At 70.3% G+C, this 53,126-nt stretch carries 47 protein-coding genes; 10 read left to right on the top strand and 37 right to left on the bottom strand.

Translation table 11 applies throughout. The annotated features are described in order from the left end of the window. Positions 1-145 precede the first annotated feature (145 nt). The 24 genes from A5767_RS07335 to A5767_RS07220 all read right to left on the bottom strand — a co-directional run bounded on the left by A5767_RS07335 (position 146) and on the right by A5767_RS07220 (position 28,120). Entirely contained in the window at positions 146-652 is a 507-nt protein-coding gene (locus tag A5767_RS07335) for a hypothetical protein (protein WP_033097609.1), read from the bottom strand. 122 nt (positions 653-774) lie between these two features. Continuing rightward, positions 775-2,085: a DNA polymerase IV gene (locus tag A5767_RS07330; protein ID WP_064852018.1), complete on the bottom strand. Its 1,311-nt coding sequence runs from the start codon at positions 2,083-2,085 to the stop codon at positions 775-777. A gap of 124 nt (positions 2,086-2,209) precedes the next feature. Beyond that, positions 2,210-5,368 carry an isoleucine--tRNA ligase gene (ileS, locus tag A5767_RS07325; protein ID WP_033097607.1) on the bottom strand — a complete coding sequence of 1,053 codons (3,159 nt, stop codon included), beginning with the start codon at positions 5,366-5,368 and terminating at the stop codon, positions 2,210-2,212. A 260-nt stretch (positions 5,369-5,628) separates the two neighbouring features. Next, complete coding sequence (locus tag A5767_RS07320) at positions 5,629-5,901, bottom strand: hypothetical protein (protein ID WP_064852017.1); 273 nt, start codon at positions 5,899-5,901, stop codon at positions 5,629-5,631. Between the two features lie 63 nt (positions 5,902-5,964). Next, positions 5,965-6,819 carry a DivIVA-like cell division protein Wag31 gene (gene wag31 / locus A5767_RS07315; protein WP_006554131.1) on the bottom strand — a complete coding sequence of 285 codons (855 nt, stop codon included), beginning with the start codon at positions 6,817-6,819 and terminating at the stop codon, positions 5,965-5,967. A 151-nt stretch (positions 6,820-6,970) separates the two neighbouring features. Next, positions 6,971-7,261: a YggT family protein gene (locus tag A5767_RS07310; RefSeq protein WP_006554132.1), complete on the bottom strand. Its 291-nt coding sequence runs from the start codon at positions 7,259-7,261 to the stop codon at positions 6,971-6,973. 156 nt (positions 7,262-7,417) lie between these two features. Further along, entirely contained in the window at positions 7,418-8,080 is a 663-nt protein-coding gene (locus tag A5767_RS07305) for a cell division protein SepF (protein ID WP_064852016.1), read from the bottom strand. Between the two features lie 32 nt (positions 8,081-8,112). Continuing rightward, on the bottom strand, positions 8,113-8,847 hold the full coding sequence (locus A5767_RS07300; protein WP_064852015.1) for a YggS family pyridoxal phosphate-dependent enzyme: 735 nt from the start codon (positions 8,845-8,847) through the stop codon (positions 8,113-8,115). After that, positions 8,844-9,590, bottom strand: a complete 747-nt coding sequence (pgeF, locus tag A5767_RS07295) for a peptidoglycan editing factor PgeF (RefSeq protein ID WP_064852014.1) — start codon at positions 9,588-9,590, stop codon at positions 8,844-8,846. The genes A5767_RS07300 and pgeF overlap by 4 nt, the downstream gene beginning before the upstream one ends. Next, the gene (gene ftsZ, locus A5767_RS07290; protein WP_064852013.1) at positions 9,587-10,816 is read right to left on the bottom strand and encodes a cell division protein FtsZ; all 1,230 of its coding nucleotides are present in this window, start codon (positions 10,814-10,816) and stop codon (positions 9,587-9,589) included. Before ftsZ ends, pgeF begins: the two co-directional genes overlap by 4 nt. Positions 10,817-11,061: 245 nt before the next feature. Then, complete coding sequence (locus A5767_RS07285) at positions 11,062-11,835, bottom strand: cell division protein FtsQ/DivIB (protein WP_006554137.1); 774 nt, start codon at positions 11,833-11,835, stop codon at positions 11,062-11,064. Beyond that, positions 11,832-13,400: a UDP-N-acetylmuramate--L-alanine ligase gene (murC, locus tag A5767_RS07280; RefSeq protein WP_064852012.1), complete on the bottom strand. Its 1,569-nt coding sequence runs from the start codon at positions 13,398-13,400 to the stop codon at positions 11,832-11,834. Before murC ends, A5767_RS07285 begins: the two co-directional genes overlap by 4 nt. Next, positions 13,397-14,551 (bottom strand): undecaprenyldiphospho-muramoylpentapeptide beta-N-acetylglucosaminyltransferase, encoded by a 1,155-nt coding sequence (gene murG / locus A5767_RS07275; RefSeq protein WP_064852011.1) that lies wholly within the window; start codon positions 14,549-14,551, stop codon positions 13,397-13,399. Before murG ends, murC begins: the two co-directional genes overlap by 4 nt. Next, positions 14,548-16,044, bottom strand: a complete 1,497-nt coding sequence (ftsW, locus tag A5767_RS07270; protein WP_064852021.1) for a putative lipid II flippase FtsW — start codon at positions 16,042-16,044, stop codon at positions 14,548-14,550. The genes murG and ftsW overlap by 4 nt, the downstream gene beginning before the upstream one ends. Positions 16,045-16,124: 80 nt before the next feature. Then, a complete protein-coding gene (gene murD / locus A5767_RS07265) occupies positions 16,125-17,615 on the bottom strand; it encodes a UDP-N-acetylmuramoyl-L-alanine--D-glutamate ligase (RefSeq protein WP_024101270.1) in 1,491 nt (496 codons plus the stop codon). Between the two features lie 2 nt (positions 17,616-17,617). Continuing rightward, a complete protein-coding gene (mraY, locus tag A5767_RS07260; protein WP_064852010.1) occupies positions 17,618-18,697 on the bottom strand; it encodes a phospho-N-acetylmuramoyl-pentapeptide-transferase in 1,080 nt (359 codons plus the stop codon). Beyond that, positions 18,694-20,235, bottom strand: a complete 1,542-nt coding sequence (locus A5767_RS07255; protein WP_064852009.1) for a UDP-N-acetylmuramoyl-tripeptide--D-alanyl-D-alanine ligase — start codon at positions 20,233-20,235, stop codon at positions 18,694-18,696. Before A5767_RS07255 ends, mraY begins: the two co-directional genes overlap by 4 nt. Continuing rightward, positions 20,232-21,866, bottom strand: a complete 1,635-nt coding sequence (locus A5767_RS07250; protein ID WP_064852008.1) for a UDP-N-acetylmuramoyl-L-alanyl-D-glutamate--2,6-diaminopimelate ligase — start codon at positions 21,864-21,866, stop codon at positions 20,232-20,234. The genes A5767_RS07255 and A5767_RS07250 overlap by 4 nt, the downstream gene beginning before the upstream one ends. 206 nt (positions 21,867-22,072) lie before the next feature. Beyond that, complete coding sequence (locus A5767_RS07245) at positions 22,073-23,905, bottom strand: peptidoglycan D,D-transpeptidase FtsI family protein (protein ID WP_064852007.1); 1,833 nt, start codon at positions 23,903-23,905, stop codon at positions 22,073-22,075. 71 nt (positions 23,906-23,976) lie between these two features. Then, the gene (locus A5767_RS07240) at positions 23,977-24,825 is read right to left on the bottom strand and encodes a hypothetical protein (protein ID WP_064852006.1); all 849 of its coding nucleotides are present in this window, start codon (positions 24,823-24,825) and stop codon (positions 23,977-23,979) included. Between the two features lie 3 nt (positions 24,826-24,828). Next, positions 24,829-25,776, bottom strand: coding sequence for a 16S rRNA (cytosine(1402)-N(4))-methyltransferase RsmH (rsmH, locus tag A5767_RS07235; protein WP_231412803.1), 948 nt, complete (start codon positions 25,774-25,776; stop codon positions 24,829-24,831). Between the two features lie 385 nt (positions 25,777-26,161). Further along, entirely contained in the window at positions 26,162-26,593 is a 432-nt protein-coding gene (gene mraZ, locus A5767_RS07230) for a division/cell wall cluster transcriptional repressor MraZ (RefSeq protein ID WP_006554148.1), read from the bottom strand. Between the two features lie 448 nt (positions 26,594-27,041). Further along, entirely contained in the window at positions 27,042-27,461 is a 420-nt protein-coding gene (locus A5767_RS07225; protein WP_024101274.1) for a DUF3040 domain-containing protein, read from the bottom strand. A gap of 173 nt (positions 27,462-27,634) precedes the next feature. Further along, complete coding sequence (locus A5767_RS07220) at positions 27,635-28,120, bottom strand: SAV_6107 family HEPN domain-containing protein (RefSeq protein ID WP_006554150.1); 486 nt, start codon at positions 28,118-28,120, stop codon at positions 27,635-27,637. A 323-nt stretch (positions 28,121-28,443) separates the two neighbouring features. Here A5767_RS07220 and A5767_RS07215 point away from each other — a divergent pair, with 323 nt between their 5' ends. The 5 genes from A5767_RS07215 to A5767_RS07195 are packed head-to-tail and all read left to right on the top strand — an operon-like array spanning position 28,444 to position 33,464. Then, positions 28,444-29,091: a GNAT family N-acetyltransferase gene (locus A5767_RS07215; protein ID WP_024101276.1), complete on the top strand. Its 648-nt coding sequence runs from the start codon at positions 28,444-28,446 to the stop codon at positions 29,089-29,091. Continuing rightward, on the top strand, positions 29,088-30,683 hold the full coding sequence (locus A5767_RS07210; protein WP_064852004.1) for a phytoene desaturase family protein: 1,596 nt from the start codon (positions 29,088-29,090) through the stop codon (positions 30,681-30,683). The genes A5767_RS07215 and A5767_RS07210 overlap by 4 nt, the downstream gene beginning before the upstream one ends. After that, entirely contained in the window at positions 30,680-31,558 is an 879-nt protein-coding gene (locus A5767_RS07205) for a carotenoid biosynthesis protein (RefSeq protein ID WP_064852003.1), read from the top strand. The genes A5767_RS07210 and A5767_RS07205 overlap by 4 nt, the downstream gene beginning before the upstream one ends. Beyond that, on the top strand, positions 31,555-32,277 hold the full coding sequence (locus A5767_RS07200; protein WP_006554154.1) for an LppM family (lipo)protein: 723 nt from the start codon (positions 31,555-31,557) through the stop codon (positions 32,275-32,277). The genes A5767_RS07205 and A5767_RS07200 overlap by 4 nt, the downstream gene beginning before the upstream one ends. Beyond that, complete coding sequence (locus A5767_RS07195) at positions 32,247-33,464, top strand: glycosyltransferase (protein ID WP_064852002.1); 1,218 nt, start codon at positions 32,247-32,249, stop codon at positions 33,462-33,464. Before A5767_RS07200 ends, A5767_RS07195 begins: the two co-directional genes overlap by 31 nt. A gap of 24 nt (positions 33,465-33,488) precedes the next feature. On the opposite strand, the gene metF is transcribed toward A5767_RS07195, so the two are convergent. Continuing rightward, a complete protein-coding gene (metF, locus tag A5767_RS07190; RefSeq protein WP_170318569.1) occupies positions 33,489-34,433 on the bottom strand; it encodes a methylenetetrahydrofolate reductase [NAD(P)H] in 945 nt (314 codons plus the stop codon). Positions 34,434-34,652: 219 nt separating this feature from the next. On the opposite strand from metF, the gene A5767_RS07185 reads away from it, so the two are divergent. From A5767_RS07185 to A5767_RS07170, 4 genes are all read left to right on the top strand, one after another. Beyond that, entirely contained in the window at positions 34,653-35,699 is a 1,047-nt protein-coding gene (locus A5767_RS07185; protein ID WP_006554157.1) for a polyprenyl synthetase family protein, read from the top strand. A gap of 5 nt (positions 35,700-35,704) precedes the next feature. Then, on the top strand, positions 35,705-37,237 hold the full coding sequence (crtI, locus tag A5767_RS07180; protein WP_064852001.1) for a phytoene desaturase family protein: 1,533 nt from the start codon (positions 35,705-35,707) through the stop codon (positions 37,235-37,237). Between the two features lie 100 nt (positions 37,238-37,337). After that, positions 37,338-38,924, top strand: a complete 1,587-nt coding sequence (locus A5767_RS07175; RefSeq protein WP_019289764.1) for an alpha-(1->6)-mannopyranosyltransferase A — start codon at positions 37,338-37,340, stop codon at positions 38,922-38,924. Beyond that, positions 38,917-39,855, top strand: a complete 939-nt coding sequence (locus A5767_RS07170; RefSeq protein ID WP_082937624.1) for a phytoene/squalene synthase family protein — start codon at positions 38,917-38,919, stop codon at positions 39,853-39,855. The genes A5767_RS07175 and A5767_RS07170 overlap by 8 nt, the downstream gene beginning before the upstream one ends. A gap of 15 nt (positions 39,856-39,870) precedes the next feature. Here the strand turns inward: A5767_RS07170 and A5767_RS07165 are convergent, their stop codons facing one another. Beyond that, complete coding sequence (locus A5767_RS07165; RefSeq protein WP_037216837.1) at positions 39,871-40,242, bottom strand: Rv2175c family DNA-binding protein; 372 nt, start codon at positions 40,240-40,242, stop codon at positions 39,871-39,873. Between the two features lie 182 nt (positions 40,243-40,424). Between A5767_RS07165 and pknB the strand changes: the two genes are divergently transcribed. Next, complete coding sequence (gene pknB, locus A5767_RS07160) at positions 40,425-42,491, top strand: Stk1 family PASTA domain-containing Ser/Thr kinase (RefSeq protein ID WP_064852000.1); 2,067 nt, start codon at positions 40,425-40,427, stop codon at positions 42,489-42,491. Positions 42,492-42,611: 120 nt separating this feature from the next. Here pknB and A5767_RS07155 read toward each other — a convergent pair whose 3' ends face one another. The 11 genes from A5767_RS07155 to A5767_RS07105 all read right to left on the bottom strand — a co-directional run bounded on the left by A5767_RS07155 (position 42,612) and on the right by A5767_RS07105 (position 52,826). Then, the gene (locus A5767_RS07155) at positions 42,612-43,997 is read right to left on the bottom strand and encodes a class II 3-deoxy-7-phosphoheptulonate synthase (protein ID WP_006554163.1); all 1,386 of its coding nucleotides are present in this window, start codon (positions 43,995-43,997) and stop codon (positions 42,612-42,614) included. 54 nt (positions 43,998-44,051) lie between these two features. Beyond that, the gene (locus A5767_RS07150) at positions 44,052-44,543 is read right to left on the bottom strand and encodes a polyadenylate-specific 3'-exoribonuclease AS (protein ID WP_006554164.1); all 492 of its coding nucleotides are present in this window, start codon (positions 44,541-44,543) and stop codon (positions 44,052-44,054) included. A 4-nt stretch (positions 44,544-44,547) separates the two neighbouring features. Continuing rightward, positions 44,548-45,333, bottom strand: coding sequence for a lysophospholipid acyltransferase family protein (locus tag A5767_RS07145; RefSeq protein ID WP_064852019.1), 786 nt, complete (start codon positions 45,331-45,333; stop codon positions 44,548-44,550). Between the two features lie 177 nt (positions 45,334-45,510). Next, a complete protein-coding gene (locus A5767_RS07140) occupies positions 45,511-46,488 on the bottom strand; it encodes an ROK family glucokinase (protein WP_006554166.1) in 978 nt (325 codons plus the stop codon). Further along, positions 46,485-46,907, bottom strand: a complete 423-nt coding sequence (locus tag A5767_RS07135; RefSeq protein WP_064851999.1) for a hypothetical protein — start codon at positions 46,905-46,907, stop codon at positions 46,485-46,487. The genes A5767_RS07140 and A5767_RS07135 overlap by 4 nt, the downstream gene beginning before the upstream one ends. After that, positions 46,895-48,103 carry an ArsA family ATPase gene (locus A5767_RS07130; RefSeq protein ID WP_064851998.1) on the bottom strand — a complete coding sequence of 403 codons (1,209 nt, stop codon included), beginning with the start codon at positions 48,101-48,103 and terminating at the stop codon, positions 46,895-46,897. The genes A5767_RS07135 and A5767_RS07130 overlap by 13 nt, the downstream gene beginning before the upstream one ends. Positions 48,104-48,126: 23 nt before the next feature. Next, on the bottom strand, positions 48,127-48,564 hold the full coding sequence (locus A5767_RS07125; RefSeq protein WP_006554169.1) for an SRPBCC family protein: 438 nt from the start codon (positions 48,562-48,564) through the stop codon (positions 48,127-48,129). Positions 48,565-48,677: 113 nt separating this feature from the next. Beyond that, positions 48,678-49,067 (bottom strand): hypothetical protein, encoded by a 390-nt coding sequence (locus A5767_RS07120; protein ID WP_024101289.1) that lies wholly within the window; start codon positions 49,065-49,067, stop codon positions 48,678-48,680. Positions 49,068-49,106: 39 nt separating this feature from the next. Then, positions 49,107-50,276, bottom strand: a complete 1,170-nt coding sequence (locus tag A5767_RS07115) for a glycosyltransferase family 4 protein (protein WP_064851997.1) — start codon at positions 50,274-50,276, stop codon at positions 49,107-49,109. Between the two features lie 89 nt (positions 50,277-50,365). After that, the gene (locus A5767_RS07110) at positions 50,366-51,706 is read right to left on the bottom strand and encodes a hypothetical protein (RefSeq protein WP_064851996.1); all 1,341 of its coding nucleotides are present in this window, start codon (positions 51,704-51,706) and stop codon (positions 50,366-50,368) included. A gap of 76 nt (positions 51,707-51,782) precedes the next feature. Then, positions 51,783-52,826 carry a C40 family peptidase gene (locus A5767_RS07105; protein WP_006554173.1) on the bottom strand — a complete coding sequence of 348 codons (1,044 nt, stop codon included), beginning with the start codon at positions 52,824-52,826 and terminating at the stop codon, positions 51,783-51,785. Between the last annotated feature and the right edge of the window lie 300 nt (positions 52,827-53,126).

The raw sequence follows: 53,126 nt of genomic DNA, 5'->3' as shown, positions 1-53,126 counted from the left end.
GGCGGGCCCCGCGGCCTGGCGCCTGCGCCTGGCCCCGGGGGGGGCCCCCCCCCCCGGTTTTCTCTTGGGGGCCCCCCTCACAACCCCCCCGGGGGGGGGGGTTTTCCCCGCGCGGGCCGTCGGTTCGTTCGGGACGAGTACTACATCACACGCAGGCCGGGGACTGCAGCTGCGCCATGTTGATGACGATGGAGCACGCGTAGTCCTTCGACACCTTCCAGGTGTCGTCCTCGGCGACGAAGTCGACCGTGCCGAAGGACGGCTGGTCGCTGCCCGCGAGCGCCATCTCGACACCGGCGGTGATCGTGCCGTTCTCGTTGTCGGTCACGTCGACGACGTTGACCTGCACACCGGCGTCGTTGGCCGCCTGGGCGACCATGTTGATCAGCTCCGGATCCTCCTCGGCACCCTGAACCAGGTCGGTCTTCTCGGCGGCCGGGACGCTCAGGTCGAAGGCGCGCGCGAGGTCGGCGTTGAGCTCCTCGACGGTGGGCACCGGCGGGTAGTCGACGGCCGGAGCCGCGGCGGTCGTGGTCGTGCTGGTCTTCGCGGTCGTCTCGGAGGAGCTACCGCCGTCGTCCGAGCTGCAGGCGGACATCGTGAGGGCGGCGGCGAGCGCCACGGTGGCGACGGTGATCTTGCGAAGCTTCAACTTCTCGTCCTTCTCGTTCGGTCGTGCACGATGTGTTCGTCGTGCTCGGTCATCCGGCAGCGGATCGCCCGCAAGAGTACCCGGCGGTAGTAAGAAGACCATGAGGGCGCCGGGAACATGTTTCAGTTCAGGCTCGCGAGCGGGTCGGCGACGGTGAGGTCGGGATCGTTCTCGTCGAGCGTCCGCGCTGGTCCCGGACCCGTGCTGCGTGTCTCGAAGCGGACGGTGACCACGCCGTGGCCCGCGCCCTGCACCCATCCGTGCCCGGATTCGGGATGGCAGACGTCGGCGCCCGGCGTCCACCGGGTGGCCGGCCCGCTCGCCACGACGCGCTCCTCGTCGTCCTCCTCGGCCGGTCCGATCTCCTCGGTCGTCGTCCGGTCGAGTTCGGGGAACAGGGTGTCCTGCGCGATCGCGGACAGACCCGCATAACCCACCCCGACGAGCCGGACGGGGCCGATCTCGAGGGGATCGAGCGCGAGGCGCTGGGCGGCGGTGGTGAGCACCTGCACGTCCTCGGTGGCGTAGGGCAGGGTCGACGACCGGGTGAGCACCGACATGTCGGCCTTGCGCAGCTTGAGCACCACCGTGCGGGCGGCACGCCCGTCCTTGCGCAGGCGTGTGTGCGCGGCGGTCGCGGACGCGGCGATCGCCCGCCGCAGTCCGGGCATCGCGACGATGTCCGTGGGAAAGGTGGTCTCGGCGCTGACCTGTTTCGCCTCGGCGCGTTCGGCGACGGGCCGGTCGTCGAATCCGTTGGCGAGCCGGTGCAATCCCGGTCCGATGGTGCCGCCGAGGATCGACGCGGCCTCGGCGACGGGCAGCGCCGCGAGATCGCCGATGGTCTCGATACCGAGTCGCCGCAACCGGTCCTCGGCCACCGGACCGATCCCCCACAGCTTGCGCACCGGCAGGTTGTGCAGCAACGGAAGCTCGCCTTCGGGCCGGACGACGAGCAGCCCGTCCGGTTTCGCGAGACCGGACCCGATCTTCGCGATCTGCTTACCCGATCCTGCTCCGATGGAGGCGACGAGACCCGTTTTCTCCCTGACGTGTTCGCGTAGCTCCGCACAGAAGCGTTCGACCTCGTCGGCGTCGGCGCCGGCCAGTTCGAGAGGTTCGGCGAACGCCTCGTCGAGCGAGAGGGTCTCGAGAATGGGGATCCGGGCGCGCAGGGTGTCGAAGACGAGTCCGCTCAGTTCGCGGTACAGGATTCCGCGCGGAGGCAGCACGACCGCCGCCGGTCCGACGAGGCGCCGTGCCCGGCTCATCGGCATGGCCGAGCGCGCACCGTAGACGCGAGCCTCGTAGCTCGCGCCGGCCACCACCCCGCGGGCACCGAGCCCACCGACGAGGACCGGCCGGCCCCGCAGGGTCGGCCGGGTCAACTGCTCGGCGGACGCGAAGAACGCGTCGAGATCCAGGTGCAACACCCAGCGCCGACTCACGGAAGCGGGCACGTGTCGAGACTAGTGCGCCGCACCCACACGTCCGGCGGGAGGCCGCAGACCGGTGCTTCCGGAAGGACGCTCGATCCTCCCGGAAGCACCGGCCCGGTCACGCCTTGACGATGGACGCGCGGGTTCCCTCGCCGAGTTCGATCGCCTCGCCCTCGGGGGCACCGAGTTCGAAGGTCGTGGCGAGGATCTCGCCGGCGATCAGATCCCGGTGGCGGGCAGCCCATTCGGCGCGTTCGGCGGGAACCTCGAACCGCACCGAGATGCGGTCGGAGACCTCCAGGCCGAGGTTGCGGCGCGCGTCCTGGAACTCGCGGATGCGGTCCTTGGCCCAGCCCTCGGCCTCGAGTTCCTCGGTGACGGCCGTGTCGAGGACCACCAGGCCGTTGCCACCCGGCAGCGCGGCGGTGGATTCCGGCTCGGCCGCGACCAGACGGCTGGTGTACTCCTCGGGCAGCAGGGCGATGCCGGCCGCGGTGACCGTGCCGTCCTCCGCCTGCGTCCAGTCTCCCGCCTTGACGGCCTTGATGACCGTCTGCACGTCCTTGCCGAGACGCGGACCGGCGGCACGCGCGTTGACGACCACCTCGAACCGGCCGTGGGCCTCGACGTCGTCGGTGGTCACGACCCGCTTGACGTTGACCTCGTCCTTGATGAGATCGACGAACGGATCGAGATGCGACGAACCAGGCGTCGCCACCGTCACCTCGGGCAGCGGCAGCCGCACGCGCAGCTTCTGGGCCTTGCGCAGCGACAGCACGGTCGAGCACACCCCGCGCACCTCGTCCATCGCCGCGACGAGCGCGGGATCCGAGGGCAGGTCGTCGGCCGCCGGCCAGTCCGCCAGGTGCACCGACCGACCACCGGTCAGACCCCGCCAGATCACCTCGGACGCCATCGGCAGCAGCGGCGCGGCCAGGCGCGTGACGACCTCGAGCACCGTGTGGAGGGTGTCGATCGCGTCGGTGTCCTCGTCCCAGAACCGGTTCCGCGAGCGGCGCACGTACCAGTTGGTCAGCGCGTCACAGAAGGTGCGCAGCTCGTCGCACGCCCCGGCGATGTCGACGGTCTCGAGTGCCTCGGTGATGACGTCGCGGGTCTGCGCGAGCTTGGCGAGGATGTACCGGTCGAGCACGTTCGTCGAATCGGTCCGCCAGGTGCCCGGCTTCGACGCGTACAGCTGGAGGAAGCTCCACGCGTTCCACAGCGGCAGCAGCGCCTGCCGCACGCCCTCGCGAATACCCTGTTCGGTGACGACGAGGTTGCCGCCGCGCAGGATCGGCGAGGACATGAGGAACCAGCGCATCGCGTCGGAACCGTCGCGGGCGAAGACCTCGTTGACGTCGGGATAGTTGCCCTTCGACTTGCTCATCTTCAGGCCGTCGTCGCCGAGAACGATGCCGTGGGCGGCAACGCATTTGAAGGCGGGACGGTCGAACAACGCGGTGGCCAGGACGTGAAGCGTGTAGAACCAGCCGCGGGTCTGGCCGTTGTACTCGACGATGAAGTCGCCCGGGTAGTGCGTGTCGAACCAGTCGCGGTTCTCGAAGGGATAGTGCACCTGGGCGAACGGCATCGAGCCGGACTCGAACCAGCAGTCGAGGACCTCGGGGACGCGACGCATGGTCGACTTCCCGGTCGGGTCGTCGGGATTCGGCCGGGTGAGTTCGTCGATCATCGGCCGGTGCAGGTCGGTGGGCCGCACGCCGAAGTCGCGTTCGAGTTCGTCGAGCGAACCGTAGACGTCGACACGCGGGTACTCCGGGTCGTCCGAGATCCATACCGGGATCGGGCTGCCCCAGTAGCGGTTACGGCTGATGTTCCAGTCGCGGGCACCTTCGAGCCACTTGCCGAACTGACCGTCGCGGATGTGCTCGGGCACCCACGTGATCTGCTGGTTGAGCTCGACCATGCGGTCGCGGAAACGGGTGACGGCGACGAACCACGACGGCACCGCCATGTAGATCAACGGCTGACCCGACCGCCACGAGTGCGGGTAGGAGTGCTCGATGGTCTCGTGCCGCACAAGCTTTCCGGCGGCCTTGAGGTCCTTGATGATGGCCGGGTTGGCGTCGAAGACCTGCAGACCCTCGTACGGCGGCACCATCGAGGTGAACTTGCCGCCCGGATCGAGCGGCTGGACGAGCTCGATGCCGTTGCGCTGGCAGTACTCCATGTCCTCTTCACCGAAAGCCGGTGCGAGGTGGACGATTCCGGTGCCGGACTCGGTGGTGACGTAGTCGGCGGCGATCACCCGGTGGGCGTTCTCGCGGCCGGTGAAGAAGTCGAAGGGCGGCTCGTAGGCGAGACCGACGAGGTCGGTGCCGCGGTAACGGCCGAGCACCTCGGGCTCCTCGCCGAGTTCGCGGGCGTAGTGGCCGAGACGATCCTGCGCGAGCAGGTAGGTCTTGTCGTCGGCCCCGCGCACGGCGACATACTCGATCTCGGGGTGCACCGCGATCGCGAGGTTGGACGGCAGGGTCCACGGCGTGGTGGTCCAGATGAGCGCGCACGCGCCGTCGAGTTCGGAGCCGGGGGCGCGCAGCACCATGTCGACGGTGACCGCCGGGTCCTGACGCATCTTGTAGGCGTCGTCGAGACGGGTCTCCTGGTTCGACAGCGGCGTCTGCTCGTACCAACTGTAGGGCAGCACGCGGAAGCCCTGGTAGATCAGGCCCTTCTCGTACAGCGACTTGAACGCCCACATGACCGACTCCATGAAGTCGAGGTCGAGGGTCTTGTAGTCGTTGTCGAAGTCGACCCAGCGTGCCTGGCGGGTGACGTAGTCGCGCCACTCACCGGTATAGCGCAGCACCGACTGCTTGCAGTAGGCGTTGAACTCGGCCACGCCCATCGAGTCGATCTCGGACTTGTCCTTGATGCCGAGCTGCTTCTCCGCCTCGAGCTCGGCGGGCAGGCCGTGGCAGTCCCAGCCGAAGCGACGGTCGACCTTCTTGCCGAGCATGGTCTGGAAACGCGGGACGACGTCCTTGACGTAGCCGGTGAGCAGGTGCCCGTAGTGCGGGAGTCCGTTCGCGAAGGGCGGGCCGTCGTAGAAGACGAACTCGTCGGCGCCGTCGCGGTTGCGCAGCGAGGCCTCGAAGGTGCCGTCGGAGGCCCACTGTGCGAGCACACATTCTTCGAGCGCCGGGAAGTCGACACCCGAATCGCGCGGCAGGTCGTAGTCGACGCGCGGATATCCGGCAGTACTGCCGGCGGTTGCTGCGGTGGGATCCGGTGCAGCGTGGTTCTCGGTCACAGCGTGGCTCCTCCGTGCCTGGATACGTCTCGGCACGGGGACGATCGCCGTGCGCGTGCACGGCCACCGCGGTACCACCCCGCTTGCTCGTCCCGGGGGACGGCCACTCGTTCGGGCTGTGACGGGCCCACCCGTCCGGTTCTACTGGGCGACCGGCAAGGTCGCCGTTCTTCCGGAGGCTCCCCGGTGATGGCCGGATCGACGCCGCCCGCGATCGCGGGATCGAGCTTCACGCTCGGTGATGCATATTGTAGGACGCTTCAGCGATCCGAAGAATTCCGGTCGCCGCGACGCTGGCGCGATGCACGCCGACCGGGACGTCCGCCCGAGGCTCCGGCCTGCCCGACGGAACGGGGATCGGCCCACTCACCTTCGGCCGAACTCCGTCCGCCGAGCGTGCTCGCCAGCAGGAGCACCGCTCCCACGACGCACACCGCGATACAACCCCATGCCCAGAGCACCGAACCGGTCATCAACGCGATCACGAGAAGACCGAATCCGACAGCTGCGAGTACCAGCGTGACGACGAGCACGACGCTCCTCCTCTACCGAGGTACAGCACCAGGCCGTACAGCACCAGCCGGAGAGACCGTCGGTCAGCTGTTGCCCTTCGCGAAGGACGACGATCCGAACGACGACGACGAGTTGGACTGGTTGAACACTTCCTGTCCACCGTCCACCGGAACGGCGGAACCGCGCTGCTCGAGCTCTTCGAGCTGCGACTCCAGATAGGACTTCAGGCGCACCCGGTATTCACGCTCGAACGTCTTGAGCCGCTCGATGCGCTCCTCCAGCACCGAACGCTGCTGGTTGATCGTGGCCATGATCTCGGTGTGCTTCTTCTCCGCGTCCGCCTGCAGCGCGTCGGCCTTCTCCTTGGCCTGACGCAGCTGGGTCTCCGAACGGGTGCGGGCATCGGCGAGCATCGCGTCGGACTTCTGCCGCGCGTCGGCGATCATCGCCTCGCTGCGGGTGCGGGCGTCGGAGACGAGCTGCTCGGAGTTGGTCCGAGCGTTGCGCACGAGCTCCTCGGCCTCGGCCTTGGCGTCGCCGGTGAGGCGGTCGGCCATCTCCTGCGCGAGCCCGAGGACCTTGGCGGCCTGCATGCTCGCGTCGCCGCTCGACGGCGCAGCGGCGACCGGGACGGGTGCCGGAGCCGGCGCCGGGGCGGGTTCCGGCTTGGGTGTCTCGACGACACGCGCGGGTTCGGGTTTGGACGGGGCCGCCGGCGCGGACGACGACGCGCTGCGCGGCGCCTTCTTGGCTTCGGCAAGCTCCTGGTCGAGTTCGGCGACCCGCTGACGCAGGTCGGCGTTCTCCTCGATGAGGTTCGTCAACTCCTGCTCGACGAGATCGAGGAAGGCGTCGACCTCGTCCTCGTTGTAACCACGCTTCCCGATCGGAGGCTTGCTGAACGCGACATTGTGCACATCAGCTGGTGTCAGCGGCATGGAAGGATCCCTTCACGCGTCGAGTAAGCGGTCAAGCAGGCGTTCTGAGTAATCGACAGTGCGTTACGCGTATCAAAACCCACTGTATATGGCACTCCATTGTGGCACACGGCAGCTCCGGGACGGCTCGACCCGACGTCCGACGCAGGCATCATGCTGCGCCGCCCCTGGGCAGGAATGCCATGAGGAAATACACGATGAACAGCAAGACCATGATGGACAGATCGAGCCGTACACCACCGAGATTGAGCGGCGGAATCAGTCTCCGCAGCAGCTTCACCGGCGGATCCGTGACCGTGAAGATCGCCTCGAGAACGACGACCACGAAGCCGGACGGCTTCCACTCCCGCGCGAAGGTTCTGATGAACTCGACGATGATCCGCCCGATCAGCAGAAGCCAGAAGATGAACAGCAGGAACCACAGCACCTCGAAAACGGCCACCTGCCCACAATGCCCGACGATGACGGGTCGATCAAAACCGAAACGCCCGGCCTGCAGTGATCTGCATCATGGCCGGGCGTGTCGGAACACTCGAGGGACGGCGACGGGCATGCCACGACGGACGTGCCGTGTGCACGCCCGCGCAGCGCGCGTCGACTACTGCTGGTTGTAGAAGCCGGTCTCGGCGATACGCCGCCGTTCCTCGGCGGAGACGTCGATGTCGGCGGGCGAGAGCAGGAAGACCTTCGTGGCCACCTTGTCGAACGAACCGCGCAGCGCGAAGGCGAGCCCGGCCGCGAAGTCGACGAGTCGCTTGGCGTCGGCGTTGCTCATCTCGACGAGGTCCATGATGACCGGCGTTCCGTCGCGGAAACGCTCACCGATCGTGCGCGCCTCGCTGTAGTCGCGGGGGCGCAACGTGGTGATCTTGGACAACGGACCTCCCTCGTCGAAGAGCGCACCACGCCGGGGCTCGGCGCGCTCGAGCCGGCTCTCCGCCGTCAGTGGTGCACGGCTGGGAACCGCGCGGGCCGGGGTGGGCGCCGGACGGGGACTGCGAGCGGTGATGGGTTCGACCCGCGGACGCGGTGCCGGCTCGTACCGGTCGAACTCGTCGTGCTCGAACTCGCGAACCGGTTCCTCGCGGTGCGACGGGGCGTACTCGTCGCGATGCGACGGCGCGTAGCCGCCATAAGCGGCCTCGCCGTAGTCGCGATCACGGTCGCGGCGGCCACTCGCCGGATCGTCGAGGTACTCGTCCTCGTAATCCTCGAGCGGCACCATCCCGAAGTACGCCTTGAACTTGTGGAGTGTGCTCATCGATCGCCTTTCCCTCGCGCGGCGGATGTCATTCAGGCTAACGGTCGATACCCCAACACCGCCGTTCCGACACGCACGCACGTCGAACCCCATCGAACCGCGTGCTCGAGGTCACCCGACATGCCCGCGGACAGCTCCACCGCCGCCGGGTGGTCCTGCAGCAACCGTGTATGCATGGCGTGAAGCTGCTCGAATGCCCGCTCGGGCTCCCACCCGAGCGGCGGCACTCCCATCAGGCCTCCGAGTTCGAGGACCTCGGACGCGGCGACCGCCTCGGCGAGGGCGGGAAGATCCTCGGCGACCACGCCGCCGCGCTCCCGGTCGCCGTCGAGGCTGACCTGCAGCAGTGCCCGCAGCGGTCCGGTGCGTTCGCCGGTGTCGAGGGCGGCCCGCGCCCCCTTCTCGAAGGCCTGCACGAGACGGAGACTGTCGACCGAGTGCACCGTGTGCGCCCAACGGGCGACGGCACGGGCCTTGTTGCGCTGCACCCGACCGATCATGTGCCACTCGACCGGCGCGTCGACGCTCTCCCGGAACACGGCGATCTTCGCGCTCGCCTCCTGCTCGCGGGACTCGCCGAAGCGTTCGCATCCCAGCTCGTGGAGGAGCACGGCGTCGGAGGCGGGAAAGAACTTGGTGACCGTCAGCAACGCGACGTCCGACGGATCGCGTCCGGCGGCGCGCGCCGCGGCGTCGAGCCGCTCGCGTACGGCGGCGAGACGTCCGGCGAGTTCGTCGCGCCGCTCCTCGGAGGTGGGGGGGCTCACGCCGTTCCCTCCTCGCCGGCCTCCTCGAGCCAGACGACCGAGGCGAACCGCCCCGTGGGTGCCGAACGCCGGTGGCTGAACAGCGAGGTGTCCTCGATCGTGCAGCGCGGATCCTCCACCACGGCGGTCACGCCGTGATCGGCGAGCTGGCGGCGCAGTCCGGCACGCAGGTCGAGTCCGGGAGTACCGCGGTTCGTGCGGGTCGCGCTGCCGGGCAGGTGTGCCTCGACATCGGCCCTCATCGCCGCGGGCACCTCGTACTGCCGGCCACTCGCGGCCGGTCCGAGCAGCGCACCGATGCGATCGGGGCGGGTGCCGAGATCGACCATGACGTCGAGCACGCGCGGGAGGATCCCGATGCGCGCCCCCACCCGGCCGGCGTGCACCGCGGCGATCACCCCGGCCACCTCGTCGGACAGCAGGATCGACACGCAGTCGGCGCTGAGGGTCACGAGCGCGAGCCCGGTCTCGCGGGTGACGAGCGCATCGGTGGCGGGAACGGGTTCGGACACCGGCCCGTCGACCACGGTGACGTTGCGGCTGTGGATCTGTTCCATCCAGACGAACCGCTCGGGCGGCAACCCGATGACGGACGCGAGCCGCCGCCGGTTGGCAGCGACTGCGGCCGGGTCGTCACCGACGTGATCGGCGAGGTTGAAACTGTCGTACGGAGCTGCGGACACCCCGCCGGCTCGTGTGGTCACGACCCGGCGGGCGCGCAGCAGGCGGTGCGGAGCCGTCAACGGCGCATGAAGATCGGCACGTCGACGTCGTCGTCACCGTCGTCGTCGATGTCCACGCTGCGGGGTGCGTTGCCGCCTCCGGCCGGCGGCTGGCTGCCGACGGGGGGCTGCTCGCGCACGGGGGTGGTTTCGACGGTCTCGCGCTCGGGACGGCCGAGTTCGCCGGCGCGCGCGACGCCGATCGCACCGGGCCGACCGGCCGGCTGCTGCTGCTGCGGAGGCTGCTGTTGCGCCTGCCCCTGCTGCTGCTGGCCGACCTCGACGGGACGGCGGGCAGGCGTTCCGCCCTCGAAGCCCGCGGCGATGACGGTCACGCGGACCTCGTCGCCGAGCGAGTCGTCGATGACCGTGCCGAAGATGATGTTGGCGTCGATGTGCGCGGCCTCCTGCACGAGCGAGGCAGCCTCGTTGATCTCGAACAGGCCGAGATCGGATCCGCCGGCGATCGACAGCAGCACGCCGCGCGCGCCTTCCATCGACGCCTCGAGCAGCGGCGAGTTGATCGCGGCCTCCGCGGCCTTGATCGCACGCCCTTCGCCGCGCGACGAGCCGATGCCCATCAACGCGGAGCCGGCACCCGACATGACGCCCTTCACGTCGGCGAAGTCGACGTTGATCAGACCCGGTGTGGTGATGAGGTCGGTGATGCCCTGGACACCGTTGAGGAGCACCTCGTCGGCGGAGCGGAAGGCGTCCATGAGACTGACGGCGGCGTCGCCGAGCTGGAGGAGCCGGTCGTTGGGGATGACGATGAGCGTGTCGCAGGACTCGCGCAGCGTCTGGATGCCGGTGTCGGCCTGACTGCCGCGGCGCTTGCCCTCGAACGAGAACGGACGCGTGACGACACCGACGGTGAGCGCGCCGAGTTTGCGGGCGATGCTCGCGACGACGGGAGCGCCGCCGGTACCGGTTCCACCACCCTCGCCTGCGGTCACGAAGACCATGTCGGCGCCCTTGAGTACTTCTTCGATCTCGTCCTTGTGATCCTCGGCGGCCTTGCGGCCGACCTCCGGGTCTGCGCCGGCGCCGAGTCCGCGGGTCAGTTCGCGGCCGACGTCGAGCTTGACGTCGGCATCCGACATGAGCAGGGCTTGCGCGTCGGTGTTGACGGCAATGAACTCGACTCCCTTGAGTCCCTGCTCGATCATGCGGTTGACCGCGTTCACGCCGCCACCGCCGATACCGACGACCTTGATTACGGCGAGGTAGTTGTGCGGGGGCGTCATGTGCTCTCGCCTTCCTGAAGTTCCGGGTGGTGCATGGTGTCCGGGTGGTGCTGGGTCTGGGTCTGACTCGATGTCGGTCACGTCCGCCGGTCGGGCGGACGGCTCCGCAGCGCGCTGCCCCGACAAACCCTCAACCACAGCTTGAAGGTTATGTCAAGTAACGCGACTGTCCGAAACGCTATGGCACGGGTACCGAGATTAGCCAGTAGACGCGCCGGACACGCCGGACGAATTTCGTCGATCCCTCACCTCACCGTCGGCAGGTCGGGACTCGCCACGTCGAATCGCTCCCCCGGCTGTGTCAGCAGCGGGCCGACGACCGCCGCCTTCCGCTCGGAACGATCGGTTCCACCCCACACCACGACACGCCCGTCGGTGAGGACGATCGAGATGTCGGACGGGGAGGGCGCTTCGACCGTCTCCACCTGCACGCGCAGGTCGGGCGGTAACTTGTCGAGCACCTCCACGGCGGCGCGGGTCGCGGGATCGCCGGTGCCCGGCGTCGGAGTGACGAGACGGGGAGTGAACATCGGAGGCGGCTCGACCGCGAAGTCCACTCCCTCGATGTCGACAGAGTGGGTGCCGTCGGGGGCGTCGAAGAAGACCATCGCCTCGCGCTCGGTCACTGTCACCCGGACGGTGGAGGGATAGACCCGCTGGACCCGGGCCGACGCCGCACGCGGAATCGTCGCGACCCGCTGGGCCGCCGCGGCCGTGTCGACCCGGAGCAGCGGCGTGCCCTCGGCGACCGCGAGCGCGTCGACCACCTCGTCGTAGGTGACGACCTCGATCCCGTCCACCTCGATCACCCGCACGGACAGCAACGGCGACAGCCACGCCACCGCGATGGCACCGAGGAACACCGCGACGACAGCCGCCCCTAGCAGTACCGTCCGCAGGCGCACCGACCGCCCGGACGGGCGGCGGGCAGTGCTGCGTTCGCGGGCTTCATCGGGCTCACGCGGTTCGCGTGACGGTCGTCCGCGACGGCGGCGCGACGAGACGGCGGCGGGCGTCACGAGCTGATCGGTCCCGGTCCGGAACCGCCGGGTGCGCGGAATCCGCCGGGCTCGGGAGCCGACCCGGCCGGACGGAAGCGACCCGGTTTGCTGTGGAGCGCGTCGAGGATCTGCCGGCCCAGCATCGTGACGTCACCGGCACCCATCGTGATCACGACATCACCCGGCCGGGTCAGACGCGCGACCTGCCGCGGCACCGCGGACAGATTCGGCTGGTAGTGCACAGGCTTGCTCACCGCCCGCGCGACCAGCGCACCGCTCACACCCGGGATCGGTTCCTCCCGGGCGCCGTAGACGTCGAGCACCACAACCTCGTCGGCGAGGTCGAGAGCCCGCCCGAACTCGGTGGCGAACGCCTCGGTGCGCGAGTAGAGATGCGGCTGGAAGACGACGATCACGCGGGGCCGTTCGGTGCCGGTCTCGGTGTAGCGCAGCGGCTCTCCCGCCACGAGTTCGGCCGCGGCCGCAAGGACCGCGCGGACCTCGGTGGGATGGTGGGCGTAGTCGTCGAACACCCGCACACCGTGTTCGCGGCCGGTGTACTGGAACCGCCGGTGCACACCACCGAAACCGGCGAGGCCTTCCAGCGCCTCGTCGACCTGCGCTCCGGCTTCGAGCGCGGCGAGCAGCGCGGCGAGAGCATTGAGCGCCATGTGCCGGCCGGGGACGGACAGTCGCACGGTGCGCGGCGAATCCTCACCCGCGAGGTGGAACTCGGCGACGCCGCCGACATCCTTGGCCTCCCAGCCGAGCAGCCGCACCCCGACGGGAACGCCGCGGTGGTCGCCCACGGTGCCGATGAAGTCGGCGGTGCCGTAACCCTGCACCCGCAGGTCGTCGCGGCCGAGGGCGACGACGCGCTCGGCGAGGGCCGCCGAGCCGGGGTCGTCGAGGCAGACGACGAGCAGGCCGCCGGGGGCGATGCGGGCGACGAACTCGTCGAAGACCGCCGTGTACGCCTCCGGCGTGCCGAAGTAGTCGAGGTGATCGGCCTCGATGTTCGTGACGATCACGGTGTTCGGGTCGTACTGCAGCAGCGAGCCGTCGCTCTCGTCGGCTTCGGCGACGAAGACGTCCCCGCTGCCGTGGTGGGCGTTGGTCCCGGATTCGTTGAGTTCACCGCCCACCGCGAAGGACGGATCGAGGCCGCAGTGCTGCAGCGCGACGACGAGCATCGACGTCGTGGAGGTCTTGCCGTGGGTGCCGGAGACCAGGAAGGTGCGGTTCCCTCGCATCAGCGAGGCGAGGACCGCGGGTCGCAACAGGATCGGGATGCCCCGCTCGCGGGCGGCGACCAGTTCGGGATTGTCCTTCGGGATAGCCGCGAACGTTGTGACCAGGGCGGTAGGACCACCCTCCAGCAGGTCGAGAGCCTCGGCGGCGTGGCCGATGCGGACCTGCGCGCCGCGGGTCCGCAGCGCGAGCACACCGCGGCTCTCCTTCGCGTCGGAACCCGATACCTGTCCCCCACGGGCGAGCAGGATCCGGGCGATGCCCGACATCCCGGCACCGCCGATACCGACCATGTGCACCCGCTCGAGTTCGGCGGGTAACTGCGCACTCATCGTTCACTCCTGTTCGGTTCCACTCCGGCAACCTCGAGCACTATGCGCGCCATCTCGTCTGCGGCGCTGCGGTGACCAGCGGCCGCGGCGCTGCGCCCCATCTCCACGAGTCTCCGCTCGTCGCCGAGCAGCGACACCACTTCCGTGGCGACATAGTCCGAAGTCAGGTCGCCGTCGGCGACGATCCTGCCACCGCCGGCCTCGACGACGGGGCGGGCGTTGAGTTCCTGTTCACCATTCCCGTGCGGGAGCGGCACGTACACGGCGGGCAGACCCACCGCCGAGACCTCCGCGACCGTCATGGCCCCGGACCGGCAGACCACCGCATCGGCGGCGGAGTACGCGAGGTCCATCCGTTCGAGATAGGGCACGGTGACGTACGGGGCGCGGGCGTGACCGACATGGGCGGGGATGTCCACGGTGTTCTTCGGTCCGTGCGCGTGCAGCACCGCGATGCCGGCCTCTGCGAGTGTCGAGGACGCGCCGGACACGGCCTCGTTCAGCGAGCGTGCACCCTGCGACCCACCGAAGACGAGCAGCACGGGTACGTCGTCGGGCAGACCGAAGTGCCGGCGTGCCTCCGCGCGCAGCCCGGCGCGGTCGAGACCGGTGATCGACGAGCGGACCGGGATCCCCACGATCTGTGCGTCACCGCGCCGGACGATTCCCGAGCGCGGGACGGCGGCGAGCACGCGCTCGGCCCGCAGGGCACCGATGCGATTGGCGATGCCCGCACTGGCATTGGCCTCGTGGACGACGACCGGGATGCGCCGGCGTCGACGCAGCGGACCGGCTCCGGCCGCGAGATAGGCGGGCAACGCCACGTACCCGCCGAAACCGACGACGACGTCGGCGCCGACCTCGTCGAGGATCTGCCTGGTACGGCGCACCGACGAGACGACCCGGCCGGGAAGTCTCAGCAGGTCCACCGTCGGCTTGCGGGGCAGCGGCACCGGTGGGATGAGTTCGAGGGGATATCCGCGGCGCGGCACCAGCGTCGTCTCGAGTCCCCGTTCGGTGCCGATCGCGGTGATCCGCGCGTCGGGCACGAGTGCGCGAACGGCGTCGGCCACCGCGAGTGCCGGTTCGATATGACCGGCCGTGCCGCCTCCGGCCACCACCACCGACAGTGCCGGCCTCTCCCCACTCACCTACGGTTCCCTCTCTCTCCGCTTCGTCCGTTCGATCCGCGTGTCGTGCGGTTCGTCTGCTGCCGGCCGCGAGCCGGTTCGCGTGCAGGTTGTGCAGGTTGTGCACGCCGGGCCCGGCCGGTCCCCTCCCGGGGTTCCGTCCGGCCCGCCGATGTCCGGCGGTCCGTCGCGGCTCCCCGTTGCCGCTCGTTCGGTGCGGGGGACTGCCGCTTGCGCGATCCCCCACCTTTCGACGCGGGGCGGGCACTGCGCTCGGGCGCCGCGGCCCGCGCTCGCGGCTGTCGTGCTGCGACCGTACGCGCCGCCGAGGAGCGACCGGCCCGGTAGGCCTCCGGCTTGCGCAGGCGCAGCAGCCGCGCGAACCGGCCGTCCTGACCCGCGTGCAGCGCGGCGATGGCCTCGGGTTCGTGTCTGGCTGCGTTGGCGATCAGGCCGAACATCAGCAGGGTGGTGGCCGTCGAGGTACCACCGGCCGACACGAGCGGCAACTGCAGGCCGGTCACGGGCAGCAGTCCCACGACGTAGCCGATGTTGATGAAGGCCTGGCCGATGATCCACGTCGTCGCCGTCGCAGTGAACAGGCGCAGGAAGGGGTCGGCCGAGCGCATCGCGATCCGCAGTCCGACATAGGCGAACAGGCCGAACAGGCCGATGACGGCCACTCCACCGAGGAAGCCCAGTTCCTCACCGATGATCGCGAAGATGAAGTCGTTGTGGGCGTTGGGCAGATAACTCCACTTCGCGCGGCTCTGACCGAGCCCGCGACCCCACAGGCCGCCGTCCGCGAGGGAGAACTTCGCCTGTCGCGCCTGGTAACCGGCACCCTGCGGGTCGTCGCCGGGGTTGAAGAAGGCCCGCACACGCTGCGAGCGATAGCCGGCCGTCAAGGCCAGGATCACCGCGAGTGTGGCGGCCGTGCCGACGATCCCGAGGAACACCTTGAGCGGCAGTCCCGCGAACCACAACAGGGCGATCACGATGATCACGATCGAGACGGTGGTGCCGAGGTCGGGCTGGAGCACGATCAGGCCGGTCACGAGCAGGGCGGCCGGGACGAGCGGGACGAGCATCTCGCGCAGCGTCGAGTTCTCCCCACGCCGGGAGGCGAGCAGGTGCGCACCCCACACGGCAAGGGTGATCTTGGCGATCTCCGCCGGCTGCAACGAGATACCGGCGATGACGAACCACCCCCGGGTGCCCTGCGAGACCGTACCGATGCCCGGTATGAGCACGAGCACGAGCAGCACGACCGAGAACGCGAACGCCGGGAAGGCGAAGCGTCGCATCACCCGGACCGGGATCTGCAGCGCGATGTAGAAGATCACCATGCCCAGGACGGCGAAGATCGCCTGGGAGGTGAACAGTCCGTAGGCCGATCCCGCCGCGGCCACCGCGCCGACGCTCGACGACGACAGCACCATGACGAGGCCGAGCACGGTGAGCAGGACGGCGATCGTCACCACGAGATGGAAGGACGCGAGCGGTCGCGCCATCCAGGCCCCGAACCGGCCGCGTACTCCGACCACCGGCTCGTCGGTGTTCGCCCCTGCTCGGGTCACTCCTGCCCGAGGGGTCACGGTTGCGTCCCGCCCCCGCGGAGTTCTTCGACCGCGGACGCGAAACTCCGGCCGCGCTCCGCGTAATCGGCGAACATGTCGAGCGATGCCGCGGCCGGGGCGAGCAGCACCGTCTCCCCCGGCGAGGCGAGTGCGGCCGCTTCCCGGACCACCACGCGCATCGCGGCAGGACCGTCGGCGCCCGGTGCCACGGCCCTCCTCACCGAAGACGTGTCGGTCTCGCTCGTCGCATCGGTCATCGCTTCATCGTCGCCCGTGTCCACGACGACGACCGGGACCTGCGGGGCGTGTCGCGCCAACGCGTCGGCGATGTCGCCGGCGTCGCGGCCGAGCAGCACGGCTCCGGACAGTCGCGGCGCAACCTCGGCGACCAGGTCGTCCACGCGGGCGCCCTTGAGCAGACCACCGGCGATCCACACCACGCGGTCGCGGGCGAGCAGCGAACTACGGGCCGCGTGCGGATTGGTCGCCTTCGAATCGTCGATGTACTCGACGCCGTCGACCTGCCCGACCGGCGCGGCGCGGTGCGGACCGACGCGGTGCCGTCGCAGGCCGTCGTGCACCGCCGAGGCGGGCACGTCGATGGCCCGGGCGAGGGCTGCGGCCGCGAGTGCGTCGGACAGTCCGGCGGGGCCGGGCGGCGTCACGTCGTCCACCCGGGCGAGCACGGCGGAATCGGCGAACGCCCGGTCGACGAGCAGTTCGCCGCTGATCCCGAGTTCGCCTTCCTGGGGATAGCCCAGGGTGAAGCCCACGGTGACCACGGCACGGGACCGGTCGCCGAGACCACCGGCGATCGGGTCGTCGAGACCGATGACCCCGACGGCGCCGGTGAGCGCACCGAGTTTGGCCTCGATGTAGTTCTCGATGCCGCCGTGCCAGTCGAGATGGTCCTCGGCGATGTTGAGCACGACGCCGGCCTCGGGCCGAACCGAGGGCGCCCAGTGCAGCTGGAAGGACGACAACTCGACGGCGAGTACGTCGGCCCGCGGTTCGTCGCGGCGCAGGGCGTCGAGCACGGGAAGACCGATGTTGCCGCACGCGACGCTGCCGAGGCCGGAGGCCTCGAGGATCGCGTGCAGCATCATGGTCGTAGTGGTCTTGCCGTTCGTCCCGGTGACGGCCAGCCACCGACGGGCCGGTCCGTAGACCTCGGCGCGGTCGATGCGCCAGGACAGTTCGATGTCGCCCCAGATGGGGATCGCCGCGCCGGCCGCGCGCGAGAGCAGCGGGGCGTCGGGCGGGAATCCGGGACTCGTGACCACCAGGGCGAACTCGCGCAGCGCAGCGGGGTCGTCGACGAGACTGTCGAGGTCGACCGTCCGGGCGCCGAGCGCCGCGCACTCGGCCAGTGCCCGCTCGTTGCGGTCGGTGACGGTGACGTGGGCGCCGAGATCGGTAAGGGGTTCGATCGTCGCGCGGCCGGACACCCCTGCCCCGGCGACGAGCACCGCCCGTCCTCTGAGCCGTTCGAGTTCGTCGTTCACGGTCAGTCCCCGATCGCCGCGAGGTATTCGCTGTAGAAGAGGGCCAGACCGATCGCCGAGGCGATGGCGGCGAGCAACCAGAACCGGATGATCACCGTGGTCTCGGCCCATCCGCCGAGTTCGAAGTGATGGTGGAAGGGTGCCATCCGGAACACCCGCCTGCGGCTGGACCGGAAGACCGCGACCTGGATGACCACCGAGGCGGCCTCCGCGACGAACAGCGCGCCGATGACCACCATGAGCAGCTCGGTGCGGGTCGTGATGGACAGACCGGCGAGCATGCCGCCGAGGGCGAGCGAGCCCGTGTCGCCCATGAAGATCTTGGCCGGTGCGGCGTTCCACCACAGGAAGCCGATGCAGGCGGCAGCGCCGGCGGCGCACAGCAACGCGAGATCGAGCGGATCACGGACGTCGTAGCACCCGGCGGTCGGCTCCACGGCGCACGCGTTGCGGTACTGCCAGAAGGTGATGATGACGTAGGCGCCGAGCACCAGCGCCATCGAACCGGCAGCGAGACCGTCGAGGCCGTCGGTGAGGTTCACCGCGTTCGACCACGCGCTGACCAGCAGGTAGACGAACAGGACGAACACGATCGAGCCCATCGAGACCGTGGCGATGTCGCGCACGTAGGACAGATCGGTGCTGGCCGGGGTGAGACCGTCCGCATTGCGGAACTGCAGCGCGAGGATGCCGAAACCCACCGCGACGACCAACTGGCCGACGAGCTTGGCCGTCTTGTTCAGACCGAGATTGCGCTGCTTGCGGATCTTGATGAAGTCGTCGAGGAAGCCGACGCCGCCGAGCGCCGTCGTCAGGCCGAGCACGAGCAGACCCGAGGCCGTGGGACCTTCCGCGTCGTATCCCGTACCGATGAGATGCGACCCCCAGTAACCGGCCCACAGACCGGCGAGGATCGCGACGCCGCCCATGGTGGGGGTGCCGCGCTTGGACTGATGGCTCTGCGGGCCCTCGACCCGGATCTCCTGCCCGAAGCCCTGCCGGGAGAACATCTTGATCAGGAGGGGGGTGAGCAGGATCGAGACTGCGAGCGCGATGCCCGCCGCGAACAGGATCTGTCTCACCGGGCGTCCTCCGTCCCCACAGCAGCGTCGTTGTCTCCGGCACCGGGGTCGTCCGCGAGGACGGCCTCGGCGACGGTCCACAGTCCCACGGACTGCGATGCCTTCACGAGCACGATGTCGCCCGGTTGCAGTTCGTCGCGCAACAACGCGATCGCGGCGTCGGCATCGGGTACGTGGCTCGCTTCCTCACCCCACGATCCTTCCATCACGGCGCCCTGGAACAGACCCCGGACCGGCCGCGTGGCACCGACGGCGATGATGCGGGTGACGTCGAGGCGCACGGCGAGGCGTCCGATGGCGTCGTGTGCGACGACGGCGTCGTCCCCGAGCTCGGCCATCTCCCCCAGCACCGCGAAGGTGCGCCGGCGATCCGGACCGGACCGCGCCATGGTGACCAGGGCCTTCACGGCTGCGCGCATGGAATCGGGATTGGCGTTGTAGGCGTCGTCGATGACGGTCACCCCGTCGGATCGGGTCTGCACCGCCATGCGGTGCGCCGAGACGGGACCCGCCGTCGCGAGCGCCTCGGCGGCCTGCTCGACCGTCGCACCGCACTCCACGGCGACGGCGATCGCCGACAGGGCGTTGCCGATCTGGTGTTCGCCGTGCACGGCGAGCCGCACGGGCACGCGCCGCTCCTGTCCGTCGGCGCCGGGGACGACGGCGGTGAAGGAGGCACGCGCCTGGTCGTCGAGGTGGATGTCCTCGGCGCGATAGGCGGCACCGGACCCGGTCCCGACGGTCACCACACGACCGGTGGTGCGGGTCGCCATCTTCGACACGAGGGTGTCGTCGGCGTTGAGGATCGCCACTCCCCCCTCGGCGGCGCTGGGCAGCGCCTCGACGAGTTCGCCCTTCGTCTCGGCGATGACCTCCTGCGAGCCGAACTCGCCGAGGTGTGCGGTACCGACGTTGAGCACGACGCCGATCCGCGGCGGGGCGATGCGGGTCAGGGTCGCGATGTGCCCGGGGCCCCGCGCCGACTTCTCGAGGACGAGGAACCGGGTGGATTCGGTGGCGCGCAGCGCGGTCCAGGGGTGGCCGAGTTCGTTGTTGAACGAGCCGGGCGGGGCGACGACCTCACCGAGCGGTGCGAGCACGGCGGCGATCATGTCCTTCGTGGACGTCTTGCCCGCCGAACCGGTGACACCGACAACGGTGAGGCCGGCGCCGGTGAGCGTGTCCACCACGGTGCGGGCGAGCTTCGCGAGGCCGACGAGCACGGCCGCGCCGGATCCGTCGCAGTCGTGTTCGAGCGCGAGGGTGTTGGTCTCGGTCGGCGGGATGGGCGGCACCACGATGGCGGGCACACCCACCGGCCGTGCGGCCAGGACCGCGACCGCACCGGCGGCGACGGCGGCCGCGGCGTGATCGTGCCCGTCCGAGCGCGCACCGGGCAGCGCCAGGAACAGGCCGCCGGGACCGATCCGTCGCGAGTCGAACTCGACGGAACCGGTCACCTCGGCGGACGGATCGTCGACGTCGTGCAGGGTGCCCCCGACGACCTCCGCGATCCGAGCCAGTGTCATCGGGATCATGCCTTGCCTCCGTGATGCGAACCGCCCGCAGCAGGCGGATGGTCACCGTCGGGTCCTGCGGTCCGGTACTTGTCGAGAGCTGCGCCGAGGACCTCGCGGTCGTCGAAGGGGTGCTTCACTCCGTCGATCTCCTGCCCCGTCTCGTGGCCCTTGCCGGCGACGAGGACGACGTCGCCCGGGCGGGCCCACGCGACCGCGGCGTCGATCGCCGCGGCGCGATCGCCGATCTCGAGGATCTCGCCGCGTTCGGCCGCCGGGACGGAGTGTGCACCGTCGAGGACGGCCGCGCGGATGGCGGCGGGGCTCTCGGTTCGTGGGTTGTCGTCGGTCACGACCACCAGATCGGCGGCCCGCGCCGCGACCTCGCCCATGATCGGCCGCTTCGTCCGGTCGCGGTCGCCGCCCGCACCGACGACGACGGCGATGCGTCCCTCGGTCGCGGCGCGCAGGGTTCCGATGACCGCTTCGAGCGCCGCGGGCTTGTGGGCGTAGTCGACGACGGCGAGGAAGTCCTGACCGCGCTCGACCCGTTCGACCCGGCCGGGCACCGCGACATCGGCGATACCGCGGATCGCGGCGTCGATGTCGGCGCCCACCTCGGCGCAAAGCGCTACAGCGAGAGCGGCGTTGGTGACGTTGTAGCGGCCCGGCAGGCCGACGGTGGCGCGGCGGGCGATCCCGTCCGGACCGGTCAGGGTGAACTGCTGCACTCCCGTCTCTTCGGGGACCTCGTCGGTGACCGTCCAATCGGCCGCGGCGCCGGCAGCGTCACCGGCGTCACCGTCGCCACCCGTGGTGACCGTGCGGACTGCGGTCGCGTCGTCGCGGCCCGCGCGCGCGACCTCGGCCATGCGACGTCCCCACACGTCGTCGGTGCACACCACCGCGCGGCGGGCCCGGACCGGCGAGTCCTCGGCGAACAGCCGGGCCTTCGCGCCGAAGTAGTCGTCGAGGTCCTTGTGGAAGTCGAGATGGTCCTGGGACAGGTTGGTGAACCCGCCGACGGCGAACTCGGTGGCGTCCACGCGACCGAGTGCGAGGGCATGGCTGGAAACCTCCATCACGACCGTGTCGACACCGCGTTCGCGCATGACGGCGAACAGGGCGTGCAGCTGCGGCGCCTCGGGTGTCGTGAGGGTGCTCGGCACGCGAATGCCTTCGATCCGGGTCTCCACGGTCCCGACGAGACCGACGACGCGTCCGGCCGCGACGAGGCCTGCCTCGACGAGATAGGACGTCGTGGTCTTACCGGACGTGCCCGTGATGCCGATGACCTGCATGCTCCGGGAGGGGTGTCCGTAGACGGTGGCCGACGCCGCCCCCAGCGCGACACGCGGTTCGGGATGGACGAGGACCGCGACCGAATCGGAGGTGGCCTCGGCGACGAGGTCGCGACCGGCCTCGTCGGTCAGCACGGCGACCGCTCCGCGTTCGAGCGCGGTGCCCGCGTAGGAGGCGCCGTGGGCGCGCGCGCCGGGCAGCGCGGCGAAGACGTCGCCGGGGCGGATGCCCTGGGCGCGCAGGTCGATGCCGGTGATCGCGGCCGCGCGGGCCGCATCCTCTCCGGCGGCTGCATTGACGATCTCGACGCGCGCCCCGATGGCGTCGGCGAGAACCGAGATCTGCGTCATCGGTGGGTGCTCGGGTCTCCGCCCCTCCTCCGGAGGAGCCGGATCCGGACTCGATGGCACAGGCACCAGTTTCCTCTCGCTTCGCTGCAGCTCGTCTGCAGGCACTCCGACGGATGTTTCCGGGTTCGTTCCCGATCCGCTCTCGGCGACGACCGTCGTGTCACGTTACCGACCTGTCAGCCTACCGAGGCGCCACGGTCACCTCGTCAGTCGACCTGGAGGATCAACTTGCTCTCCGGTTCGGCCGACAGCGGCACGCCGTCGCGCTGCAGCAACCACGACGCGATGTTGCGGAACAGCGGCGCGGCCGATTGGCCCCCGCTGCCGTCGGAGCTGCGGGTCGGGGCGTCGAGCATGATGCCCACGACATAGCGCGGATCGTCGGACGGAGCGATGCCGGCGAAGGTGATCCAGTAGTCGGAGTTCGAGTAACACTTGCAGTTCTGGTCGATCTGCTGGGCGGTACCCGTCTTGCCCGAGATCTGATAGCCCTCGATGGCGGCGCCCGCACCGGTGCCCTGCTGGTTGCCGGTATCGGACTGGACGACGGAACGGAACATGTCGCGCACCGTCGCGGCGGTCTGCGGGCTCACCACCCGCACCGGATCGGGACGGGGCGTCTCGGTGCGCGTGCCGTCCGGCGCGATGGTCGCGCGCACGACCCGCGGCGGGACACGTTCCCCGTCGTTCGCGATGGTCTGGTAGATCGCGGTCATCTGCAGCAGGGTCATCGACAGACCCTGGCCGATGGGCAGGTTCGCGAAGGTGCCACCCGACCACTGCTCACGGCTGGGCAGCAGACCCGCGGATTCGCCGGGCAGGCCGACATCGGTGCGCTGGCCGAGACCGAACAGTCGCAGCATCTCGGCGAAGCGGTCCTCACCGATCCGCTCGGCGAGCATGAGCGTGCCGACGTTCGACGACTTCCCGAACACACCCGTCGTGGTGTACGGCACGACCCCGTGGTCCCAGGCGTCCTTGACGGTCGCGCCGGCCATGGTGATCGTGCCGGGGACCTGCAGGACCTCGTCGGGGCGGGTCAGACCGTCCTCGATCGCCGCGGCCGCGGTGATGATCTTGTTCACGGATCCGGGTTCGAACGGCGAACTGACCGCGAGGTTGCCCTGTTCGGCGTCGGGCGGGTTGTTCGCGACACCGATCGACGGGTCGAAGGTGCTGTCGTTCGACATGGCGAGCACTTCGCCAGTGTGCGCGTCGAGCACCACAGCGGAGGCGTTCTTCGCCCCGGACAGGTCCTTCGCGCGCTGGACCTCCTGCTGCACGTGGTACTGCAGGTCGTTGTCGATCGTGAGCTCGACGGAGGAACCGTCGACGGCGGGCTGACGGTCGCGCCAGCTGCCCGGGATGACGGCGCCGTCGGATCCACGGTCGTAGGTGGACGAACCGTCGGTACCCGCCAGCACGGCGTCCATCGACGCTTCGAGCCCGATCAGGCCGTGTCCGTCCCAGCCGGTCGCGCCGACGAGATTGGCGGCGAGCGATCCGCCCGGGTACAGACGGATGTCCTGACGCTCGGTGCCGACCTTGTCGTACTCGTCGACGATCTCCGCCGCGACCCCCGGATCGACGCCGCGGGCGAGGTAGACGAAGGTCTCGTCGCTCTCGAGCATCTCGAGCACGTCCTTCTCCGGCGCCGCAGCGCCGAGCGCCTCGTGGACCGCCGACGCGACGCCCTCGAGATATTCGGAGACCTCGGGCCGGGACGGGTCCTTCGCGCGTTCCTCCTCGAGTTCCTTGCGCACCCGCACGGGTTGGAAGGTCAGCGCCTTCGCCTCCATGGTGTAGGCGAGCGGTTCCCCGTTGCGATCGGCGATGGTGCCGCGGGTCGCGGGTTCGACGAGTCGGGTGGTGCGCTGGCTGGCGGCTTCGGCGGACAGTGTGGGGGCCTGGACGAGCTGCACGGACAACAACTGGGCGACGGCTACGCCCAGAATGCCGAACATGCCGATCCGGCCCCACTTGTTGCGGAACGCGAAACTCGTCCGGTCGCGCTGCATGCGATCGCGCGGCGCCGGCATTCGAGCGCGGCCGCCGCGCGTCGCCGGGGTGGAACGTCGCTGCGGTGCACGCCGAGGGGTGGAGCGGTTGTTCACCGAGGCCCGCCCTCGGGTTCCGTCGGCACGGCCTGGACTGGTGCTTCGGGCGCCGCCTCACGGGGCGCTTCGGATTGCGGCAGTTCGCTCACGGGTACCGATTGTCCTGCCGCGGGCGGTACAGGTGCGGCACCCTCGACATCCGGCGTGGCGCCCGCGGGAGCTTCCGCCGCGGGTACGGGCACAGGAGCCGGTGCCGGTTCCTCGCCCACCGGGCGGCCGTCGGCCGATGGCGCGGCCCGACGCGTGTCCTCGGTGTCGGTGCGCGGCCGGGGTTCCTCGCTCACGTCACCGAGCGGCCGCGGGGTCTCCGCCCCAGCGCTGCCGGCCAGCGGGGTCTGGACGCGGGCGTCCTCTCGGGCGGGCGGATCCAGCGGGACCGGCGGGGCACCCTGGGCCGGAACCGGATCGCCCACCACCTGCACCGAACCGTCCGGAGCGACGACGATCCGCGCGACCTGCCCGGTGGGGATCATCCCCAGTTCCGCCGCGGCGACCGCGAGCGCGGGAGCCGACTCGGCCGTGGCGACGTCGCGCTGGAGCACCGCCCGCTTCTGGGCGAGCTCCTCGTTGAGGGACCGCGCCGCGCTGAGCTCGTAGGAGTCTTCGGTCGCCCGGGTGGTCAGCAACAGCGTCACGGCCATGCCCACGCCCAGGAGCCCGATGATGGTGGCGACGAACGGGATCCGGGTGCGGACACGTCCGGCACCCGTCGTGCGCCCGCGGGCCTGCACCTGTTCGACCCCGAGCTGCGCTGCGCGCTGCGACCGTCGCTGATAGGCACGCTGCGCTGCGGTCGATCGCCCCGGGTTCCGGCGCTGCGGGGGTGCCACCTGTACGGTCATCGGTTACCTCCTGGCGATTCGTTCTGCAGCACGCAGGCGGACGGGCGCCGAACGTGGGTTGGCCTCGATCTCGTCGTCCGTTGCCCGCTCCGCACCGCGGGTGAGGATGCGCAGTTCCGGTCCCATCCCGGGCAGTTCGACCGGAAGCCCTTCGGGACTGCGGGACTTCGCACGCGGTGTCAGTTCCTGCTTGACGACCTTGTCCTCGAGCGACTGGTAGGACATGAAGACGATCCGGCCGCCCACCGCGAGAGCGTCGAGAGCGTCGGGGATCGCGGTGCGCAACGAGTCGAGCTCCGCGTTGACCTCGACCCGCAACGCCTGGAAGGTGCGCTTGGCCGGGTGACCACCGGTACGGCGGGTCGCCGCCGGGATCGTGCGGTACAGCAGTTCGACGAGTTCGCCACTCGTCCGGAAGGGAGTCTTGGTCCGGGTCCTCACGATCTCGGAAGCGATCCTGCCGGCGAAACGCTCCTCGCCGTAGGTGCTCAGGATGCGAGCGAGGTCGCCGTGACTGTAGGTGTTGAGGACATCGGCCGCGGTGATGCCGGTGGTGGCATCCATCCGCATGTCGAGCGGGGCGTCCTTGGAATAGGCGAAACCGCGCTCCGCCTCGTCGAGCTGCATCGAGGACACGCCGAGATCGAACAGGGCGGCGTGGACCGAGCCGTACCGGTCGAGGCCGACGCTCTCGAGCGCGTCGGCGATCCCGTCGTAGCGGGTGTGGACGAAGTCTGTGCGGTCGGAGAACCGTGCGAGTCGCTCGCGGGCGATCGCCAGTGCGTCGGTATCACGGTCGAGGCCGACGAGCCGCAGCCTCGGGTAGATCGTCAGGAAGTGTTCGGAGTGCCCCCCGAGACCGAGTGTCGCGTCGACGTAGACCGCGCCCTCGCCGTCGGGACCGACGCTCTCGATGGCCGGACCGAGAAGGTCGACGGCGCGCTGGAGCATGACGGGCACGTGGCCGAATTCCGCCGCAGATGTCACATCGGCACCGGTGGCCTCATCCGTACCATCGACGGATTCGTGCTCGCCGTCCACCATGTGTCCTCCGGAATCCTGCTCGGGCCGCTTACGGTCTGTCGGGTACTCGTCGGGTGGACGGTGGTATGCCTCGTGCCTGCCTGTCGCTCGTCTCGATACCGTGCTCGCCGCCACGGGGGGGTGGATACGGAAGACGGCGAATGCCTCGAGGTCTCTGTCCGAGTCCGAAGAGACCTGACGCCGGGGAAGTGCGTCAGGGCCCTCCGGTCCGTACCTGGCGCTGGGGAAGTGCGTCAGGGCCGGCACATCGGGCAGAGGCCTCGCGGCACTCGCCGCGCAACCCGAGCCGTGGTTACAAGATGTCGCGTAGTGCTTCGTCTCTCGCTTCCGAGAAGTCTTCTTCGTGCTCGGCGAGGTAGGTCTCCCATGCCGTCGCGTCCCAGATCTCGAGGTACCTGACCGAACCGATCACCACGCAGTCCTTGGTGAGACCGGCGTACTTGCGGTGGGCTGACGACAGCGTGATCCGGCCTTGTGAGTCGGGTCGCTGCTCCTCCGTTCCCGACGCGAGACTCCGCAGGAACGCACGTGCCTGAGGGTTGCTCCGTGAGGCACTCGCAGCGCGTTCTGCCAGAGCGGCGAACTCGTCGCGAGGGAACACGGTGAGGCTGTGATCCTGCCCCTTCGTGATCATCAACCCTCCCGCCAGCTCGTCTCGGTACTTCGCCGGCAGTGTCAGCCGGCCCTTGTCGTCCAACTTCGGGGTGTAGGTACCGAGGAACACTCGGCGCCTCCCCGCTGCCGGACGGATGCTTCGCGCGACAGGACACCTTGTCCCGCCGCGCCCCACATTACCCCACTTTGCCCCACCGGAAACGGATTACTGCCGCCCGGCCGCGCGTGTTGTCGTCACATTCCCAGCTCAGAGCAGGTGGCGGAAAATGGGGACACGCGCTCGCGTGACGACGACGGATCCACCGCTGTCGGCGCCCCGACGATCCGCCCCACCGGCGGAGCGAGGGCCGAGCAATCGGCGACCAGGGAAAACACTGCGGCCGGAGCCGAGGTGGGAGGCGGTGGGGAGACGGAGATTGCGCGAGTGGGGCGCGGTGGTGGAGGGACAGAGGGGCGGAGAGGCGGACGACGCCGGGTCGGTGAAAGGTCTGCAGACGAACGACGACGGCACGACCCGTGGGTCGCGCCGTCGTCGGTACACCTGATGGTCGAGGAGGTCAGTCCTGCTCGAAACGCCTCCGGAACCGCTCTTCCATGCGGTTGGTGAAGCCACCACCCGAGGACTTCTTGCCGCCGCGGGAACTTCGACCGGACTTTCCGGAACCGGAACTACCGCCCGTCGCCCCGGGAGTCGACGGCCGACGACCGCCGAGGAGCAACAAGACTCCGGCGGCGAACATCACGAGGAACCCGAGCAGACTGATGATCGGGAAGCCGCCCGGCTTGAGCGGCAGGGCAACGCCGGCGATCAGCAGCGTCAGGCCCAACACGAACAAAGCGCCGGCCTGTAGCCGCCGCCGGTTCGACGCCATCCCCAACCGGCTGCCACGCACGGTCGAGGCGAACTTGGGATCCTCAGCATAGAGCGCGCTCTCGATCTGATCGAGCATGCGCTGCTCGTGCTCGGAGAGTGGCACGGTACCTCCCCCGGCACTAAACGGTGGCCACCGGATCCGTGGGGCGAATCCGGTGGGGGGCCGTCCGTACGGCCGCCTGAGTCAATAATACGAGCAGATGTCGCTGTGGACCACAAACTCCACACGTGAGTTCGATCCCGTCGTCGGCGAAGGCCCTCGTGAAGGGGCGAAAGTCACCCACCGACACCGACCTCCGGCTCTGCTTCGGCGTCGAGATAGCCCTCCACATCGTGCAGGAAGTGGCCCACCTCGTCGTAGAAGGCACCGGATTCGTCGGCTCCCACCGCCTGCGCGACCCCCGCCTCGACCGCGGTGCGGGTGGCGGAGCGATCGGCGAAGTAGTCGGCCCAGACGGCGAAGGACTCGTCGGCGCGCGCCATGAGTGCCCATGCGTTGCGCGTCGCGGGTCGGCGGGGCCGGATCCCGGAGCGCAGCTCCGCGGCCGCGACCACCGCACCGGCACCGCGCAGCGCCGCCAGGTAGGCGAGGCGGAACCGCTCGCCCGGATCGCCGGCACCGGCGGCACCGGAAAGCAGATCGTCGGCCTTGCGCAGCAGCGTCGCCGCGCGCGCCGAGGTGGCATGGTCGATGCATGCGGACGGCCCGAGCGTGGGAGACGTTCGGCGCGGGCCTCGACTCGCGACCTGACCGTTGGCCATGTTCACGCACCTCCTCGGCGTGGTCTCACCACTCGTTACAACGAGCGGTATCCGGTGGCATTCCCGCCGAAACGCCGAGGAACGGAGATCACTGTCCTCGAGTGAGGCCCGACACGGACGCCGAGCGGGAGACCCCAGGGTGATCCGGGGATGTTCGCTTCCCTCGAACATCCCCGGATCACCGATGTCGAACATGCGTTCGACGTATTCAATATAGCTGGACCCACCGACAACCCGTCAAGAGAAAGCGGCCACGTCATCCCGAACGATCAGCGAGACCCGAGCACCTCCGACGCACCGCGAGCCACCCGAACGAGTCACGCATGACCACCGATCCCTGCCAGGACGCCCCGATCCTCACCGAGCTCTCCCCCGCGGACTTCCGTGCGCACCTGCCCTCGCTGCTGACCGTCTACGTCGCGGCGATGCGATATCCCCGAGGCACGGAGTACCACCGCGCGCCGATGTGGTCCGAGCATTCGGCCCGCGCGGGTTGGCAGGCGTTCGCCGCGAGCCTCCCCGAGGATCCGGACACCGTCGTCGGGATCGCGTACGGCTACCGGGGCGACACCCGCCAGTGGTGGCACCAGCAGGTGCGCGCCGGCATGCGCCATTCCGGACGGTCCCCCGAGGAGATCGATCGCGTTCTCTCCGACTACTTCGAGCTCACCGAACTGCACGTCCGACCCGACATGCAGGGACGCCGCATCGGTGAACTGCTCCTGTCGGCGCTGCTGCGGGAACGCACGGAAGCGGCCGTACTGCTGTCGACACCCGAGGTGCCGGGCGAGGACAACCGGGCGTGGCGGCTGTACCGTCGGTTCGGATTCCAGGACGTCGTCCGCCGGTTCGTCTTCACCGGCGACGCCCGCCCGTTCGCGGTCCTCGGCAGGAGCCTGCCCCTCGAGCCGGACCTCGTTCCGCACCACCATCACACGATCGGCGATCCGGACGGAAGCGGTACCCCATGAACGCCACACTCGACGTCGTCGTCGTCGGCTCGGGCCACAACGCCCTGGTCTCCGCGTGTTATCTCGCCCGCGACGGATGGTCGGTGGAGGTTCTCGAACGCGACACCGTGCCGGGCGGCGCCGTCTCCACCGTCGAACGTTTCCCCGGATATGCCGTCGACCGCGGCTCCTCGGCGCACATCATGGTGCGCCACTCCGGGATCGTCGAGGAACTCGATCTCGCCGCCCACGGCCTGCGCTACATCGACTGCGACCCGTGGGCGTACGCGCCGCCCCCGGCGGACTCCGACCGTCCCGGCATCGTCTTCCACCGCGATCTCGACCGGACCTGCGCCTCCGTCGAGGCCGCCTGCGGACGCCGCGAGGCCGACGCGTACCGCCGCTTCGTGCAGGACTGGGGCCCGCGCAGCGCGGCGGTGATGACGTCGTTCACCCGTCCCCCGACCGGCCGGCACCTGCTGTCCTCGTTCTGGGGACTCGACGCGGGTGAGGGTGGCAGCGCCCTGTCCCGCCGGTTCCTCACCACCGGCGACAGCCTGCTCGACGAGTACTTCGACGACGAACCCCTCAAGGCGGCCCTCGCCTGGTTCGGCGCGCAGTCCGGCCCGCCCATGTCCGAACCCGGCACCGCGGCGATGGTGGGCTTCGCCGCCCTCATGCACACCCTTCCCCCGGGTCGCGCGATCGGCGGAAGCGGTGCGCTCACCCAGGCCCTGCTGTCGCGGCTGCGGTCCGATGGCGGCACGGTGACCTGCGGCGACGCCGCCACCGAGATCCGCCGGACCGGCGATCTGTGGACCGTGCGCACCGAATCGGGACGCTCGGTGCAAGCCCGCAGGGTCGTCGCCGGATGCCACGTGCTGACCACGCTGGATCTGCTCGACCGCGGCGGATACGACCGCGACCGGCTCGAGGGCTGGCGTCGCAGCATGCGGGTCGGTCCGGGCATCGGCATGGTCCTGCGCCTCGGCACCGACTCGCTGCCCCGCTACCGCGGCTGCGACGAGCCCGAATCGACGACCTCCGGTCTGCAACTGCTCGTCGACGACCGCGCCCACCTGCGCGCCGCGCACGGTGCCGCGATGGCGGGAGACCTGCCCCCGCGACCCACCGTCCTCGCGATGAGCTTCTCCGCCCTCGACCCGACGATCGCACCCGACGGCAAGCACCAGATCACGCTGTGGTCCCAGTGGCATCCGTACGCGCTGCGCGGCGGACGTCGCTGGGCGGACATCGCCGGCGCCGAGACCGACCGCGTCCTCGCCGAGATGGAGACGCGCTCTCCCGGCTTCACCGCGAGCGTGGAGCACTGCCACGTGCAGACCCCCGCGGACATCGAGAGCGAACTCGGCCTGCTCGGCGGGAACGTCATGCACGTGGAGATGTCGCTGGACCAGATGTTCCTGTGGCGTCCGCTGCCGGAGCTGTCCGGCTACCGGGTGCCCGACGCGCCCGGCCTCTATCTCACCGGCGCCTCGACCCATCCCGGTGGTGGAGTCTCCGGTGCGAGCGGCCGCAACGCCGCCCGGGTCGCCCTCGCCGACGCCAAGGGCAGTCTCGTGGACCGCGTGAAGGGCTGGGTGTCGCGGTGACCGACACCCGCGTCCCCGCACCGCCCCGACCGGCCCGGTGGCGGACGGTCCTTCCGATCGTCCCGGCCGTCGCCGCGGTCCTCGCCCAGATCGCCTATCCCCTCACCGAGGGCGGCGCCCGGGACGCCGCGACCGTCGCGGTCGTCACGCTGCTCACCGCCGCCTGCCTCGTCCACGCCGCGTTGAACCGCGGCATCACCTTCGCCGTCGTCCTGTTCGTCAGCTCGGCGGGCATCGGGTATCTGTCCGAGGTGGTCGGCACGATGACCGGCTATCCCTACGGCTGCTACAGCTACGTCACCGACAGGCTCGGGCCGGCCGCACTCGACGTCCCGCTGGTGGTGCCGCTGGCGTGGTCGGCGGGCCTGTACCCCGTCTGGTGCGTGGCCTCCCGCCTCGTCCGCAACGGTCCCGGCAGGGTCGCGGCGGTCACCATCGGCATGCTGGGCTGGGATCTCTATCTCGACCCCCAGATGGTGGCGGACGGGCACTGGTCGTGGTGCAACGCCGGCGGCCTGCCCGGGATCGAGCACATCCCGCTCACCAACTACGCGGGCTGGCTCCTCGTCGCCGCGATCATGGCGACCGTGCTCGTGCTCGTCGACTCCCGCTCGGACCGTGCCGACGCGCCCCGGCGCGACGCCGTGCCGATTGCGCTGTTCCTGTGGACGTGGCTCGGTTCGGCCCTCGCCCACAGCGCCTTCCTCGACGCTCCCGAACTCGGCTACTCCGCGGTCTACGGGCTGGTCGTCATGGGGGTACTGGGTCTTCCCCTGCTGGTCTCACTCGTCCGGTCGTGGCGCGCAAGCGTGTCCGGTTCCGGGCGGGACGAGGCACGACTCGCCGCGAGCGACCCGAAGAACCGACGAGGATGACCGTGCCTGGCACCATGTTCTCCGTGCAGTCGTCCATCCTGTCCGTCCGCCGTCGTGTCGTCGCGGTCGTGGGGCTCGTGCTCCTCGGCCTCCCGCTCCTCACCGGCTGCCTGCGCGTGCAGGCGACGATGGGGATCTCCTCCGACGACCGTGTGTCGGGGCAGATCGTCGCCGCGACCATCCCCGCCGACGAGAACGATCCCGGCCCCGAACTCACCGCTCCCTCGGCCCTGGCCGGGAAGGTGCGGGTGCAGGAGTACTCGCAGGACGGCTACGTCGGGAGCCAGGTCTTCTTCAACGACCTCACCTTCGGCGACGTCCAGCAGCTCGCCACGATGTCCGATCAGAGCGCCGGCATGTTCCAGCTCAACCTGCAGCGCTCGGGCGATCTGGTGGCACTGAACGGACGTGTGGATCTCGAGTCCGCTCCCACCCAGGGCACCGACGTGCAGTTCACCATCGCGTTCCCCGCCCGGGTGGCGACCACCAACGGCACCCGCGAGTCGGATTCGGTCGTGACCTGGAAGATTCCGGCCGGCGAGGTGAGCACCCTCCGCGCGGAGGTGCGCTACGCCGATCCCAACACGCGCGGTTTCGCGGGCTGGGCCGGAATCATGGCCGGCGGCGCCTTCGGTGTCACGCTGATCATCGCCGGCGCGGCCTGGTTCACCCGCAATCCCGCGCCGCAGTGGTCGTCGGCGAACGGGACGCGGTCCTGACCCGCCTTCCGCGCGACCCGTCCCCCGGTCTCACGCGACTCGTCGCCGGTGGCGCTCTCGTCGCCTCCTACGGCGCGGCCGTTGCCGTCGCGAACCGGGTCTCGCTCCCTCGTCTCGTGCCGGGACCGGTGGTCGACGAGCAGGTCACCGTCGTCGTCCCCGCCCGCGACGAGGCGCCCCGCATCGCCGCGATCGTGTCCGACCTGCGGGCACAGACAGGACTGCACGCCCTGCGCGTGGTGATCCTCGACGACGACTCGTCCGACGGCACCGCCGACCTGGCCACGGCCGCGGCCGAGGGCGACGAGCGCATCACCGTCGTCCGATCGACACAGCCACCGCCCGAAGGATGGACCGGGAAGGCGGCCGCGTGCGCCGCAGCCGTCGCCCACGCCGGATCGACTACCGACAGCGGCATCGTCGTGTTCGTCGACGCGGACGTCCGGCTCGCACCCGACGCGCTCGCCGCCGCCGTCGCTCTGCTGCGCCACCAGGACGCCGCGCTCGTCTCACCGTTCCCGTACCAGCTCACCGGATCGGCGCTCGAACGGCTCGTGCAGCCCCTGCTGTTCTGGTCGTGGTTCTCGTTGCTCCCCGTCGCGGTCTCGCACCGCACCCACCGGCCGTCGATGGCGGTCGCGTGCGGACAGTTCCTCGTCTTCGACGCGCGCGCCTACGCGGCGATCTGCGGGCACGCCGCGGTCGCGGCGAGTCCCACGGAGGATCTGGATCTGGCCCGGACACTGCGTCGCGCCGGACTGCCTACGACGGTCGCGGCCGCGGGCGGACTGGCGTCGTGCCGGATGTACGACGGAGCCCGCCCGCTGATCGGCGGTTACACCCGCTGGTTGTGGTCGGCGTTCGGATCCCCGGTCGGGGCGGCCGCGGTGGTCGCGCTGTATCTCCTCGCCTACTTCGTGCCCCCGGCCGCGGCGCTTCTCGGCGGGGGACGGACGCGACGCTGGGGCGTGGCCGGTGCCACCGCGGGCGTGACGTCACGCCTTCTCGCGCGCGTCACCGAGCGGGGAGGACGCCGACACCCGGACGCTTCGGACCGTCCCGTCGACGATCTGCTGGACGCCGCGGCGCACCCGGCATCGGTCCTGGCGGCCGGTGCGCTCACGGCGTCGTCGATCCGGGCACGGCGCAGCGGACGCGCGGCGTGGAAGGCCCGCGTCCTGCCCTGACCCCGAACCGGCGCGGGCCGGATGTCAGGCCGGCTGCACCGCGGCGGGAGCTTCGAGTTCGTAGCCGAGGCGGTCGAGCACCTCGCCGGTCGCGCGGGCGAAGTTGAGCGTGATGAAGTGCAGGCACGGCGCACCCTCGGAGATCAGCCGCTCGCACATCTCCGTCGCCACCTCGATGCCCACCTCGCGCACCGCGGCGCGGTTCTCCTCCGGACCGTCGCCTGCCGCGCGCCGCAGCCGCTCCTCGAGAACGGGCGGCAGATGCGAACCCGACAGTTCGAGGCTGCGCCGCGCCGAGCGCAGCGACGTGATGGGCATGATCTCGGGGATGATCGGCTTGAGCCCCTGCTCGGCGTCGCAGGCCACGACCCGGTCGCGCAGCCTCAGGTAGTGCTCGACGTCGAAGAACATCTGGGTGATCGAGTACTCGGCACCCGCACGGAGCTTCTGCACGAGATAGCGGGTGTCGTGATCGAGGTCCGGGGACCGGTGGTGTCCTTCGGGGAACGACGCGACGCCCACGTGGAAGTCGCCGAGCTCGCGCACCAGACGCACGAGCTCGTCGGCGTATTCGAGACCTTCGGGGTGCTTTTCCCACTCGCCGAGCGGGTTGCCCGGCGGGTCACCGCGCAGCGCGAGGATGTTGGTGATGCCGCGGTCGGCGTAGGCGCCGACCATCGCGCGCAGTTCGTCGATGCTGTGCCCGACGGCCGTGAGGTGCGCGACCGGCAGGAGGGTGGTCTCCTCGGCGAGGCGTCCGGTGACTCGGACCGTACGGTCGCGGGTGGAGCCCCCGGCGCCGTAGGTCATCGATACGAAGGCCGGGCCGAGACGTTCGAACGTCCGCACGGCGCGCCACAGTCGTCCCTCGGCCTCGGCGTCGCGAGGCGGGGAGAACTCGACGGAGAACGGAATGCGGCCCGAACGCGCGGACCCGAGACGGTCCACGATCGACGGGGTCCGAGAAATCCCGCCGTCCTCGGTTGCCCTGACGAAGTCGCTTGTCACCGGTCCAGCATAGGTGGCGCCCCCGGGGCGGTCGCTACCGGCGACGACCCGACTGTGCGGATAGGCTGGTCGCGGCACCTCCGGCTCACCCGCCTCCGAGGTGCCGTCACCCATCGACCTGGAGGTTTCGTCCTGTCTACCGGCGCCGTTCACCTGTCTGCCGAGCAGCTCCCCCATCGGGTGGAGGACTCCCTCCGGCAGTTCTTCACCTCACGCTCCGACCTGGTCGACTCGGTGGGCAATGGATACCGGCAGGCCGTCGACACGCTCGAGGCATTCGTGCTGCGCGGCGGCAAGCGGGTGCGTCCGCGTTTCGCCTGGACGGGCTGGCTCGGCGCCGGTGGTGACCCGACCGGGCCGGACGCCGAGGCCGTCCTGCAGGCGTGCTCCGCGCTCGAGCTCGTGCAGGCCGCGGCGCTCGTCCACGACGACATCATCGATGCCTCCACCACGCGCCGCGGATTCCCCACCGTGCACGTCGAGTTCACCGAGCAGCACCGGAAGGCCGGCTGGCACGGCAGGCCGGAGCAGTTCGGCGAGTCGGTCGCGATCCTGCTCGGCGACCTCGCCCTGGTCTGGGCCGACGACATGCTGCACTCGGCGGGGCTCGACCCCGCGACCGTCGCGCGCGTGGTCCCGGCCTGGACCGCGATGCGCACCGAAGTGCTCGGCGGGCAGTACCTCGACATCGCCAACGAAGTGGCGGCGGACGAATCGGTGGAGGCCGCTACGCGGGTCAACCGGTTCAAGACCGCGGCGTACACGATCGAACGCCCCCTGCACATCGGCGCTGCCCTCGCCGGCGCCGACGACGACCTCATCGCCGCATACCGCCGCTTCGGCACCGACATCGGCCTGGCGTTCCAGCTGCGCGACGACCTGCTCGGTGTCTTCGGCGACCCCGAGGTCACCGGCAAGCCTTCGGGCGACGACCTGCGCTCGGGCAAGAGGACCGTCCTGTACGCGCTGGCGCTGGAGACGGCCGATGCCTCCGATCCGGCCGCGGCCGAGCTGCTGCGCACCTCGATCGGGACCGATCTGTCCGACGCGCAGGTCGAGCACCTCCGCTCGCTGCTCGTCGATCTCGGCGCGGTCGCCCGAATCGAGGACCGCATCTCGGAACTGACCGACAGCGCGTTCGAGGCGCTCGAGGCGTCCGGCGCCACCGAGGAGGGCAAGGCCCTTCTGCGCGAGTCGGCGGTCGCGGCGACGCGACGGGTGGCGTGAGGGCGGTGCGGACCGTTCCCGGCGCCGACCGGGTCGTCGTGGTCGGTGCCGGTCTCGCCGGTCTGTCGGCGGCACTGTACCTGCGCGGCGCCGGTAAGGACGTCACGGTGCTCGAACGCGCCGACGACGTCGGCGGCCGGGTCGGCAGCTATCACGGCCCGGGCTACGAGATCGACAACGGCGCCACCGTGCTGACGATGCCCGAGTTGATCGACGACGCGCTCGCCGCGGTGGGCACCGACCGCAACTCCGTCCGGCCGGCCCTGCGCACCCGGCGACTGTCCCCCGCCTATCACGCGCGGTTCGCCGACGGCACCTCGATCGACGTGCACTCCGACCCCGACGCCATGGTCGCGGAGATCTCACGGGTGTGCGGTCCCGACGAGGCACGCCGCTATCTGGGGTTGCGCGCGTGGCTCGCCGACATCTTCGACGCCGAGTTCGACCGCTTCATGGACGCGAGTTTCGACTCGCCGCTCGACCTGGTCTCGTCCCCGGCGGCGCTGCGCGATCTGGCGCGTCTGCTCCGACTGGGCGGGTTCGGCAGGCTCGGCGCGCAGGTGAACCGCAGGGTCACCGACCCGCGCCTGCGCCGCGTCTTCACCTTCCAGGCGCTGTACGCGGGGGTCGCTCCGGCACGGGCCCTCGCCGTCTACGGGGCCATCGCCCACATGGACACGTCGCTGGGCGTGTACGCGGTGGACGGCGGCATGCGGTCGGTCGCCCGCGCGATGGCCGCGGCGTTCGTCGAGGCCGGCGGACGGCTCGAACTCGGCCGGGAGGTGACCTCGCTCGACCTCTCCGCCGGTCGGGTCGACGGTGTCCGCACCCGCGACGGACAGCGCTTCCCGTGCGACGCGGCCGTCCTGACCCCCGACACCCCGGTGGTCGACGGATTGCTGCCGCGCCGACGGTGCCGCCGCACGCTGGCCGCGCCGTCGGCCGTCGTGCTGCACGGGTCGGTCCCCACCGGGGTGACCCGTGGCTGGGCGGCGCAACACCACCACGTGATCGATTTCGGCGGGGAGTGGGACCGCACCTTCGCGGAGATCACCCGCAGCCGCGGACGCGGCCGGCCGATGTCGGACCCCTCGCTGCTCATCACGCGACCGGCACTGTCCGATCCCGGCCTGCGATTCACCCGTGAGGGCGTCGAGCACGAACCGTTGTCGGTGCTGGCGCCATGCCCGAACCTCGACAGCGCTCCGCTCGCCTGGGCCGAGCTCGCGGTGCCCTATCGCAACGAACTGCTCGACGTCCTCGACCGCCGCGGATACGGCGGCATCACGGACGGTTTCCGCGTCGACCACATCGACACGCCGGCCACCTGGCACGCTCGTGGCATGCAGGCGGGCAGCCCGTTCTCGAGCGCTCACGTCTTCCGGCAGACGGGACCGTTCCGGCGCCGCAACCTCGATCCGGCCGTTCCCGGCGTGGTGCTCGCGGGGTCGGCGACGGTGCCGGGCGTCGGTGTCCCCACCGTGCTGTTGTCCGGAAGGCTCGCCGCCGAACGGCTCGGTGTTCCGCGAAGGCGGTGACACCGGGCGCACCACGCTCCGCGTCTCCACTAAACTGTCCTCGTTCGCCAGCTATCTGCGCGCCGCGCATCCACACGTCCACGGGGGAGGAACCGTACCGATGTCGTCCCCTGCCTCGCCCGACGCCGAGCCGCAGACCTCGCCCGCGCCGGAGGGGACGGCCGCACCGAAGGGTGAGCGTCCGAAGCACGCATTCCTGAGGAGTCCCGCCGGCCATGCCGCGCTGCTCGGCGCCTGGGGCGCGGTACTCATGACCTTCGGCAGTTTCGGATCGGGCAGTGTCCGGCGGATCGACCCGCTGCTCGAGGACATCTATCTGTCGTGGCTGCGGTTCGGCCACGGCCAGTTGCTCTCGCGGATCATCCTGTGGGTCGGTGTGCTCCTCATGATCGCAGCGTGGGTGCGCGTCGGCCGGGCGACCCTCGCCGGCCACGTCACGGTGCGCGATCTGTGGACGGTGCTGCCCGCGTGGACCGCTCCCCTGCTGGTCGCGACACCGATGTTCAGCCGCGACGCCTACTCCTACCTCGCGCAGGGCGCACTGCTGCGCGACGGTTTCGACCCGTACGAGGTGGGCCCGGTCGTCAATCCGGGCGTCCTGCTCGACAACGTCAGCAATGTGTGGACAACGACGACCACGCCCTACGGGCCCGTCCACCTGCTGCTCGGTGCGGGCATCACGTCCATCACCGACGACAACGTGGTGACGGGCACCTGGCTGTGGCGCCTGACCATGCTTCCCGGCCTGGCACTCATGGCGTGGGCCGTGCCGAAACTCGCCCGTCGCATGGGCGGAAATCCCGCGATTGCCCTGTGGCTCGCAGTGCTGAACCCGCTCGTACTGATCCACCTCGTCGGCGGTGTGCACAACGAGCTGCTGATGGTCGGTCTCATGATCGCCGGCATCGTGTTCGTGCTCGAGGGCCGGCACCTCGGCGGCATCGCCCTGGTCTCCCTCGGCGCCGCGATCAAGGCCACCGCAGGATTGGCACTGCCCTTCCTGGTGTGGGTGTGGATGATCCACGAACGCGATCGTGCGCTTGCCGAGGGACGCGAACCGGCAGCGCCCGTGCGCCTGTTCGCCAAGGCCGTCGGCCTGGGACTGGGGGTCTTCGCCGCGGTCTTCGGTGGCACCTCGTTGCTCGCCGGTGTCGGCATCGGCTGGCTCACCGCCCTGTCCGGCTCGTCGAAGATCATCAACTGGCTGTCGCTGCCGACGATGATGGCGCACGCCGTCACCTGGGTCACTCCGTGGCGGCTCGGATCGGTCCTCGACATCACACGCATGCTCTGCGCGATCGCGCTGGTGGTGATCCTCGTGTGGGCGTGGTGGCGCTTCCGCCGCACCGAGCGCGACGCGATCTTCGGGATCGTCGTGGCGCTGACTGCGGTGACCCTGCTGTCGCCCGCCGCGCTGCCCTGGTACTACTCCTGGCCGCTCGCCGTCGCCGCCGCCTTCGCGATGTCGCCCCGGGTGCTCATGGTGCTCGTCGCACTGTCGACATGGCTGATGTTGATCTTCAACCCCGACGGGTCGATCGGGATGTACAACATCGCGCACGTCGCGCTCGCGGTGTTCGCCTCGATCGTCGCGGCCCGTTCGCTGGTCACCTACGACCCGCTGCGCCTGCGGTTACGACCTCGACCGGCATCACCCGCCGGCGCTGCCCTGGACGACCGTGCCTGAGCGCCCCACGGGGATCGCGGCCGACGATCTCACCCGGGCCTACGCCTACTGCGCCGAGCTCACCGCCGAACACGGACGCACCTACAACCTCGCGACCCGGCTGCTGCCCGCCTCGCGACGACACGCCGTGCACGCGCTCTACGGCTTCGCCCGACACGTCGACGACATCGTCGACGTCACCGCCGTGGACGACCCGGAGGCCGCGATCCGTGGTGTCGACGACGCGCACAGCCGTCTGCACGCCGCACTCGCGGGCGCTCCCGGCCCGCTCGACCACACCGGTCTCGTGGTCCGCGCGCTTGCCGACACGATCGGGCAGTACCGCATCCCGATCGACTATTTCGAGGCGTTCATCCGATCCATGCGCATGGACGTGCCCGGCACGCCCGAGTTCCGGCCCCGCTACGGGACCATGGAGGAACTGCGCGAGTACATGTACGGCTCGGCGGCGGTGATCGGTCTCGAACTGCTGCCGATCCTCGACGTCGACGATCCGGCCGCCCCGCCCGCCGCAGCCGCGCTCGGGGCGGCGTTCCAGCTCACCAACTTCATCCGCGACGTGGGCGAGGACCTCGAACGCGGACGTCTCTACATCCCGCTCGAACTGTGGTCGGCCTTCGGGGTCGACATCGACCTGCTGCAGGAATGCCGGCGCACCGACGCGATGGACCCGAGGGTCCGGCGGGCACTCGCCCACGCGGTCGCGCTGACCCGCGCCGAATATCGCAAAGCCGAACCCGGGCTGGAGGTACTCCCCGACCGGATCCGGCCGGGTATCCGCGCAGCCTTCACGCTCTACGGGCGGATTCTCGACGAGGTCGAACGCAGCGGGTTCCGGGTGCTCGACCGGCGCGCGACGGTTCCGCGCCGCACGCGCGCCGCGGTCATGATCACCGAGTACGTCGCCGGCTCACTGCTCCGGAAGCGGTAACGACGCCCCGGAGACTCAGAAGGCGAGCGCCTGCGCCCGCCGCACGACCTCGCGCGCGGACTGCGTGTGCATCGCGGCCACAGGGCATCCGCCGGGAAGAGAATCGTCCTCGGCGAAGAGCCACCGCAGGATCTCGTCGTCCTCGTAACCGCCGTCGTGCAGCACCGCGATCACGCCCGGAAGACCCTTGAGAACGTTTCCTTCCTCGTCGAGAAAGGCCTCGGGCAGGACCGGCACGCGGTCGCGCTTGAACGCCAGCAGCTGCCGGTCGCGCACCATCTGGTGTACGCGGGAGGTGGCGACGCCGAGGCTCTTGGCCACGTCGACGAGCTGCACCACGGGCACGGAGCGGTCGAGAACGTCGTCGCAGTAAGGAATTGCACTCACCCCACCACGTTATCGCTGCGGCCGCGCAGGCAGCTACGCGGCTACCGTCCACGGGAGCTGGCTACGATCGACGGGGACGAAATCGCTCCGCACACGCGGAGCCGGAGCTTCGTCACGTCGATACCTCGAAGGCCCGGGTACCGGCGTCCCACCATCACGCACGAGACACGGGGGTACACCGGGTGACCGCTGGAGGCGACCGACTGGTCGGCGTCGTGCTCGACCGGCGTTATCGCATCGAATCGCAGATCGCGCGGGGCGGCATGTCGACCGTCTACCGCGGCACCGACATGCGTCTCGACCGTCCCGTCGCCGTGAAGATCATGGATCCGCAGTTCGCGGCCGATCCCCAATTCCTGGCACGGTTCGAGTTCGAGGCCAGATCCGTCGCGCGATTGACGCATCCCGGGCTCGTCGCGGTCTACGACCAGGGCCAGGACGGCGATCACGTCTTCCTCGTGATGGAGCTCGTCGAGGGCGGCACCCTGCGCGAGCTGCTGCGCGAACGCGGGCCGATGCCGCCGCACGCCGCGGCCGCCGTGGCCGCACCGGTCCTCGGAGCCCTGGCCGTCGCCCACCGGGCGGGTCTCGTGCACCGCGACATCAAGCCCGAGAACATCCTCATCTCCGGCAACGGTGAGGTGAAGATCGCCGACTTCGGGCTCGTCCGGGCGGTCGCCGCCGCGACCACCACCTCGCGCAGCGTGATCCTCGGCACCGCGGCGTACCTGTCTCCGGAGCAGGTGACCGTCGGCAGCGCCGACGCGCGTAGCGACGTCTACTCCGCCGGTGTGCTCGTGTACGAGATGCTCACCGGCCGCACTCCCTTCACCGGCGACACGTCCCTGTCGGTGGCATACCAGCGCGTGGAGAAGGACGTGCCGGATCCGAGTTCGGCCATCGACGGGGTTCCTCCCGAACTGGACGCCTTCGTCCGCCGGGCCACCGAACGCGAACCGACGGAACGCTACGCCGACGCGCAGGTGATGGCCGTCGCGCTCGGCGAGATATGCGACACGCTCGATCTCCCCCGCTACCGGGTTCCGGCTCCGAGACGATCCGCGGTGCGGACGCCACCCGTGGTGGATCCCGATGCCGCGGCACCGACCCGCACCATCGACGGCGCCGCTTCCGGGCCTGCCGATCCTGCTCCGCCGACGACGGTGCTTACCGGCTCGGCCGCGAACTCGCATGCTCCGACGACCGTGCAGACCGCCGTGCCGGCCACGCCCGGCCCGAATGCACCGGCCACGCCCGGCCCGAATGCACCGGCCACGCGCCCGCACCCGACCCGGGTCGCGACCCGCACCCATCCGCGTCCCGATACCGAACCGGTGGCGCCCCGGCCCGACTACGCCGTCCACCGCCGCCGTCAGCGCCGGTCCGCCGCCGGTTGGATCGCCGCGATCATCGTGCTCGCGTTGTTCATGGGGATCGCCGGGTGGTGGCTCGGCGCCGGCCGGCTCAGCGACGTCCCGACCGTGCTGGGACTCGACAAGGCGGCGGCCGTGTCCGCGATCGAGACGGCCGGATTGTCCAGCGAGATCCGGGGCGAATACTCCGACGACGTTCCCGTCGACACCGTCCTCGGCACCGACCCCACCGCGGGCTCACGCGTGCCCGACGGCGACACGATCGCGTTGCTCGTGTCGCTCGGCAGACCGACCGTCCCGTCCATTCCCGGCGCCGGTGAGAGATCCGTCGTCGAGGACGAACTGCGGAGCCGCACCTTCGAACCGGTCGAGGGCGGTACCGCGTTCAGCACCACGGTGCCCGAGGGCGGAGTGGCCGCGCTCGACCCCGCGCCCGGCACCGTCCTGCCCGTGGGGTCCGAGGTCGCGCTTGTGATCAGCAAGGGATCGCCGCCCGTGACCCTGCCCGATCTGACCGGGCGCCCCGTCGACGAGGCGCGTCGCATCCTCGACGAGGCAGGCCTGACCGTCGGGGACATCCGTGAGGTCTTCGACGCCGATGTCGACGAGGGGCGGGTCATCGGCACCGACCCGGAGGAGGGCGAAGACGTCAGCGCCGGCGGAACCGTCACCCTCCTTGTATCCAATGCAGTGAAGGTGCCGTCGATGTTGGGACGCTCGGTGGGCTCGGCCCGCGACGAACTCACCCGCCTCGGATTCGAGGTCGAGGTGCGGCAACTCGGCGACTCCGACCGCTCGGTCGTGATCGGCCAGAATCCCGGGGCGGGGCGGAGAGCAGAACAGGGCAGCACGGTCACGCTGACCGCACTGCCCTGATCCGACCGCCTGTCCCCTACCCGCGGAGCATCTCCGCTGTGATCAACCGCGGAGCATCTCCACTGCGATCAACCGCGGAGCATCTCCGCTGCGATCAACCGCGGAGCATCTCCGCTGCGATCAACCGCGGAGCATCTCCGCGACCAGGAACGCGAGTTCGATCGACTGCTGCGTGTTCAGCCGCGGATCGCACGCCGTCTCGTAGCGACCGTGCAGGTCGAGATCGGAGATGTCCTGGGCACCGCCGAGGCACTCGGTGACGTCCTCACCGGTGAGCTCGACGTGGATGCCACCCGGATGCGTGCCCAGCGCGCGATGCACCTCGAAGAAGCCCTGCACCTCGTCGACGATGCGGTCGAAGTGACGGGTCTTGTAGCCGGTGGACGCCTCGTGGGTGTTGCCGTGCATCGGGTCGCACTGCCAGATCACCTTGTGACCGGAGGCCTCGACGCGCTCGATGATGCCGGGCAGCAGATCGCGGACCTTCGAGTGACCCATCCGGGAGATCAGGGTCAGTCGGCCCGGCGTGTTGTGCGGATCCAGGCGCTCGACGTACTCGACGGCCATCTCCGGGGTGGTCGACGGACCGATCTTCAGACCGATCGGGTTCGACAGCAGTTCCGCGAACGCGATGTGCGCGCCGTCGAGCTGGCGGGTGCGATCACCGATCCACAGGAAGTGGGCCGACAGGTCGTACAGACGCGGCTTGTCGCCCGAGTTGTCGAGGCGCAGCATCGCGCGCTCGTAGTCGAGGACGAGAGCCTCGTGGCTGGCATAGATCGTCGCCGCGCGCAGATTCGGGTCGATGACACCGCAAGCGTCCATGAATCGCAGACCACGATCGATCTCGGAGGCGAGCGCCTCGTAGCGGGCACCGGCGGGCGAGGCCGAGACGAAGGCCCGGTTCCAGTCGTGCACGCGGTGCAGGTCGGCCTCACCGGCGGCGGTGACGGCACGCACGAGGTTCATCGCGGCGCTCGCGTTCGCGTAGGCGCGCACGAGGCGCGACGGATCGTGCCTGCGCACCTCGGCATCGGCGACCAGCGAGTTGACCATGTCGCCGCGGTAGGACGGCAGACCGAGCGCGTCGGTGTCGGACGAACGCGGCTTGGCGTACTGGCCGGCGATCCGCGCGACCTTCACGACCGGCGTCGACGCACCGTAGGTCAGCACCACCGCCATCTGCAGCAGCGTGCGGATGTTGCCCTTGATGTGCGGCTCGGTGTTGTCCGCGAACGTCTCGGCGCAGTCGCCACCCTGGAGGAGGAAGGCCTCACCCCGAGCGACGGCGGCGAGCTGGTTCTGCAGCTCCTCGACCTCGCGGGGCACGGTGATGGGAGGCACGCTCTCGAGCACGGTGCGCATCGCCGCGGCCTGTTCCTCGGGCCAGCTGGGCTGCTGCAGCGCCGGCTTTGCAAGCGCCGCGTCGAGGTTGGCACGCAGCTCCTCGGGCAACGGGGGAAGTTCGGGCAAGCGGTCGATCGGCACGTCGACAGTCCAGTTCACCCGTCCAGGATATGGCGTGACGGCCGGAAGCGGCGCAGCACCCCGTTACCCGCGTCACCGCGACCGGCGAGCAACCTCGATCGCTTCGAACTTTGCGAGGTTGTGGCGGGCGTCGGCGAGGGCGTCGTGGTTGTCGTCCGGCGCCGGGGGCAGGGGCGGTGAGCCCGAGTCCTCCCAATACTGCCGGAGCTCGCGGGTGAAGCGGGGCAGGACGTCCGGGAGTTCGGGCATGGTGCCCCACAGCTGGACGAGCACGACGTGGTCGTAGGCTCCGATCCACGCCCACAGTTCGGGCCGGATGCCCGGTCGTGGCACGAGGAACTTCAGCAAGTCGTCGCGGATCCTCGATCGCGACTTCCAGGCGGGGTGCGCCGGGGGCGGGAGCTTCGGGAGGACGTTGCGGCGCACCCAGGCTCCGGCCCGGGTCGGGTCGAACTCGGTCGACACCGCGTAGAACTCGCGGCCGTCCTCGCAGGCGACACCGATCGAGACGAGTTCGATCGTGCGTCCGTCCTCGATGAACTCGCAGTCGTAGAAGTAGCGCACCTGCTCACCCGGCGCGCGTGTCGGGAACGCGGTCCGCGACGGGACCGTCCTGCGGCGGGGTCGCGGCACTGCCGTTCATCGACGCGCCCGTGTCCCCGACCCCCGACTCGTCCGCCGAGCCCTTGTTCTTGAGGGAGGCGGCGTAGATGTCGACGTACTCCTGGCCCGACAGCTGCATGAGCGAGTACATGACCTCGTCGGTGACGGTGCGCTCCACGAACCTGTTTCCGCCCATGCCCTCGAACCGGGAGAAGTCGATGGGCTCACCGATCCGGACGGTGATCTTCGCCGGTCGCCACATCTTCGACCCGATGGGGTTCATCCGGTCGGTGCCGATCATGGCGACGGGGATCACGGGGACGCCGGTCTCCAGCGCCAGTCGCGCGAGGCCGGTCTTGCCCTTGTAGAGGCGTCCGTCGGGTGAGCGGGTGCCCTCGGGATAGATGCCGAGCAGCTTGCCCTGGCCGAGCACCCGGACCCCGGCGTTGAGCGCATCCTGCGCGGCGTCGGCGCCGGTGCGGTCGATGGGGACCTGCCCGACGGACGAGAAGAACCAGCGCTGGAAGGCGCCCTTGAGTCCGGTGCCGGTGAAGTACTCACTCTTCGCGAGGAAGGTGATGCGCCGACGTACGAGGAGGGGAAGGTAGAACGAGTCGAGGACGGCCCGGTGGTTACTGGCCAGGATCGCCGGTCCGTGCGCCGGAATGTTCTCGCCGCCTTCGAACTTCGGACGTCCTATGAGCCACAGCAGCGGCCCCAGGAGGGCGTACTTGAACAGCCAGTACCACATGGCATCCTTCCCGAATCCGATCATCCCCCACACGGATCGGTGCAGCACCGCCCGCCGGTCGACTCTACGACGACGCGACTGCCCCTCGCACATCGCCCCAGTGCTCGACCCCACCCTTTCAACGTCGACGTGACGATAATCTCACCTCCGGCGAATCTCACCTCCAGTGGAATTCGACTACAGCGGCGGTCGTGAGGTTTCGATCGCGGATCGGGCGAGATCGGCGGCACCGATGAGCCCGGCGGCGTCGCCGAGCTGCGCGACCCGGACGCGCGCGAGAGGACGATGGCCGGCGCCGGTGGTCACGGCCGCGTAGTGCTCGCGCGCGGCGTCGAGGAACAGTGGCGCGGAACCGGAGACTCCTCCCCCGATGACGACGAGCTCGGGGTCGTAGACGTCGGCGACGAGCGCCAGTCCGAGCGCGAGCCTGCGGGCGAAATCGTCGAAGGCCGCGAGAGCGACGGGGTCGCCGTCGTGGGCCGCACCGGCGACCCGCCGGCCGGTGAGCGATCCGGGATCCGAGGCGATCTCGCCCGCGAGAACGGACCGCCCGGGTTCGGCCGCGAGCATCTCGACGGTCGTGTCCACGAGACCCGTTCCGCTGCAATACCTCTCCCAACATCCCTGCTTGCCGCACGGGCAGGGCCGCCCGTCGGGCACGACCTGCAGGTGACCGAGTTCGGGCGCCACACCGTAGGCACCGCGATAGATCCTGCCGTCGAGCAGCAGGGCCGCGCCGATGCCCGTTCCGAGCGCAACCATCACCGCGATCGTGCTGCCCGCGGCGGCGCCGAAGCGGTACTCGGCCCAGGCCGCGGCATTGGCGTCGTGTTCGAGGACGACCGGCAACCCGAAGCGTTCGGTGAGCGTCTCGGCGAGCGGCGTATCGCGCCACGGCAGATGCGGTGCGAACCGCACGGTGGTGCGGTCCTCGGTGAGGAAACCCGCGACCCCCAGCCCGACCGCGCCGATGTCGTTGCGCTCACGCAGATGCTCGACGAGCCGGTGCAGCGCGTTCTCGAGGGCGACCGCGGAGGACGGCGTCTGCGTGCGCACACTGTCGACGACGTCGCCGTTACGGTCGACGGCCGCCGCGCGGATGCTCGTGCCCCCGATGTCGATCCCGACCGTGAGCCCGGGGTCGTGCGTGTTCACGTGCGGAGGTTGACGGAGATCGGCTCGAAGGCCGGACGATCCCGCGTCGGCGGATCGGGGGTCGGCTCGGGCGGGACGCCACCGGTCGAGGGCAGGAACTGCGCGAGGAACTTCCGCAGCAACGCGATCAACGCCGCCAGTTTCGACGCCAGCCTGCTGACCAGTTCGTGGTTCTCGCCGCGAACCAGGGCTGCGGCGGCACAGAACGGGCACCACGCGCACCCGTTCGGGGTGGTCGCGGCCTCGGCGTCACCCGGCGCCGTCGAACCGGTCGCGGTATCGGGGGCGGTATGAGCCGACGCGTCGCCGGTCGCCGCGACGAACTGCTGCACCGTGCCCTCGACGCGGTCGAGCACGGCGTCGGCGAGCAACAACAACTCGGAGATCAGGGCTTCGTGGTCGTCCCTCACAGCGGCCACACCGCCGGATCCGGTACGAATCGCACCACCAGATCGGTTCCGTCGAACTCGGCATCGGAGACGGTGCACCGCCGCAGCCCCGAGGCGAGTCGCACCCGGCGTCGCATGCCGTCGGCGCCGACGACGAGGTCGTCGCCGATCCGTCCGAGTGTCAGGGACGCGGGATCGGCGAGCGGCAGGTACATGCGCATCGCGTACACCGACTCCACCCCCGTTCCCGATTCTTGCTGCACCCGGACCGGCTCGTCGGTCTCCGACGAGGGAACGAGTGCATCGCGGCGGAGCGCCGTGGCGAGCTCCTCCAGAGCTGCCAACCCTACCGGCTCCGCAGCACGGCGCTCGCACACGATCACGGGAACGTCGGTGACGGCCGCCCCGATCTCGGCGACGATCGCCTCGTGCGCGGCCCGTTGATCGGCCAGCAGCCGTGCAGCCGCACCCGAACCGCCCACCGCGGGGACGACGCCGTTGACGACGACCGCGTCGACGCGAATGCCGGACAGGGCGAGCCACGATCGCACCCGTGCGAGCTCGGCACGACCGGCGCGGTCGGGCGTCGCCACGATCACCGCGGCGCTGCGTCCGCGATCGTCGAGCAGGTCGCGTACCGCGGTGATCCCCGACAGCAACCGATCGAACAGCGCGACGAAGACACCCGCGCGGGGGTCCGGACCGGTGGCCGCCGCGACCCGGCTGTGCTGAGGCCAGATCCGTTCCAGCGAATCGGAGACCGTGCGCGGCGCGGTGAGGGTGCGCAGGGCGTCGGCGGAGGCCGGGGCGTCGACGACGACGAGAGCCCACCGTCCGCTGTCCGCGAGTCGCGCGACCTCGGCGAGCACGACCAGTTCCTCGACGCCGGGAAGCCCGGTCAGTTCGTCGGGCTCGGGCAGGTCGAACTGGTCTGCGTGCTCGTGCGTCCCGGCGAGCGCCGCCATCGAGGCGAGGACCGCGTAGCGCGTGCGGAGCAGCTGCAGCGAGTCGATCTCGACCATGCCGAGGTTGTCCTCGACGGTGCGGATGTCCGTCGCGCCGGCGTCCCGGTTCGTGGCCGGAGGCAGGTCGAGCACGTCGCCGAGGGAGTGCGCCCGGTCGATGGACACGACGAGCACGGGTTCTCCCGCACGGGCGGTCGCGAGCGCCTCGGCCGCGGCAAGGGTCGTCTTCCCGGCGCCGCCCTTTCCGAGGAACCATCGCACGCGGGCCGGGGCGTGCCGGACGTTCAGCCCTCCACCTGCTTCTTGAGTTCCTTCAGCGCGGTGTCGGTGATGACCTTCTCCGCCTTGCGCTTGAACAGACCGATCATCGGGATCGTGAGATCCACGGTGAGCTGGTAGTCGACGACCGTGGTGCCGCCGGGGGCCTCGGTCAGCACGTACGAGCCGGACTGGGCCTTCTGGATCTCACCGCTCTCGAGCTCCCAGCTCACGGCACGGTTGTCGGACGCCCACTTGTACCGCAGGACGTAGGTGTCCTTCACGATGCCGGCGTCGAGGACGAAGCGCACGCGTTCGGCGCGGCCGTCGGGACGATGTTCCACGACCTCCACGGTCTTCGCCGCCGACACCCACGTCGGATAGGCATCGAAATCTGCGATGACCTCCATGACACGCTCGGCCGGCGCGTCGATGGTGATCGACCTCTTCGTCTTCTCGGCCATGTGGTGACGGCTCCCTTTCTCGGTCCCTCGGGTGTGCACCGATCAGTCCCGCCCCGAGGGTCTATCACACACCGTGGGAACAACGGTATCGGGACGACGCTCCTTCGGTGGCTTCAGTGTCGCGGCGGTTCACCTGCCGGACGACCGGCCTCGAGACGCTGCTTGACCTCGAAGGTCATCACCTTCCCTTGGACCCGGCGCGTACGGTTCATTCCCGCGAGGTCGAGACCCGCCACCCGCTCGGGCGCGACACCGGCCGGCTCGCAGTGCAGGAAGTAGTGGATCACCGCGCCGTCGAGAACCGGCTCGATCCACACCTCCATCGTTCCGTCGAGCGGACCCGACACCGTCCACCGGATGCCCTTCTCGGCTCGGTCCTCCCGCACGGTCAGTACGAGATCGGGCCACCATGCACGCCACCGATCGAGGGCCGCGACCTCCTCGGCGATGCGCTCCGGAGGCGCCGCTACGAAGGTCTGGTCCGCCACCTGAATGCTGCTCACGCAGAACAGCTTCACATATCGCGTCGGTGACCCGTCCGGTCACCCCGCCGACGGCGTCACCGTCTCGTTCGGGGGCGCCGAGGCGTCGAGATAACCGCGCAATCTTGCGCCCAGGACGTCCCATCTCCAATCGCTGGAGACCCACTCTCGACCGGCCGCGCCCATCGCGGCGGCACGATCGGGATCGGCGAGGACACCGGACACCGCGGTCGCGACGGCTGTGACGGAGGTGCCGTCGACGACGTAGCCGGTGCGACCGTCGCGCACCGTTTCCGGGGCACCACCCGACCGGCCTGCCACGACGGGCACCCCGGTCGCGGACGCCTCGAGGTACACGATGCCCAGGCCCTCGACGTCGAGACCGCCGCCGCGGGTCCGGCACGGCATCGCGAACACGTCAGCGATGGTGTGGTGCGCGGCGAGCTCGGCCGACGGCACGGTGCCGGTGAATACGACGTGCTCCTCGACATCCGTGCGGCGCGCGAGCTCCCGCAGGCGCGACTCGTACGGTCCGCCGCCGACGATGACGAGGACGGCACCGTCGATCCGCTTCCGGATCGCGGGCAGCGCGCGGATGAGCACGTCCTGTCCCTTGCGCGGCACCAGGCGCGACAGACACAGCACGGTGGGCCGGTCGCCGAGACCGTAACGTGCCCGCAGTTCGGCGCGGGCCGCCGGATCGGGCCGGAAGACGTCGGTGTCCACCCCGGACGGCAGGTGTTCGAGACCCGCTTCGGGGCCGAATGCCGAGGCGAACCGCCCCCTCGTATAACGACTGACGTAGGTGACGGTGTCGGTGTGCTCGCCGATCTGCCGCAGCGCCTGCCGGGCGGCGGGAAGCATCGACCATCCCACCTCGTGGCCGTGGGTGCTGGCGACGATGCGATGAGCGCCGGCGCGGCGCAGCACGGGCGCCAGCAGCGCCAACGGTGCAGCCGCTCCGAACCAGACGGTGTCGCAGTCGTGTTCGGTGAGCAGCCGCGTGGCCCGTCGCGCGACGTCGGGTGTCGGCAGCATCAGTGTCGTGGGATGACGGACGACCTCGAAGGGGACTCGTGCGTCGAACTTCACATGGCTGTCGCCGCGCCACCGCGGCGCGTAGACGACCAGGTCGTCGGACGGCAGCTGGTTCGCGAAGGCGTGCAGATAGGACTGGATGCCCCCCGGTCGGGGCGGGAAATCGTTCGTCACCAGCAGGGTCCGCGACATGGGACCACCGTAGAAGCAGCGCGACGGGAAGGCGCCGACGGGTCCCGAGCTCCGGACGGTGCCGATGGGCCCGGCCCGGACCGTCCCGGTCAGCGGATGTCGCGGATGCGCTCTCCGAGCCAGCGACCCCAACCGCCCACGAAGCCGGCGGTGTCGACGCCGAGCAGGTCTGTGAGCACGTCGTCGAGGTGTTCGTCGGTGACGGGACCCGCGGCGAGGGCGCGGTAGAGGGAGACGAGCGTGTCGTGTCCGAACTGGTCCGCGGTGTACGCGGCGATCGACCAGGAGCTCTCGTAGGCGAGCGTCGACCGGTCGCCGATGAAGTCGCCGTCGGCGGGCAGCGACGTCGGTGCACCCGACGCCCGTACCTGCCGGGTCAGCGTCGGCGCGATCCGCTGCACGTCGACCGGCCCGGTGGCGAGGCCCTCCGCGGCCGTGCGGTGGCCGACGTAGTCGGCGAAGCCCTCGAGGACCCACATCGGGGAGCCGTCCACGGTGCCGGCGCGTGCGGCGACGTGCACCGTCTCGTGCGCGAGCACGATCCGGCGGGAGGTGTCGTCCAGCCGGTCGCTCGCGGCCGGGTTGAAGACGATGCGCTGCCCGGTGGCGATCCCGCGCTCGTGGTCGACATCGTCGGAGACCGCGACGGCCGCGATGTCGTCGCCGTCGTGTCGTGGCCCGACGAGGTGCGAGAACTCTTCGTGTGAGGACGTCACGACCACCAGTGCGCGTCGCGGCCAGGAATCGCCCCAAAGGTCGTCGACAGCCTCGACCACCGACGGCAGGTCGCCTGCCAGGCCGTCGACGAAGGCGGCGTTGTCCGGGTGTCCGATCACGAGCGAGCGACCACCCTCGGTCTGCGCGGTCGCGAGGTGGAGGCTGCCGTGGTCCCAGGGCCCTCGCCAGGTGACGGTCTGCGCCCCGGCGAGATCGGGTGCGTCGTCGGCGATCCGCCAGCCCTGCGGCCGGTGGACGAACAGCACGGTCACCGGTCGCCGGGTGGGTATGTCGTCGATTCCGTCCACGGCGTACCGCAGGTGGACGCGGTGCGCCCGTACCTCGTCGGCCGCGAACCGGGCGATCGTCTCGGGCGGCAGGGGCAGCGCGGGTTCGGAGGCGAGTTCGTAGCCGAGATCGGCGAGGGGAACGGCGGAGATCGCCGCGATCCGCCCCCGTTCGGCGTCGAGGAGTTCCGGAGACGCGTCGTCGATCAACTCCGCGAGGGACCCGTCGTCGCCGGTCCGGACGGCGTGCGCCCAGTCGTCGAGCACGACCTGCAGTTCGGCCCGTACCCGGCTGTCGGCGTCGTCGGTGTCCACCGGGTCGACGGCCAGCAGCAGTCCTGCCGTGACCAGCGCGACCACGAGTCCGGCCAGGCCGAGACGTTCCCACTTGCGGGTACCGGCGGTGAAGGACGATCGCGCGGGCACCGCGTCAGTCTAGGTCGGTGTCCGAGGGTGGTCCCGTACGCCCTCGCCCACCGGCTGCGATCCCGCCTCTACCCGGTCAGTACCGCCGGGCGCTGTGGAACGGGAAGCGATCGATCGACTGCACCTTCACCGGCACACCGAAGGTCGACGCGTGCACCATGTTGCCATCGCCGACGTACATGCCGACGTGGGAGGCGTCGTCGTAGAAGATCACGAGGTCGCCGGGCTGCAGATTGTCGCGGGAGACGGGGATGCCGCCCTGCGCCTGGGCCTGACTCGACCGGGGCAGTGATTTGCCGACCTGGTTGTACGCCCACACCATGAGTCCCGAGCAGTCGAACTGGTCGGGGCCGGTCGCGCCCCACACGTACGGCGAGCCGATCCGCGACAGGGCGGCGCGGAGCGCGGCGCCGTTGCTGCCGGGGACGAGGTGCTGCAGGATCTTCTCGGCGTCGAGGCCCGGAGGGAAGGGAGTGCCGGCGAGTTCGGCCTTCTCCGCGTCGCTCAGCGCCTCGAAGGCGTTCAGGACCCCTTCGATCTGCTCCTCGAGTTCGGCCTGTCGCCGCTGGAGTTCGTCGCGGAGGGTCTGGGCCTGCTCGGCGGCGGCACGCGCCTCGTCGGCGGCATGCTGCGCGGCGACGGCCGCCTCGGCCGCAGCGGCGGTGGCCGCCCGGAAGCCCTCGACCTCACGCGAGGTCTGCTCGCCCAGGACGTCGAGCAGGACCATCTGGTCGAGCATTTGCTGGGGCGAGTCGCTCACCATGACGGCGAACAGCCGGTTGGTGCGCGCACCGCGGTAGTTGGCCCGCGCGAGCTTGTCGACGGTGGGCTTGAAGCGGGCGATCTCGGCGCGAGCGGCGCCGAGCGCGTCGTCGGCCTGGCCGGCACGCACCTCGGCCTCGTGCTGCGCAGCGACCTTCGCTTCGAGATCCGCCCCGGCGGCGTGCAACGCCTCGGTGGCCTGTTCGCTGCGACGCGACAGATCCGCGAGGTGCTCGAGGCGTGCTGCCGGGCTCTCCCCTGCGGGTTGCGCCGTCGCCGGCGCCAGGGTGAAACCGAGGACCATCATCACGAGGGCTACGACGAGCGCCGGACGGCCGGTCCGTCGCCTGTCCTGCACTCGTACGAGGTGCTTCGTCCTGTCGGAAACCACGTGGGCTCGCATCCTTTCCCAAAGGTCTCGATCAGGTTACGGAATTGCATAGGTTTGTGTCTACCTGCGAGTAGCCCTCCCACGCAGCGGCCGTTTGTGCAAGCAGTTCCTGCATCGGAAAGGACGTGCAGACACACGAGGAGGGTGGGGGCGGGGGGGTACCGGCCCCCCCCCCTCGGGGCGTGCGTCGGCGCTGGAGGGGGGGGGGGGAGCCCCCGCCGCGGCCCCCGGGGCCCCCCCCGCACCAACCCCGGGGGGCGCCCCCAG

Source organism: Rhodococcus sp. 852002-51564_SCH6189132-a, assembly GCF_001665495.1.
Classification (GTDB): Bacteria; Actinomycetota; Actinomycetes; order Mycobacteriales; family Mycobacteriaceae; genus Rhodococcus; species Rhodococcus pyridinivorans.
This window is presented reverse-complemented; position numbering and strand designations above follow the sequence as displayed.

What these genes read in the sequence shown, in the direction of transcription:
- ftsW (WP_064852021.1), bottom strand. Translation starts at nt 16,044, where the DNA reads ATGGCGCGACCGCTCGCGTCCTTCCATCTCGTGGTGACGATCGCCGTC.
- A5767_RS07115 (WP_064851997.1), bottom strand. Translation starts at nt 50,276, where the DNA reads ATGTCGCGGACCCTGCTGGTGACGAACGATTTCCCGCCCCGACCGGGG.
- A5767_RS07215 (WP_024101276.1), top strand. Translation starts at nt 28,444, where the DNA reads ATGACCACCGATCCCTGCCAGGACGCCCCGATCCTCACCGAGCTCTCC.
- rsmH (WP_231412803.1), bottom strand. Translation starts at nt 25,776, where the DNA reads ATGCTCCAGCGCGCCGTCGACCTTCTCGGTCCGGCCATCGAGAGCGTC.
- A5767_RS07255 (WP_064852009.1), bottom strand. Translation starts at nt 20,235, where the DNA reads ATGATCCCGATGACACTGGCTCGGATCGCGGAGGTCGTCGGGGGCACC.
- A5767_RS07125 (WP_006554169.1), bottom strand. Translation starts at nt 48,564, where the DNA reads ATGGCCGAGAAGACGAAGAGGTCGATCACCATCGACGCGCCGGCCGAG.
- ftsZ (WP_064852013.1), bottom strand. Translation starts at nt 10,816, where the DNA reads ATGACGCCCCCGCACAACTACCTCGCCGTAATCAAGGTCGTCGGTATC.
- A5767_RS07145 (WP_064852019.1), bottom strand. Translation starts at nt 45,333, where the DNA reads ATGTGGTACTGGCTGTTCAAGTACGCCCTCCTGGGGCCGCTGCTGTGG.
- A5767_RS07200 (WP_006554154.1), top strand. Translation starts at nt 31,555, where the DNA reads ATGACCGTGCCTGGCACCATGTTCTCCGTGCAGTCGTCCATCCTGTCC.
- A5767_RS07220 (WP_006554150.1), bottom strand. Translation starts at nt 28,120, where the DNA reads ATGGCCAACGGTCAGGTCGCGAGTCGAGGCCCGCGCCGAACGTCTCCC.
- A5767_RS07305 (WP_064852016.1), bottom strand. Translation starts at nt 8,080, where the DNA reads ATGAGCACACTCCACAAGTTCAAGGCGTACTTCGGGATGGTGCCGCTC.
- A5767_RS07250 (WP_064852008.1), bottom strand. Translation starts at nt 21,866, where the DNA reads ATGACGCAGATCTCGGTTCTCGCCGACGCCATCGGGGCGCGCGTCGAG.
- A5767_RS07210 (WP_064852004.1), top strand. Translation starts at nt 29,088, where the DNA reads ATGAACGCCACACTCGACGTCGTCGTCGTCGGCTCGGGCCACAACGCC.
- A5767_RS07245 (WP_064852007.1), bottom strand. Translation starts at nt 23,905, where the DNA reads ATGCCGGCGCCGCGCGATCGCATGCAGCGCGACCGGACGAGTTTCGCG.
- A5767_RS07240 (WP_064852006.1), bottom strand. Translation starts at nt 24,825, where the DNA reads ATGACCGTACAGGTGGCACCCCCGCAGCGCCGGAACCCGGGGCGATCG.
- wag31 (WP_006554131.1), bottom strand. Translation starts at nt 6,819, where the DNA reads ATGCCGCTGACACCAGCTGATGTGCACAATGTCGCGTTCAGCAAGCCT.
- A5767_RS07175 (WP_019289764.1), top strand. Translation starts at nt 37,338, where the DNA reads ATGTCGTCCCCTGCCTCGCCCGACGCCGAGCCGCAGACCTCGCCCGCG.
- murC (WP_064852012.1), bottom strand. Translation starts at nt 13,400, where the DNA reads ATGAGTGCGCAGTTACCCGCCGAACTCGAGCGGGTGCACATGGTCGGT.